The 57,671-nt window shown below is 42.5% G+C and carries 52 protein-coding genes, 2 tRNA genes, 2 rRNA genes and 1 other RNA gene (2 of these 57 cut by a window edge); 37 read left to right on the top strand and 20 right to left on the bottom strand.

Going from position 1 to position 57,671, the window contains the following annotated elements:
* A protein-coding gene (gene mrcB, locus DK428_RS09110; RefSeq protein ID WP_109065115.1) for a penicillin-binding protein 1B crosses the window boundary here: on the top strand, positions 1-1,355 show its 3' portion. The gene continues 1,039 nt to the left of window position 1, outside the view; the window shows 1,355 of its 2,394 coding nt (coding positions 1,040-2,394); its start codon lies off the left edge, out of view; the stop codon is at positions 1,353-1,355.
* A gap of 101 nt (positions 1,356-1,456) precedes the next feature.
* Here the strand turns inward: mrcB and dld are convergent, their stop codons facing one another.
* The gene (gene dld / locus DK428_RS09105; protein ID WP_109065114.1) at positions 1,457-3,148 is read right to left on the bottom strand and encodes a D-lactate dehydrogenase; all 1,692 of its coding nucleotides are present in this window, start codon (positions 3,146-3,148) and stop codon (positions 1,457-1,459) included.
* A gap of 294 nt (positions 3,149-3,442) precedes the next feature.
* Between dld and DK428_RS09100 the strand changes: the two genes are divergently transcribed.
* From DK428_RS09100 to cydC, 16 genes are all read left to right on the top strand, one after another.
* Complete coding sequence (locus DK428_RS09100) at positions 3,443-5,038, top strand: lactate permease LctP family transporter (RefSeq protein WP_109065113.1); 1,596 nt, start codon at positions 3,443-3,445, stop codon at positions 5,036-5,038.
* A 165-nt stretch (positions 5,039-5,203) separates the two neighbouring features.
* Positions 5,204-5,935 carry a (Fe-S)-binding protein gene (locus DK428_RS09095; RefSeq protein WP_005703325.1) on the top strand — a complete coding sequence of 244 codons (732 nt, stop codon included), beginning with the start codon at positions 5,204-5,206 and terminating at the stop codon, positions 5,933-5,935.
* Between the two features lies 1 nt (position 5,936).
* A complete protein-coding gene (locus DK428_RS09090; RefSeq protein WP_109065112.1) occupies positions 5,937-7,349 on the top strand; it encodes a LutB/LldF family L-lactate oxidation iron-sulfur protein in 1,413 nt (470 codons plus the stop codon).
* Positions 7,349-8,056: a LutC/YkgG family protein gene (locus tag DK428_RS09085; protein WP_050693535.1), complete on the top strand. Its 708-nt coding sequence runs from the start codon at positions 7,349-7,351 to the stop codon at positions 8,054-8,056. The genes DK428_RS09090 and DK428_RS09085 overlap by 1 nt, the downstream gene beginning before the upstream one ends.
* 208 nt (positions 8,057-8,264) lie before the next feature.
* A complete protein-coding gene (locus tag DK428_RS09080) occupies positions 8,265-10,172 on the top strand; it encodes an FTR1 family iron permease (protein ID WP_109065111.1) in 1,908 nt (635 codons plus the stop codon).
* Positions 10,173-10,214: 42 nt separating this feature from the next.
* Positions 10,215-10,736 carry an iron transporter gene (locus DK428_RS09075; RefSeq protein WP_005700259.1) on the top strand — a complete coding sequence of 174 codons (522 nt, stop codon included), beginning with the start codon at positions 10,215-10,217 and terminating at the stop codon, positions 10,734-10,736.
* Positions 10,737-10,916: 180 nt separating this feature from the next.
* Positions 10,917-12,335, top strand: coding sequence for a Fe-S-containing protein (locus tag DK428_RS09070; protein WP_109065110.1), 1,419 nt, complete (start codon positions 10,917-10,919; stop codon positions 12,333-12,335).
* 2 nt (positions 12,336-12,337) lie between these two features.
* The gene (locus DK428_RS09065) at positions 12,338-13,663 is read left to right on the top strand and encodes an ABC transporter permease (RefSeq protein WP_109065109.1); all 1,326 of its coding nucleotides are present in this window, start codon (positions 12,338-12,340) and stop codon (positions 13,661-13,663) included.
* Positions 13,650-14,789 (top strand): ABC transporter permease, encoded by a 1,140-nt coding sequence (locus tag DK428_RS09060; RefSeq protein ID WP_109065108.1) that lies wholly within the window; start codon positions 13,650-13,652, stop codon positions 14,787-14,789. Before DK428_RS09065 ends, DK428_RS09060 begins: the two co-directional genes overlap by 14 nt.
* Position 14,790: 1 nt before the next feature.
* Positions 14,791-15,474, top strand: a complete 684-nt coding sequence (locus DK428_RS09055) for an ABC transporter ATP-binding protein (protein WP_050693530.1) — start codon at positions 14,791-14,793, stop codon at positions 15,472-15,474.
* A complete protein-coding gene (locus DK428_RS09050) occupies positions 15,455-15,958 on the top strand; it encodes a TlpA family protein disulfide reductase (protein WP_050693529.1) in 504 nt (167 codons plus the stop codon). Before DK428_RS09055 ends, DK428_RS09050 begins: the two co-directional genes overlap by 20 nt.
* Positions 15,959-15,969: 11 nt before the next feature.
* Positions 15,970-16,281 carry a c-type cytochrome gene (locus DK428_RS09045; RefSeq protein WP_005700252.1) on the top strand — a complete coding sequence of 104 codons (312 nt, stop codon included), beginning with the start codon at positions 15,970-15,972 and terminating at the stop codon, positions 16,279-16,281.
* A 116-nt stretch (positions 16,282-16,397) separates the two neighbouring features.
* On the top strand, positions 16,398-17,255 hold the full coding sequence (locus DK428_RS09040) for a co-chaperone YbbN (protein ID WP_109065107.1): 858 nt from the start codon (positions 16,398-16,400) through the stop codon (positions 17,253-17,255).
* A gap of 55 nt (positions 17,256-17,310) precedes the next feature.
* Complete coding sequence (gene trxB / locus DK428_RS09035) at positions 17,311-18,264, top strand: thioredoxin-disulfide reductase (protein ID WP_083015200.1); 954 nt, start codon at positions 17,311-17,313, stop codon at positions 18,262-18,264.
* Between the two features lie 93 nt (positions 18,265-18,357).
* Positions 18,358-20,121, top strand: coding sequence for a heme ABC transporter permease/ATP-binding protein CydD (gene cydD / locus DK428_RS09030; RefSeq protein WP_109065106.1), 1,764 nt, complete (start codon positions 18,358-18,360; stop codon positions 20,119-20,121).
* Positions 20,121-21,854: a heme ABC transporter ATP-binding protein/permease CydC gene (gene cydC / locus DK428_RS09025; RefSeq protein WP_109065105.1), complete on the top strand. Its 1,734-nt coding sequence runs from the start codon at positions 20,121-20,123 to the stop codon at positions 21,852-21,854. The genes cydD and cydC overlap by 1 nt, the downstream gene beginning before the upstream one ends.
* A 28-nt stretch (positions 21,855-21,882) precedes the next feature.
* On the opposite strand, the gene ffs is transcribed toward cydC, so the two are convergent.
* An RNA gene (gene ffs, locus DK428_RS09020) (signal recognition particle sRNA small type) lies at positions 21,883-21,981 on the bottom strand.
* 135 nt (positions 21,982-22,116) lie between these two features.
* Between ffs and tesB the strand changes: the two genes are divergently transcribed.
* On the top strand, positions 22,117-22,983 hold the full coding sequence (tesB, locus tag DK428_RS09015; protein ID WP_109065104.1) for an acyl-CoA thioesterase II: 867 nt from the start codon (positions 22,117-22,119) through the stop codon (positions 22,981-22,983).
* 84 nt (positions 22,984-23,067) lie between these two features.
* Here tesB and DK428_RS11860 read toward each other — a convergent pair whose 3' ends face one another.
* The 3 genes from DK428_RS11860 to DK428_RS09005 all read right to left on the bottom strand — a co-directional run bounded on the left by DK428_RS11860 (position 23,068) and on the right by DK428_RS09005 (position 24,624).
* Entirely contained in the window at positions 23,068-23,196 is a 129-nt protein-coding gene (locus DK428_RS11860; protein ID WP_089503482.1) for a hypothetical protein, read from the bottom strand.
* The gene (locus tag DK428_RS09010; RefSeq protein WP_109065103.1) at positions 23,197-23,934 is read right to left on the bottom strand and encodes a lipopolysaccharide kinase InaA family protein; all 738 of its coding nucleotides are present in this window, start codon (positions 23,932-23,934) and stop codon (positions 23,197-23,199) included.
* A 63-nt stretch (positions 23,935-23,997) separates the two neighbouring features.
* Complete coding sequence (locus DK428_RS09005; RefSeq protein ID WP_109065102.1) at positions 23,998-24,624, bottom strand: hypothetical protein; 627 nt, start codon at positions 24,622-24,624, stop codon at positions 23,998-24,000.
* 85 nt (positions 24,625-24,709) lie between these two features.
* Between DK428_RS09005 and DK428_RS09000 the strand changes: the two genes are divergently transcribed.
* The gene (locus DK428_RS09000; RefSeq protein WP_109065101.1) at positions 24,710-25,294 is read left to right on the top strand and encodes a YceB family lipoprotein; all 585 of its coding nucleotides are present in this window, start codon (positions 24,710-24,712) and stop codon (positions 25,292-25,294) included.
* Between the two features lie 54 nt (positions 25,295-25,348).
* Here DK428_RS09000 and nagK read toward each other — a convergent pair whose 3' ends face one another.
* Positions 25,349-26,263 carry an N-acetylglucosamine kinase gene (gene nagK, locus DK428_RS08995; protein ID WP_109065100.1) on the bottom strand — a complete coding sequence of 305 codons (915 nt, stop codon included), beginning with the start codon at positions 26,261-26,263 and terminating at the stop codon, positions 25,349-25,351.
* Between the two features lie 54 nt (positions 26,264-26,317).
* Complete coding sequence (locus DK428_RS08990; RefSeq protein WP_109065099.1) at positions 26,318-27,061, bottom strand: phosphatase PAP2 family protein; 744 nt, start codon at positions 27,059-27,061, stop codon at positions 26,318-26,320.
* Between the two features lie 73 nt (positions 27,062-27,134).
* On the opposite strand from DK428_RS08990, the gene ribA reads away from it, so the two are divergent.
* The gene (gene ribA, locus DK428_RS08985) at positions 27,135-27,788 is read left to right on the top strand and encodes a GTP cyclohydrolase II (RefSeq protein ID WP_109065098.1); all 654 of its coding nucleotides are present in this window, start codon (positions 27,135-27,137) and stop codon (positions 27,786-27,788) included.
* Between the two features lie 96 nt (positions 27,789-27,884).
* On the opposite strand, the gene DK428_RS08980 is transcribed toward ribA, so the two are convergent.
* The gene (locus DK428_RS08980) at positions 27,885-29,453 is read right to left on the bottom strand and encodes a peptide ABC transporter substrate-binding protein (RefSeq protein ID WP_162616593.1); all 1,569 of its coding nucleotides are present in this window, start codon (positions 29,451-29,453) and stop codon (positions 27,885-27,887) included.
* A 38-nt stretch (positions 29,454-29,491) separates the two neighbouring features.
* A complete protein-coding gene (locus DK428_RS08975) occupies positions 29,492-29,857 on the bottom strand; it encodes a YbaN family protein (protein ID WP_083015752.1) in 366 nt (121 codons plus the stop codon).
* Positions 29,858-29,988: 131 nt separating this feature from the next.
* Between DK428_RS08975 and prlC the strand changes: the two genes are divergently transcribed.
* A complete protein-coding gene (gene prlC, locus DK428_RS08970; RefSeq protein WP_109065097.1) occupies positions 29,989-32,028 on the top strand; it encodes an oligopeptidase A in 2,040 nt (679 codons plus the stop codon).
* A 138-nt stretch (positions 32,029-32,166) separates the two neighbouring features.
* On the opposite strand, the gene crr is transcribed toward prlC, so the two are convergent.
* From crr to rsgA, 4 genes are all read right to left on the bottom strand, one after another.
* On the bottom strand, positions 32,167-32,667 hold the full coding sequence (gene crr / locus DK428_RS08965; protein WP_005702996.1) for a PTS glucose transporter subunit IIA: 501 nt from the start codon (positions 32,665-32,667) through the stop codon (positions 32,167-32,169).
* A gap of 61 nt (positions 32,668-32,728) precedes the next feature.
* Positions 32,729-34,456: a phosphoenolpyruvate-protein phosphotransferase PtsI gene (gene ptsI, locus DK428_RS08960; RefSeq protein ID WP_109065096.1), complete on the bottom strand. Its 1,728-nt coding sequence runs from the start codon at positions 34,454-34,456 to the stop codon at positions 32,729-32,731.
* A 140-nt stretch (positions 34,457-34,596) separates the two neighbouring features.
* Positions 34,597-34,854, bottom strand: coding sequence for a phosphocarrier protein Hpr (ptsH, locus tag DK428_RS08955; protein WP_005700304.1), 258 nt, complete (start codon positions 34,852-34,854; stop codon positions 34,597-34,599).
* A 227-nt stretch (positions 34,855-35,081) separates the two neighbouring features.
* On the bottom strand, positions 35,082-36,122 hold the full coding sequence (rsgA, locus tag DK428_RS08950) for a small ribosomal subunit biogenesis GTPase RsgA (RefSeq protein WP_109065095.1): 1,041 nt from the start codon (positions 36,120-36,122) through the stop codon (positions 35,082-35,084).
* A 71-nt stretch (positions 36,123-36,193) separates the two neighbouring features.
* On the opposite strand from rsgA, the gene orn reads away from it, so the two are divergent.
* From orn to hflX, 9 genes are all read left to right on the top strand, one after another.
* A complete protein-coding gene (gene orn, locus DK428_RS08945) occupies positions 36,194-36,739 on the top strand; it encodes an oligoribonuclease (RefSeq protein WP_109065094.1) in 546 nt (181 codons plus the stop codon).
* 119 nt (positions 36,740-36,858) lie between these two features.
* Positions 36,859-36,934, top strand: a tRNA-Gly gene (locus DK428_RS08940).
* Between the two features lie 18 nt (positions 36,935-36,952).
* Positions 36,953-37,028, top strand: a tRNA-Gly gene (locus DK428_RS08935).
* A gap of 337 nt (positions 37,029-37,365) precedes the next feature.
* Positions 37,366-37,842, top strand: a complete 477-nt coding sequence (gene tsaE / locus DK428_RS08930; protein WP_005700297.1) for a tRNA (adenosine(37)-N6)-threonylcarbamoyltransferase complex ATPase subunit type 1 TsaE — start codon at positions 37,366-37,368, stop codon at positions 37,840-37,842.
* Positions 37,843-37,855: 13 nt separating this feature from the next.
* Positions 37,856-39,346, top strand: a complete 1,491-nt coding sequence (locus tag DK428_RS08925) for an N-acetylmuramoyl-L-alanine amidase (protein WP_109065093.1) — start codon at positions 37,856-37,858, stop codon at positions 39,344-39,346.
* Positions 39,346-41,193, top strand: coding sequence for a DNA mismatch repair endonuclease MutL (mutL, locus tag DK428_RS08920; RefSeq protein WP_109065092.1), 1,848 nt, complete (start codon positions 39,346-39,348; stop codon positions 41,191-41,193). The genes DK428_RS08925 and mutL overlap by 1 nt, the downstream gene beginning before the upstream one ends.
* 5 nt (positions 41,194-41,198) lie before the next feature.
* Positions 41,199-42,152 (top strand): tRNA (adenosine(37)-N6)-dimethylallyltransferase MiaA, encoded by a 954-nt coding sequence (miaA, locus tag DK428_RS08915; RefSeq protein WP_109065121.1) that lies wholly within the window; start codon positions 41,199-41,201, stop codon positions 42,150-42,152.
* A 125-nt stretch (positions 42,153-42,277) separates the two neighbouring features.
* The gene (gene hfq / locus DK428_RS08910) at positions 42,278-42,580 is read left to right on the top strand and encodes an RNA chaperone Hfq (protein ID WP_109065091.1); all 303 of its coding nucleotides are present in this window, start codon (positions 42,278-42,280) and stop codon (positions 42,578-42,580) included.
* Between the two features lie 83 nt (positions 42,581-42,663).
* Positions 42,664-43,977: a ribosome rescue GTPase HflX gene (hflX, locus tag DK428_RS08905; protein ID WP_165819772.1), complete on the top strand. Its 1,314-nt coding sequence runs from the start codon at positions 42,664-42,666 to the stop codon at positions 43,975-43,977.
* Here the strand turns inward: hflX and DK428_RS08900 are convergent.
* The 5 genes from DK428_RS08900 to DK428_RS08880 form a co-directional block, all read right to left on the bottom strand.
* A complete protein-coding gene (locus DK428_RS08900; protein WP_109065089.1) occupies positions 43,974-44,933 on the bottom strand; it encodes a sigma 54-interacting transcriptional regulator in 960 nt (319 codons plus the stop codon). The genes hflX and DK428_RS08900 overlap by 4 nt on opposite strands.
* 96 nt (positions 44,934-45,029) lie before the next feature.
* Complete coding sequence (locus DK428_RS08895) at positions 45,030-46,124, bottom strand: TIGR01620 family protein (RefSeq protein ID WP_109065088.1); 1,095 nt, start codon at positions 46,122-46,124, stop codon at positions 45,030-45,032.
* A 10-nt stretch (positions 46,125-46,134) separates the two neighbouring features.
* Positions 46,135-47,541 carry a YcjX family GTP-binding protein gene (locus tag DK428_RS08890; RefSeq protein WP_109065087.1) on the bottom strand — a complete coding sequence of 469 codons (1,407 nt, stop codon included), beginning with the start codon at positions 47,539-47,541 and terminating at the stop codon, positions 46,135-46,137.
* 192 nt (positions 47,542-47,733) lie between these two features.
* Entirely contained in the window at positions 47,734-48,459 is a 726-nt protein-coding gene (locus DK428_RS08885) for a substrate-binding domain-containing protein (RefSeq protein ID WP_065295738.1), read from the bottom strand.
* Positions 48,453-49,049 carry an ABC transporter ATP-binding protein gene (locus tag DK428_RS08880; protein WP_109065086.1) on the bottom strand — a complete coding sequence of 199 codons (597 nt, stop codon included), beginning with the start codon at positions 49,047-49,049 and terminating at the stop codon, positions 48,453-48,455. The genes DK428_RS08885 and DK428_RS08880 overlap by 7 nt, the downstream gene beginning before the upstream one ends.
* 47 nt (positions 49,050-49,096) lie before the next feature.
* On the opposite strand from DK428_RS08880, the gene DK428_RS08875 reads away from it, so the two are divergent.
* The 7 genes from DK428_RS08875 to DK428_RS08845 all read left to right on the top strand — a co-directional run bounded on the left by DK428_RS08875 (position 49,097) and on the right by DK428_RS08845 (position 55,290).
* On the top strand, positions 49,097-49,204 hold the full coding sequence (locus tag DK428_RS08875; RefSeq protein ID WP_239493799.1) for a LysR family transcriptional regulator: 108 nt from the start codon (positions 49,097-49,099) through the stop codon (positions 49,202-49,204).
* 130 nt (positions 49,205-49,334) lie between these two features.
* Positions 49,335-51,026 carry an ABC transporter substrate-binding protein gene (locus DK428_RS08870; RefSeq protein ID WP_109065120.1) on the top strand — a complete coding sequence of 564 codons (1,692 nt, stop codon included), beginning with the start codon at positions 49,335-49,337 and terminating at the stop codon, positions 51,024-51,026.
* The gene (locus DK428_RS08865) at positions 51,026-51,991 is read left to right on the top strand and encodes an ABC transporter permease (RefSeq protein WP_109065084.1); all 966 of its coding nucleotides are present in this window, start codon (positions 51,026-51,028) and stop codon (positions 51,989-51,991) included. Before DK428_RS08870 ends, DK428_RS08865 begins: the two co-directional genes overlap by 1 nt.
* Positions 51,981-52,868, top strand: coding sequence for an ABC transporter permease subunit (locus DK428_RS08860; protein ID WP_109065083.1), 888 nt, complete (start codon positions 51,981-51,983; stop codon positions 52,866-52,868). Before DK428_RS08865 ends, DK428_RS08860 begins: the two co-directional genes overlap by 11 nt.
* 6 nt (positions 52,869-52,874) lie before the next feature.
* Positions 52,875-53,927 (top strand): peptide ABC transporter ATP-binding protein, encoded by a 1,053-nt coding sequence (locus DK428_RS08855; RefSeq protein WP_109065082.1) that lies wholly within the window; start codon positions 52,875-52,877, stop codon positions 53,925-53,927.
* Positions 53,928-53,939: 12 nt separating this feature from the next.
* Positions 53,940-54,752 (top strand): peptide ABC transporter ATP-binding protein, encoded by an 813-nt coding sequence (locus tag DK428_RS08850; protein ID WP_109065081.1) that lies wholly within the window; start codon positions 53,940-53,942, stop codon positions 54,750-54,752.
* Positions 54,753-54,837: 85 nt separating this feature from the next.
* Positions 54,838-55,290, top strand: a complete 453-nt coding sequence (locus DK428_RS08845) for a PNPOx family protein (protein ID WP_109065080.1) — start codon at positions 54,838-54,840, stop codon at positions 55,288-55,290.
* Between the two features lie 238 nt (positions 55,291-55,528).
* Here DK428_RS08845 and rrf read toward each other — a convergent pair.
* Both rrf and DK428_RS08835 read right to left on the bottom strand, forming a co-directional pair.
* Positions 55,529-55,644 (bottom strand): 5S ribosomal RNA (gene rrf, locus DK428_RS08840).
* A 199-nt stretch (positions 55,645-55,843) separates the two neighbouring features.
* Positions 55,844-57,671, bottom strand: a 23S ribosomal RNA gene (locus tag DK428_RS08835) (it continues 1,069 nt past the right edge of the window).

The following is a 57,671-nucleotide window of genomic DNA, read 5'->3' as shown; positions in this document are numbered from 1 at the left end:
ATCAACTCTTAAGTCAACGCCCGCTTGGCGTGCAAGATAAAGGGAAAATCAGTCGGAAATATCCCGCCTTTATCCAAACTCTGCAAACAGAGCTACGCCATCAAATTGGTGAAGGCAAAGCCGCCAATTTACTAGGCGCGCGGATCTTCTCCACGTTAGATGTCAAACAACAGAATCGAGCAGAACAAGCCGTTATCAATATGGTATCCGAATTACAGGTAAAACATAAAAACCCGCATTTGGAATCCGCCATGGTTGTTGCCGATTATCAAACCGGTGAAGTACGTGCCGTAGTAGGCGGTGTACAAACTCAATTTGCCGGCTTTAACCGTGCATTGATGGCGCAACGTCAAATCGGTTCTCTGGTAAAACCGTCCATTTATTTGACCGCACTTATGTACCCGGATCAATTCCGCTTGAATACACCAATTAATAACCAACCGATTACCATTAACGTAAAAGGTAGCCCGCCGTGGCAACCGCGCAATTACGATCGCAAATACAGCGGTTCGGTCATGCTAATGGATGCGTTAGTGCGTTCGTTGAATATTCCAACGGTGAATATCGGCATGAAATTAGGATTAACCAAAGTAATTTCCGTGCAACAAGCCATGGGCTGGGACAAAGTGTCTATTCCGAAAGTGCCGTCAACCTTGCTCGGCTCCTACTCTATTTCGCCTTATGACGTGACCAAGCTCTACCAAACCATTGCGAACGAAGGAGCCAGCATTCCGTTGAGTACCATCAACAGCGTTGTGGACAGACAAGGCAATGTGATTTATGAACGGGAATTTGATCCGCAACAAGTTGTTCCTCGCGAAGCAGCGTTCCAAACCCTCTTTGCTATGCAACAAGTCGTGGAACGCGGTACGGCGCGTAGCTTACAAAATGATTTTGCCCACTTGCATTTGGCCGGTAAAACCGGCACCACCAATGATGCACGAGACACCTGGTTTGTGGGAATTGATGGTGAACATGTCTCCACGGTTTGGCTCGGCCGTGACGACAACGGCGATACCAAGCTCACCGGCGCGAGTGGCGCGTTGCAGGTGTATAAAGATTATTTACAACGCTCCGCCATCCGCCCATTAAAATTACACAAACCGCAAGGCATTAAATGGGTCGGCATTAATGCTTATGGTGGCTGGGATTGTAGTAGTACTCGCACTATTCCGGTCTGGGCAGACCAAAATCAATCCTTCTGCCAACCAGCCGTATTGACGCAAACCGCTAATATCGTCACCAATGCCCCAACACAAACAAATGCCAATACCACAGCAAAACCGGAAAGCGTTTGGGATGTATTAAAAGAAGACAAATCGGTACCGGTGGAAGAAGCAAAACCGGCAGATTAAAAACACCCAAGAAAATGACCGCACTTTGATCAACAAAATCTCAAGTGCGGTCATTTTTTTCATTATTTTAACGTGCAGGCGTTAGCCTACAAATTCTACAATTACGACCAATATTTCTTTTTAGACGTGTGCCCGATGCCCGGGTTGAAACTGTTGGTTGGGTCAAGAGACTTATAGAATTTACGTAATTCCGGTTTAGCCTCATACAAATGGCCGACGTTATGCTCCGCCGGGTATTGCGCGCCGCGTTTATCCAACAATTCCAACATTTGATGTTCCAATTCCATGCAATCATTGCCTTTTTTCACAATGTAATCCTGATGGAAAACATGGCACATAAAATGACCGTAATACAATTTATGGCTGATTTTATGATCAATTTCAGGCGGCAAGGTTTCAAACCACTCACGGTCATTACGACGCAAGGCAATATCCAATGCCACAATGTCTTCTACATCTTTTTCATGAATCGCACGATAACGAATGGCCGCGGAGGCAACGGCAAATCGGTGCAACATTGCCGCTTGCGTTTCCACCGCGTCACATTCGAAGAAAGCCCCATTGTTACTATCGCTAAAATAAGTTTTTAAATACTCACGGGCTTCTTGCACGCCATCACCGCCCATTTTTACAATTAAGTGATGCTCATATTGTTCACGATATTGCAGAAGTTTTTGTGGTAGATGCTGAGGAAGCACATTAGAAAAGGCTTGCATGAGTTTGTCGCTTAAATGGCTAGGTAAAAAAGCCACTTTTTTCGCCAAACGATCCACTTTCGCTTTCAGCGCAAATAATTTCGGTAACCAATGCGTACCGAATTTTTTTATGATCCAAAACGTATCTTTGCCATATTTGGCCGCCACATCAAACGCATCACGATGAATATACTCACCGGAAATCGGTAACTGTTTAAAATTCGCCAACATATGACGACGAATATCGCTCAATGCGTCAGTTTGATTGGTACCAATGTAAAATACCGCCGTGTTTTTCTCTGCTACAAAGGTGTCCAACCGCACAGCAAAAATCGCTAACTTACCTGCGCAACCCGAGGCTTCATAGTGACGCGCCGGATCCGCATTAAAACGCGCCGGACTGGCTTCATCCACTTGGCGCACATGGTTGCAGTAAGCATGGTCATGACCTTTGCCACAATCTAATTGGATATCTTTGCGTTGATAACGTTGGTTATCCAAATTCTCTAAAATTTCTTCCGGCGTTTCCCCTAAATCAATGCCTAGGTGATTAACTAATTGCAGTTCACCCTGCTCCGTTAATTGGGCATAAAGCGCCATTTCCGTATAAGCCGGGCCACGTTGCACCAACGCACCGCCGGAGTTATTACAAATACCGCCGATAACCGATGCACCAATACAAGAAGAGCCAATAACCGAATGCGGTTCACGCCCGTGTGGTTTCAAAGCGATCTCTAATTCATTTAGCGTAGAACCCGGCAAACAAACTACTTGTTGTGCATCATTAATTAATTGAATGCCTGAAATGCGCATAGCGTTGATAATCACAATATCGCGATCGTAATCATTGCCATCGGGCGTGGAACCACCGGTCAAACCGGTATTGGCGGCTTGAGCAATAACAATGACATCCGCCGCCACACAAGCTTTAAGAATCGCCCAAAATTCCGTTAAATTTCCCGGGCGCACTACCGCTAAGGCGTTTCCGTTACCAAAACGATAGCCGCTACGATAGGCTTCCGATTTGCTTGGATCGGTAATCAAATATTTGTCTCCGACAATGTGACGAAGTTGATTAATTAATTCGGTTTTTGTCATAGCTGTCACCCGTTGCAATGTTGGTTAATAAAAAGTTAACAAAATAAGTCGAAGAATAACAGAAAATAACGGCCCAAGCACAGAAAAAACAACCTTATTTTTAACCGCACTTGGCGCCAAAAGCGCCACAAACCTCATTTCGGCTGAAACAGTTAAGCTGTATAAATCACAAAATTTAACGAAATGTTACATTTTTTTGATAACTAGATCACATTTTCCCAAAATAGGTATATTTTTTTGAGGGAAAATTCATAGAATACGCGAGATTTTTTTTCCACTTCTAAAGGAGCAAACATGTCTTTCTTCTTAAGCGTATTACCCATCATATTACTCATCTACCTCATGGTTAAGCGAAACGCGCTACCTTCCTATGTTGCCTTGCCTTGGATTGCAACATTGGTGATGGGGGTACATTTGTTACACTTTAATACGGACATCGTCACCATCAGTGCTAACGTTACCTCTGCTATCGTAGCCGTGCAAACACCTATTACGGTAATTTTCGGTGCGATTTTATTTAACCGTTTTAGTGAAGTGTCCGGCGCGACCGATATTATGCGTAAATGGTTGGGCAACATTAACCCAAACCCGGTAGCGCAACTCATGATTATCGGTTGGGCATTTGCCTTTATGATTGAAGGCGCCAGTGGTTTCGGTACGCCGGCAGCCATTGCGGCACCAATTCTTATGGGCTTAGGCTTCAATCCATTGAAAGTCGCTATGCTCGCACTCATCATGAACTCCGTACCGGTATCTTTCGGCGCGGTAGGCACACCTACTTGGTTCGGTTTTGGCCCATTAAAATTATCTGAAGACATGATCTTAGAAATTGGTTCCATGACTGCGTTTATCCATGCTGTTGCCGCACTTATTATTCCATTACTGGCGCTTCGTGTATTAGTAAGTTGGAGTGAAATTCGCAAAAACCTTGTATTCATTTACATCAGCGTCTTTGCTTGCGTAATTCCTTATTTATTATTAGCCCAAGTCAACTATGAATTCCCTTCTTTAGTAGGCGGTGCAATCGGTTTATTTATTTCCGTATGGGTAGCGAATCGCAACATCGGTTTGGCTAAAGTTGAAAATACACTTGACAGCAATGCCGTCAATATCAGACAAGTAGTGAAAGCTTTATTCCCAACCGGTTTATTAATTGCGTTCTTAATCGTGACACGTATTCATCAGTTGCCGTTTAAAGCGATGATGAACGATACCACCGTTTGGTTCTCTACCGCCTTAGGTTCATTAGGTACATTTGAAGTCAGTAAAGGTCTTATTTTTACTTTAAAAAATATCTTCGGTTCAGATGTGTCATCAAGCTATAAATTACTTTACGTACCGGCATTAATTCCATTTATTATTACTGTGTTAATCGCTATTCCGATATTTGGCGTATCCGGCACGAAAGTCAAAGATATTTTCTCATCCAGCTTGAAACAATCAAAAAATCCGTTTATCGCCTTAATGGGTGCATTAGTGATGGTAAACTTAATGTTAGTGGGTGGTGAGCATTCCATGGTGAAAATCATTGGTCGTACCTTTGCGGAAGTGACCGGTAATGACTGGACGCTCTTCTCTTCCTTCCTTGGTGCGGTAGGTGCGTTCTTCTCCGGTTCTAACACCGTGTCGAACTTAACCTTTGGTAGCGTACAATTATCCACTGCAGAAACTACCGGTTTATCCGTTGCGTTAGTGTTAGCATTGCAATCCGTTGGTGGTGCTATGGGTAACATGGTATGTATTAATAACATTGTTGCTGTGTGCTCTGTATTGGATATTCAAAATAAAGAAGGCACTATCATTAAAACAACTATTGTTCCGATGGTGGTTTACGGTATCATTGCAGCCCTTTGTGCAACGTTCTTAATACCGTTGTTCTACACGCTTTAACAAAGTTTTAAATTTACTGAAAAAAACAACCGCACTTTGCGGTTGTTTTTGTTAGAGCACTCAGTGAGAAATGTAAATTAATCGCATTTACAATTTCCACTATTTAACTTTATTTATTTTTTTACTTTTTTACTTTTTATTTCCATTACTGTTGGAGTATTCATTATGAACGTAAATTTCTACGTCACCTGTATTGCCGATGTAGTAAAAAGCGGTGTGGCCAAAAACACCGTGCTGTTACTGGAAAAGTTGGGCTGTCAGGTCACCTTTTTAGAAAAACAAGGCTGCTGCGGCCAACCCGCGTTAAATAGCGGCTATACCAAACAAGCTTTACCCGGCATGAAAAATCTTGTGGAAACCTTTGAAGTCAACGACTATCCTATCGTTGCCCCTGCCGGTTCCTGTGTGTATGCAATCAAAAATTATCCCGACTATTTTATGCGTGCCAATCTTCCTGATTGGGCTGAACGTGCGAAAAAAGTCGCCGATCGTTTCTTTGATTTAACCGATTTTATCGTCAATAAATTAGGTGTTACCGACATTGGTGCCCATTTGCCGGGCCGTGCGGTTTACCATCCTTCTTGCAGTCTCTTCCGTAAACTCGGTATCGTTGATGAGCCGATTACCTTACTTAAACATGTTAAAGGTTTAGAACTGTTGCCAATTCACAATCAACAAACCTGTTGCGGTTTTGGCGGAACATTCTCGGTAAAAATGGCGGAAATTTCCGGTGAAATGGTAAAAGAAAAAGTCGAACATGTTGAGGAAGTCGAACCTGAATACTTAATTGGCGCAGATGTTAGCTGTTTATTAAATATCGGCGGTCGCCTACAACGCGAAGGCAGCAAAATTAAAGTGATGCATATTGCCGAAGTGTTAATGCAGGAGGGAAAATAAGATGTCTTTAAAAACCAGTAACCTTCCTTTTAAAGAACGAGTTGATCGCGAAGTGCATAATGGCATTATGCGTAAAGCCGTGGTGAAAGCCCAAGAAACCATTGGTGCCAACCGTCAAAGAATGGTGGATGAACTAGGCAATTGGGAAGAATGGCGCGACTTATCGAAACAAATTCGTAATCATGTATTAGCCAATTTAGACGCCTATTTATACCAACTTAGCGAAAAAGTCATGGAAAACGGCGGTAAGGTTTATTTTGCCGAAACCGCCGAAGAAGCAAGCGACTACATTCGTAAAGTTGCGTTGGAAAAAAATGCTAAGAAGATCGTGAAATCCAAATCCATGGTAACGGAAGAAATCGGTTTAAATGCTGTTTTAGAAAAAGAAGGCATGCAAGTCATTGAAACCGATTTAGGTGAATATTTACTGCAAATTTCCGGCGACAAACCATCTCACATCGTGGTACCTGCGATTCACAAAGATCGCCACCAAATTCGTAAGGATTTACACGAAAAACTGGGTTATGAAGGTGCGGAAACACCGGAAGACATGACCCGCTTCGTGCGTGAAAAAATTCGTCAGGATTTCTTAGAAGCAGACATCGGCATCAGCGGCTGTAACTTTGCTGTGGCAGAAACCGGATCTGTTTGTTTGGTGACTAACGAAGGTAACTTGCGTTTAGCCACTACTCTACCGAAAACGCACATTGCCGTAATGGGGATGGAACGCTTGGCACCGACGTTCCAAGAAGTGGACGTGTTAATTACCATGCTTGCCCGTAGTGCGGTCGGCGCCAAATTAACCGGTTACAATACTTGGCTCACCGGTCCTCGCCTTGCCGGCGAAACCGATGGTCCGGAAGAGTTTCACTTAGTCATTGTCGATAACGGTCGTTCCGATATTTTGGCCTCCGAATTCCAAGAAGTTTTACGTTGTATTCGTTGCGGTGCGTGCTTAAATACCTGCCCTGCTTACCGTCAAATCGGTGGTCATGGTTACGGCTCTATTTATCCGGGTCCAATTGGCGCGGTGATTTCTCCGTTACTTGGCGGCTATGACGAATTCAAAGAATTGCCGTATGCCTGTTCCTTGTGTAACGCCTGTAACTCCGTTTGTCCGGTGCGCATTCCGTTAGCGCAACTGATTTTAAAACACCGTGAAAAAATGGTCGAACAAGGCAAAACGCCGGCATTGGAACGCTTATCCATTTTCGGTTTTGGCTTTGCCAACTCACATCCAACCTTATGGAAAATCGGTGTAAACACCGGTGCCAAATTAGCGGGTAAACTCATTAAGAACGGCAAAGCGCCAATTAAAATGGGTGCCTTGGCAGAATGGACAAAAGCCCGTGATTTACCGACACCTGAAGGCGAAAGCTTCCGTCAATGGTTCAACAAAAGAGGAGCAAACTAATGGATTTACAAAATAGAGAAAACTTCCTCAATAAATTGGCAGCCAAAATGGGCAAAGAACGTCGTACTGTGCCTGAAGTCATGGCAACGCCGGTGAATACTCATCCGACAGAACGCCTAACCCATTTAACACAAGCAGAACTTTGCGATGAATTTGTAAACTTTGCCAAAGTGATGATGGTGGATGTTGTCGTAACCTCAGAAACACAGGCAAAACAGACCGCACTTGAGCTTTGCGAAAAATACGGTGGCGGTGATTTAGTGTTAAACGACGACCCTCGTCTGGAAGAACTTGGTATTACCCAAGCGGTTCAAGAAAAATACACTTGCCATATTTGGTCACCGGAACAGGCGGAAGCCAACATTACTAAATCGGAGCAAGCCAATATCGGGATTGTTTACGCCGAATACGGTTTAACCGAATCGGGCGGCATTGTGTTATTTTCACAGGCGGAACGTGGTCGTTCCGTAAGCTTACTACCGGAGAAATCCATTGTTGTCGTGCGTAAAAGCAAGGTATTGCCACGCGTGGCACAACTGGCGAAAGTGTTACACGACAAAGCGCAACAGGGCGAACGTATGCCTTCCTGTGTTAATATCATTTCCGGTCCAAGTTCCACGGCAGACATTGAATTAATCAAAGTGGTCGGCGTGCATGGTCCGGTAGCAAAAATTTATTTGGTCATTGACGATTTACCGACCCATTAATTGCCATTTCGGCTCAAACTAAAAAAACAATAGGAAAAGTCACCGCACTTTTCCTATTTTTTTATATAAATCAACGAAAAAATTCATTATTTTGTGATCTTTCTCCAATTCTCAAGGTGAATTTTACTTGCACTAAAAATTTATCAGAGGATAATTGTTATCAATTACAAATAGAAAATAGATTGAATTAGAGTTCAAGAGAGGGATTATGAGCATTTCTCGTTGGTATCATTATGCTATTTTTAGCGTTGTTATGTTGTTTTTCACCTTAGCCCGCGCCGAAGATAACTATCATCAATGGGTGCAGGACATTGAAAATCGGCTCGACAAAACCGCCACACTTTATGCTGAAAATAAAGTTGACGATGCCCGTACCGAAGTACAAATGGCCTATTTTGAAGTGTTTGAAAATCTTGAAGGCCCTATTCGTATTAACTTTTCCGCACAAAAAAGCTATCAAATGGAAGCCACCTTTGGCGAAATTCGTAAGATGATTGGTGATGGACTGCCACAAGAACAAGTCAAAGCCAAAATTGACGGTCTCAAAGCCGAATTGCAAGAAGTGCTTCCTTCTTTAAAAGAGGGGCATCAACTTAACGCCTCCGGTCAACATAGCGTATATGAAAACCAAACTATCGCTCCTCATTGGCAAAAAAGCTTTAAAACCATTGATGATTTATTAGCCCAAGCCATGACGGCATATGAAGCGAAAGATTACGCAACCGCCAAAAAACTGGTACAACAAGCGCAATACGATGGGTATAAAAACTCCGAAATGGAAATGTCCATTCGCCAAAATCGTTCCGCCGCCATTTCCGGCAATCTTAATCAACAGTTTTATGATTTAATCAAACTGAGCGAACAACCGGATCAAATCAGCAATTTCGGCTATCAAATCACGACGCTGTTACAAGACGTTGAAGAGCAACTACCTGAATTACCAACCACCCGTGATACACAAGTGGAACAGTCTGCCAATCAAACTATTGCCGATACCACGCAGGACAAGGACTGGTCGCAGGTTAGTACACAAGTGAATGCAGGCATTCAACAAGCGATAGCCTTATATGAACAAGGCGAAGCTAAAAAAGCCATGTTGGCAGTACAAGATACCTACTTTGATATCTTTGAAAGCACTGGCATGGAAAACAAAGTGGGTTCCCGCGACAGTAATTTCAAAACCCAATTAGAAGGCTATTTCACCCGTTTGGTGAGCTTAATGAAAGCCGGCGCAGAGAAAGAAAAGCTACAAGAACAAGCACAAGGATTAAGTCAAGATTTAAGCAAAGCTGTAGAAATGTTACAGGGCGGAGAACAAACTGCATGGAGTATGTTCTTATACAGCTTATTAATCATCGTTCGTGAAGGCTTGGAGGCGCTATTAATTGTTGCCGCCATCGTGGCATATTTAGTAAAAAACAACCATCAGGACAAACTGCCTGTCATTCGCCAATCAGTCTATGTGGCATTACTCGGTAGTGTCATTACCGCCGTGATCTTCCAACTCATTTTTTCCAATTCCGGCGCCAGCCGTGAATTATTGGAAGGCTTCACTATGATGATTGCCGTGGTGATGTTGTTCATGATGAGTTACTGGTTGCTGTCGAAAGTGGAAGCGCAAAACTGGAAACGTTATTTAGAAGGCAAATTATCCAGCGCACTAACTACCGGTTCTTTAGTAGGCTTGTGGTTCACCAGTTTCCTTGCCGTGTATCGTGAAGGCGCAGAAACCGTTCTCTTTTACTACGCCCTCGCCGGCGACGCATCAAGTGCGGTCAGTTATTTCTACCTTTTTGCCGGTTTTGCCGTGGGCGTCGTGATTTTAGCCATCTGTTATTTCATCATGCGTTATACTGTGGTAAAACTTCCGCTCAAACCGTTCTTTATGTTCACCGGTTCCTTTATGTATCTCATGGCATTCGTGTTTGCCGGTAAGAGCGTACTTGAGCTAATCGAAGGCAAATTATTCGAACCGACTTTAATTTCCGGAATGAAAGAAATTTCATGGTTGGGAATTTACCCTTATGTGGAAACCTTGGTTCCGCAAGTCATTCTACTTATTGCTGCACTGTTCGCTTTGGTTTATATGAAATACCAAAGTCGAAAAGCAGCTTAATTTTTTGACGACAATACTTATCTTATTAAGGAGAAACTAAGTATGAAAAAAACGTTATTAGCCACCGCACTTTTAGCCGGCATGATCACGGCGCCAGCCGCGTTAGGTTTTAAAGAATTCCCGGTTGGCGAACCTGTTACTATGAATGAAATGGAAATCGCCGCCGTCTATTTACAACCGGTTGATATGGAACCGCGTGGTATGGGATTACCTGCAGCGAAATCCGATATTCACTTGGAAGCAGATATTCACGCCACAAAAGGTAACAAAAACGGCTTTGGTGAAGGCGAATGGATGCCATACCTCACTATTCAATACACTTTAGTGAATACCGATACCGGTGAAAAACAAGAAGGCACATTCATGCCGATGGTTGCCAGCGACGGTCCTCACTATGGTGCGAACATCAAAATGATGGGTGTGGGTAACTATAAATTAACCTACCACATTGACCCACCACCAAAAGCCGGTATGCACCGTCACACTGACGAAGAAACCGGTGTTGGTCGCTGGTGGAAACCGTTTGATGTTAACTATGAATTCAAATTTACCGGTTTGAAATAATCCGTTTAGGTGTTAACAAAAACGATAAATAAAACACCTTGAGACATATCGAGGTGTTTTTATTTAAGGGCCATAATTCATATAGATGTCACAAAAATCATTGCCTACCACCCTTTACGGGGGAATCAAGATACTTAAAAAAATAGACGACATGATTCATTTAAATTTTCGGAGTAAGCTATGAACTATTTCTTTGTCTTTCTTATTCAAACCCTACTCCCTTTTTCCCTGCTACTGGCGTGTAGCTGGGTAGCTTATCCTCAGGCTAATTTCAAAAAACTGGCATGGCTTGCCATTCTCAGTTTTATCATCGGCAGTGTAATTACGTTAAATTTACCCAATAGCCAAAACGTTAAACTCGCCCTTGCCATTTTTAGCCTGTGCATTTTACTCTTTGCTTACTTGTCTCAATTTATTCATTGGCAACGCCTAAATACCTTTTGGCACATCATGCTCGCCATATTGGCAGGAAGTTTCTGGGCGAAAGATCCAAATATTACCGCCATCACCGAAACAGATGTCATCAACACTGATTTCTTATTACACATCAGCGCTATCGCGCTCGGGTTTATTTTCTGTTTAGTGGTTGCCGGTTGGTGTTACATTTTATTTGTGCAGAGTAAAACATCGAAAAAAACGACCGCACTTCGTCTTCTACTCAGCGCGATTATTACCCTCATTTTGATCGCCCCACTCCTTGGTGATGTGTTACTTATTTTAATGAAATTGCAAGTCATCGAACTCACCAAAGTGCGGTTAAGTTTCGTGGCAAAATCCGGCAACATCACGACTTATTTGAACTACATTAACGCAGCTATTCTTGCCGTTATCGTTCTCATTTTTGCCTTAAATATTCATCGCCCACGCGTGCGCACTGCTAATAGCGAACAACAACCTATCGAAAAACGCAAAGCTATTGCCGCCAAACGCACATCCGGCAAAATTATCGGCTATGGCATAACGGCAATTCTCATCATGTTGGCTACGCAATTTTACTGGGACAGAATCGCGTCCCAGCCGCCACAACTTTCCGAAGCCCAAAGAGTTACCTTAGATGCAGAAAACAACGTACACATTCCAATCGAACAAGTAAAAGACGGCAAATTACACCGTTTCCTTTGGGTTGCTGATGACGGCAAAGCGGTACGCTTCTTCATTATTAATCGCCTACCCGACAAACTCAGTCTTGCCACCGTGTTCGACGCGTGTATTTTGTGCGGCGACCAAGGCTATGTGATGGAAGGCAACCAAGTGGTATGCGTAGGTTGTGGCGTCCGTATGTTTACCCCTTCCATCGGCAAACCGGGCGGTTGTAACCCGGTGCCGATTGATGATTGGAAACAAACGGATACGGAAGTGGTCATCAACAAGAAAAACTTGGAAGAAGGCTTGAACTATTTCAGTACGATCATTGAAATTGAAGTGGTAGATCCCGTCAATGGTAAGAAATTGACCAACACAAAAACGGAACACAAATACAGCCATGAAGGCAAAACCTATTTCTTTACTGATGAAAAGAACTTGGATCTGTTCCGTGATAATCCTGAGGCCTATTTAAACAAAGCCGATGAAATGTCAACCGCCAAGGAGGAAAAATAATCATGTTAGCGCGAATGTTATTTCAGTCTTGGCGTTATGGTTTAAAACGCAAGCTTCTTGCCATTGTCACCATTTTTCTTGCCGCCGGTTTGATTTCCGCCTTGCTCGCCGTGTCTATCGACATTGGTGACAAAATGGCAAAAGAGCTGAAATCTTACGGTGCCAATATTTTGGTGGAACCCGCCAGCAGTGCCGTTTTGCCGGATGATGTCAGCGGTCGTAGTTCCCTCGCTACGCAAGATTTTTTAGATGAAAAAGAACTGCCGAATGTGAAAGACATTTTCTGGCGCAACAACATTGTGGGGTTCGCGCCCTTACTGAGCACACAGGTAAAAGCCAACGTGGCTAACGGTGCAGAAAACGATGTGAGCATCCTCGGGACGTTTTTTGATCATAATATTCCTGTGCCGGATGAAGAGGATTACCACACCGGGCAGAAAATCATCAGCCCTTACTGGCAAGTAGAAGGCGAGTGGGTGGATGATGCTACTGATGATTTCGGTGAACAAATTCCTGCCCTACTCGGTGCCCAACTTGCCAAACAACAGCAATGGAAAATCGGTGATGTGATTACCTTAAGTTATCAGGCGGAAGAAAGTGCGCCACCACAACACATGACCACCATCATGAAAGGCATTGTTAAAACCGGCGGCACAGAAGAACAACAACTGATTTTGCCGTTAAGTGCGGTGCAAAATTTACTTGGATTAGAAGGCAAGGTACAGGCGATTAAAGTCTCCGCGCTCACCGTGCCGGAAAATGATTTATCCCGCAAAGCCCGCGCCAATGTGGATGGTTTGGCCGCCGAGGAATATGACCGTTGGTATTGCACGGCCTACGTTTCCTCTATTTCCCACCAATTGGAAGAAGCGATTTCCGGCGCGATTGTTCGCCCTATTTGGCAAGTCGCGGCTTCCGAAGGCGTCGTCATTGAAAAAATTCAATTATTACTCGCTGTCGTCACCCTTGCCGCACTGATTGCCGCCGCCATGGGCATTGCTTCATTAATGACCACAACCATTATCGAACGCAGCAAAGAAATCGGCTTAATGAAAGCGCTCGGCGCCTATCAATGGCAAATCGTCTTGCTGTTTTATTGCGAAGCCATCATCAGCGGCTTAATCGGTGGCATCTTAGGTTGCATTGCCGGTTGGGGCTTAGCACGTTTTATCGGTGCCACGTTATTTGGCGCACCGCTCAGTTTCGCCTGGATCGTTATCCCTTGCGTACTGGTACTTTCCGTCTTGATCGCCGTGATCGGTGCTTGGTTCCCGGCACACCGTATTGCCCGTCTTTATCCTATCGAGGTACTTTATGGCAGACAATAAACCTATCAATATGTTTTGGCGCTTGGTGTTACGCGCCTTGCGTCTGCGCTTGCAACGGGTATTCATCATTTTTGCCGCGCTCACTGTGGGCGCAAGCATTGTCACGGCAATGGCGGCGGTGTACTTCGACATCAACACCAAAATGAGCCAAGAACTGCGTACCTTCGGCGCCAATTTTTATATTGGCCCAAGCAACGGCAATTTAATCAAAGTGGATCAAGTGCAACAGATCCTTGACCAAGCACCGAAAGGCTTAATTACGGCTGCCAGCCCCTATTTATATGGTGTGACACGTAGTGATTTAGAAAAAATCGTGATGATGGGCGTGTGGTTTGAAGACATGAAAACCCTTGCACCTTATTGGCAAATCACAGGCAATCCTATCGGGGTGAACTTCGACGAGCGCAACGCCATGATCGGCAAAACCCTTGCGGAACGGCTCAATTTAAAAGTGGGCGATAAACTCACGTTAAGCCTCAATTCCGTGGATAAACACCAGTTCAATATTAAAGCCATCGTAGAAGCGGGCGATGCCACCGACAATATGTTGATCGTAAGCCTCGACTTTGCACAAAACTGGTTGAAAAAAGAAAACTTGGCCACCAATGTATTGTTAAACGTCAAAAACGATCAAGGCCAAGTGGATCAATTCGCCCAACAGTTGCAACAACAGTATCCCGATTTAGATATTCACCCAATTCGCAAAGTCTCCGCCTCCGAAGGGCAAATTTTAGATAAAATCAAAGGCTTGATGGGCTTGATTTCTGTGGTAATTTTGATTTTAGCCACCCTTTGCGTGAACACCACCTTAATCGCCATTGTGGGTGAACGGGCGAAAGAATTTGCGTTGCAAAAAGCCCTTGGTGCGAAAAGCCGCGACATCATCAAACAAATCGGCGCAGAAACCTTGATTATCGCCCTTTGCGCCATTGTATGCGGCTTAATCATCGGCTATCTATTAGCACAGGTTCTCGGCTTAACCGTATTCAAAGCCTATATTGATATGCGCCTGCCGGTGCTCCCGATTACCATTACTTTATCCTTATTAGTGGCGTTTATCGCGGTTATTGTACCGACCCGCCGCGCTTTAGAGATTCAAACCGCCAACGTATTGAAAGGGGAATAACATGGCTAAACCAGTCATTGAAACACAGCATTTATATAAAAGATTCGGCCAAGTGACCGCACTTGAAGACATTAATATTCAAATTGCCGAAGGCGAATTCGTCTCTATCATGGGTGCCTCCGGTTCAGGAAAAACCACATTAATGAATATTCTCACCGGCTTGGATACCGCGACAGAAGGCAAAGTGATTTTAGACGGAGTGGACGCAGCACAACTGGACGAAACGGGCAGACAACGTTTCCGCGCGGAAAAAATCGGCTTGGTGTTCCAACAATTTCACCTCATCCCCTATTTAACCGCGCTTGAAAACGTGATGTTGGCGCAACATTATCACAGCGTGGTAGATGAAGCCGCCGCCAAAGCTGTATTAGATCAAGTGGGCTTAGCACATCGCATGAATCACCGCCCAAGCCAACTTTCCGGCGGGGAACAACAACGGGTGTGTATTGCACGCGCCTTAGTGAATCAGCCGCCGGTCATTTTTGCCGACGAGCCGACCGGCAACCTCGATGAAACAAATGAAAATTTGGTGTTGAATTTACTCACGGAATTAAACCGGCAGGGGCGCACTATCGTCATGGTGACTCATAACCCGGATTTAGGTAAACTCACCAACCGCATTATTTACTTGCAACACGGCAAACTATTGCGTGAGGAAAAAAACAATGAACCCCCAACGGCTTAATAAATTAGCGAAAATGCTTGGCATAAGTGCGGTCGTTTTTTTCAGCGTTTCCTGCAAAGAGGAATCCGCTCAAATCGGCCAACCCGCACCGGAAATTGCCGCCTTCGATCTGCAAGGCAATAAAGCCTCATTAAGCGACTGGCAGGGCAAAACCGTGCTCATCAACTTCTGGTCGGAAACCTGTGGCGCCTGCATTGCGGAATTAAGAACCTTGCAACAATGGGCGGAAAAATACCCGAACCAAGTGCAACTGATCGCCATGAATATCGACGGCGAAAAGGCCGATACACAAGCGATTGTCACCAAACGACAACTCACCTTACCGGTGTTTAAAGATCAAATGAAAATCACTGCCGAACGTTACCAACTTGTCGGTACGCCAACCTCTTTCGTGATCGACCCAAACGGCAAAGTGATCTATAAATTTGAAGGTCTAATCTCCGAAAACGATTTACAACGATTATTTCAACCCACAAAAAGCTAACGAAAACTCCTATGAAAAAACATTACTCTACCCTCATCCTACTCGCCTGGTGCATTTTCCCTAACGCCCACGCGGAACCTAACCCTGAACACGGTCAGAAAGTTTACAACCGCACCTGTGCCCTCTGTCACGGTAAGCAAGCTGAAAAACCGGCTATGGGTCAATCCCAAATCATCAACACCTTTACCCAAGATCAAATCATCCAGTCACTACAAGATCGTAAAAGCGGCAAAATCGAAGGCGGCGGCAACCGCGCCAAGTCCACGCTCAGCGAACAAGATATGCAGGATGTCGCGAGCTACGTGGAAACGTTGAAGAAATAACGGAAAAAAGTGCGGTCATTTTTCAGACTATTTTTTTGATTTCAAAACGCCTGAAATTTTGACCGCACTTTGCTATAATGCGCCCCGTTTCATTTCATCCCAAATAAGAGATAGCCATGACCGATTTTCCTTATATCCGTGACCTAAACGAACACAATCTCAACGAGATCCTCCAGCTTTCACAAACTTCCCCTCTCGTTATCACCTTTTATGCACCAAGCCACGCAGATTCTGCGGCGTTTGTGAAAACGTTGGAAGATTATGCCAACCAATATCAAGGGCAATTTGTATTAGCTAAGGTAGATTGTGAAAAAGAACAAATGGTGGCGGCACAATTCCGTATTCAAGCTTTACCGACCACTTATTTATTCAAAGAAGGTCAAGCGTTAGACGCCTTTCAAGGAGCGTTGGAGCAGGCTACGTTGCAACAACGTTTGAGTATTATTTTACCGAAAGAGGAAGAGATTAAATTCAATCAGGCGTTGGATTTGTTGCAGGTGGAAAATTATGAACAGGCGCTACCATTGCTAAAAGAAGCGTGGGAATTATCGAATCAAAAAAATAGCGATATTGCCCTGCTCTATACGGAAACTTATATCGCCATGAAGAAAACCGAACCGGCACAGCAGATTTTGAACAAGATCCCGCTACAAGATCGCGATAGCCGTTGGCAAGGTTTACAGGCTCAAATTGAGTTGTTAATTAAAGCCGCCGACACCCCTGAAATTCAGCAATTACAAGAAGAATTTGCCAAACAACCAAGCCATGATTTGGCGCTGAAACTGGCGTTACAATTACACCAAGCCAACCGCAACGAAGAAGCCTTGGAGTTATTGTTTAACATTTTACGACAAGATTTGGGCGCGGAAGACGGCAAAATTAAGCAGGAATTTTTATCTATTTTAGCCGCTATCGGCACCAATGATCCGCTGACCAATAAATATCGCCGATTGCTCTATTCATTGTTGTACTAGAAAGAAATCTTTTATAATAACGGCCACATTTTTTCAATTGATATAAGGACATTTTATGTCAGACATTAAACACGCTAAACTGTTAATTTTAGGTTCGGGCCCGGCGGGTTACACCGCAGCAATTTACGCGGCGCGTGCCAATTTAAACCCTGTATTGGTAACAGGCTTACAACAAGGCGGCCAATTAACCACTACAACGGAAATCGAAAACTGGCCGGGTGATTTCGGGGAAACTACCGGCCCGGAGTTGATGCAAAGAATGTTGCAACACGCGGAAAAATTCGAGACAGAAATCGTATTTGATCACATCAATCGCGTTGATTTATCTTCCCGTCCATTCAAACTTTATGGTGATGCTCAAACTTTTAGTTGCGATGCCTTAATCATTGCGACCGGCGCTTCTGCCCGTTATTTGGGTTTGCCTTCCGAAGAAAGCTATAAAGGTCGTGGTGTTTCCGCCTGTGCCACTTGCGACGGTTTCTTCTATCGTAATAAACCGGTTGCCGTAGTGGGCGGTGGCAATACTGCTGTGGAAGAAGCCTTATATTTGGCTAACATTGCCAGCGAAGTGCACTTAATCCACCGCCGTGACAGCTTCCGTGCAGAAAAAATCTTGATCGACCGTTTATACAAAAAAGTAGAGGAAGGAAAAATCATTCTGCATACCAACCGCACTTTAGATGAAGTGTTGGGCGATAACATGGGCGTGACCGGCGTTCGTTTGCGGGATGTTCAATCCGGCGCTAAAGAAGATGTGGCATTAGACGGCGTATTTATCGCTATCGGCCATGCACCGAATACGGAAATTTTCCAAGGTCAATTGGAATTAAATAACGGCTATATTGTAGTGAAATCCGGTTTAGAGGGTAATGCGACCGCTACATCCGTGGAAGGCGTATTTGCGGCAGGCGATGTGATGGATCACAATTATCGCCAAGCCATCACATCTGCCGGTACCGGCTGCATGGCGGCATTAGATGCCGAGCGTTTCTTGGATGCTCAGCAATAATGATGGGCGGAATTCAATCCGCCAATAACGCATTATGTAAAAGCGGTGGGCTAATGCCCACCCTAAATTTTTTATATAAGAAAACAGTAACTTATGGATAAATCCCGTCAAAAATATTTACAACAATGGCTACGGAAACAACAACAGCCGATTAAAAAATATTTAAATCTAAATATCCTACTCGCCTCTCTTTCTTCCGTGATTTTAGTGGCGCAAACCTATTTACTGGCTTCGTTATTGCATAAATTAATTATGCTAAACGAATCTGCGACCGATCTTGTACCTTATTTTGTCGGGTTGGTTATCGGTTTTGCCTTACGTGCGTTTATCTTATGGCTCCGTGAAAAAATCGGCTTTAAGTGCGGTCAATTATTACGCAATATTATTCGCCAACAAATTTTAGATAAAATTCACCAAGTCGGCCCGGCCACCATCAACAACAAACCTGCCGGCAGTTGGGCAAGTATTATGTTGGAACAGGTAGAAAACCTACATAATTTCTATGCCCGTTATTTGCCACAACAAGCGCTTTCCGCCATTGTGCCGATAATTATTTTAATCGCCGTCTTTCCCCTTAACTGGGCAGCCGGTTTGATTTTAATGGGTACCGCGCCGTTAATTCCGATTTTTATGATTTTAGTGGGTAAAGCGGCGGCAGATAGCAGTCAAAAAAATATGGCTACGCTTGCCCGTTTAAGCGGACAATTTTTGGATCGTCTGCGCGGTTTAGAAACCTTGCGATTATTTGACCGCACTTCAGAGCAAACCCGTCACATTGAAGAAAGCACGGAAGACTTCCGTGAAACCACCATGGACGTATTAAAAATGGCGTTTCTTTCCTCTGCCGTGTTGGAATTTTTTACGTCTATTTCCATTGCACTCATGGCGGTGTATTTCGGTTTCAGCTATTTAGGTCAAATTGAATTCGGCACTTACGGTACGCCAATAACCCTTTTCATCGGTTTCTTCTGTTTAATTCTCGCACCGGAGTTTTATCAACCATTGCGTGATCTCGGCACCTATTATCACGACCGTGCGGCAGGTATCGGGGCGGCGGATGCCATTGTAGATTTCTTGGAAGAAGATTATTTAATTGCACAAGGTGAAAATAAAACCCCATTTGAGGCGCAAAGTGCGGTAGAAATTTCCGCTAAAAATGTGGTGGTGTTATCACCGCAGGGCAAGCCGTTGACAGAGGCATTAAATTTCCATATTCCCGCTCATAGCCATGTAGCTGTTGTCGGCCAAAGCGGTGCGGGTAAAACGTCGTTAGTCAATACTATTTTGGGCTTTCTACCCTATCAAGGCAGCTTAACCATTAACGGCCAGGAACTGCGTGAGTTAGATTTAATGCAATGGCGTAAACACATCGCGTGGGTTGGGCAAAACCCGCTGTTGTTACAAGGCTCCATTAAAGAAAACTTGCTATTAGGTGACATCCAAGCCACTGAACAAGAAATCGATCAGGCCTTAAGTTTGGCACAAGCGAAAGAGTTTACCGATCGTTTGGGCTTGGAGGCAGAAATTAAGGAAGGCGGCATTGGCGTGTCTGTGGGACAAGCCCAACGTTTAGCGGTGGCTCGCGCGTTATTGCGCAAAGGTCACTTATTACTGTTAGATGAACCGACTGCGAGCCTTGACGCGCAATCGGAAAATTTAGTGTTACAAGCACTACAAACTATCAGCCAACAACAAACGACCTTGATGATTACCCATCGTATTGAAGATTTAAAACAATGCGACAATATTTTAGTTATGCAACAAGGGCAAATCATTCAACAAGGGCATTTCGAGCAATTACAACATGAAGGTTTCTTTGCCGAATTGTTAGCACAACGACAACAGGACATTAACTAATGCGTGCTTTACTTCCTTTTATTCGCTTATTCAAATTTGCTAAATGGCCATTGTTCTTGGGCGGTCTGTTAATGATCTTGGGCTTGGCTTCCAGTATCGGCTTGTTAACCCTTTCCGGCTGGTTCTTGGCCGCTACCGCCATTGCGGGCTTTGGCACATTATTTAACTTTTTCTACCCTTCCGCCAGCGTACGCGGATTAGCCATCAGTCGCACGGTTGCCCGCTATTTTGAGAAAGTCGTCACCCATGACGCCACCTTCCGTGTATTGGCGAAATTGCGCGTGCAAGTGTTTAGCAAAATCATTCCGCTTAGCCCGGCTGTATTAAATCGCTATCGCAACAGTGATTTATTAAACCGTTTGGTTGCCGACGTTGACACCTTAGACAGCCTGTATTTACGCCTTGTCGCCCCATTTATCAGTGCCATTGTCGTGATTTTGATGATGACGATCGGCTTGAGTTTTATCAATGTGCCATTGGCGTTATTCATCGGTGGAACCTTATTGGTTTTATTATTGGTGATACCGACCATTTTTTACCGTTTAGGCACAAAATTCGGTGCCAAATTAACACAATCCCGTGCCACCTATCGCACACAATTTGTCGAATTTATCCAGGCTCAGGCGGAATTATTGCTATTTAACAGCGAAGCTAAAGTTAAAGAAAAATTGCAACAAACCGAACAACAATGGCAAACCTATCAACAACGGGAAGCAAATTTATCCGGATTTTCCACCGCACTTTTATTGCTTGCCAACGGTTTAGTGCTCTCCATTACCATCTGGGCCGCTTCTCAGGCAGATTTAGGCAACGATGAATACCGCGCCGCCTTTATTGGTTTATTTACTTTTGCTGCCCTCGCGGCATTTGAAATTCTGCTGCCTATTGGTGCGGCGTTTTTACACATAGGACAAGTTATCGCGTCAGCCGAACGGGTAAGCGACATTATTGAGCAACAACCCCTAGTTAAATTTTCCGGCACGGAAAAAGTTGAATCCAACACCGAACAACCGTTGTTAAGCGTGCAAAATCTCGATTTTCATTATCCGCAACGAAGCAATCCGGCATTAATCGAATTGAATTTAACTATTCAAACAGGACAAAAAATCGCCATTTTAGGTAAAACCGGTAGCGGAAAATCCACTTTATTACAACTCTTGGTTCGCAATTATGACGCTGACCAAGGACGGATTGTCTTAGCCGGTAAAGAGATTCAACGTTACAGTGAACAAAGTTTACGTCAACAATTCTGTTTCTTAACCCAACGGGTACACGTATTTAGTGACAGCCTGCGTAACAACCTGCAAATTGCTACTCATACGCCAATCAGCGATGAGAAAATGATGGAGATTTTGCAACAAGTGGGGTTAGAGAAACTATTACAACAGGAACAAGGCTTGGATTTATGGCTGGGTGACGGCGGTCGTCCGTTATCCGGCGGTGAACAACGCCGTTTGGGATTGGCGCGTATTCTATTAAATGACGCCCCGATTTTATTGTTAGATGAACCGACAGAAGGTTTGGATCGCGAAACCGAGCGTAAAATGCTACAAGCTATCCTAGCACACAGCGCCAATAAGACCTTGATTATGGTGACACACCGCTTAACGGCAATTGAGCAGTTCGATCAGTTGGTGATTATCGATAATGCCAAACTTATTGAACAAGGAACTTATCAAGACTTGGTGAATAAAGAAAACGGCTTTTTCAAACAACTCACACAGAGAATTTAGGCTATTTGATAAGGTTGGAGAGGTGGAAACCTTTCCAGCTTGATCTCGGCACACGAAAATTCTGACTTTGGCTGCTTTCTTCCGAACCTGACCGGGTAAATCAGACATCATTGCGAGGAACCGAAAAGGTTTCCATTGAATTAGCTAATGGAATAACCGACTAGCTAAGAGCCCGCATTATGCAATAAGCACTTCTGAATTGCAAATTTTATCACCGAATTCCTTCAGAACTGCCTGAACTTTAAACAAATAAGGAAAAACCATGAGTGCATTAACCCAATTAATCGACTTATTAAAATTGGAGAAAATTGACGATTTATTATTCCGTGGTAAAAGCCAAGATCTCGGTTTTCGTCAAGTATTTGGCGGTCAGGTCGTGGCACAAGCGCTTTCTGCCGCCATTCAAGTTGCACCTGAAGATCGCATTTTACACTCTTGCCACGCCTATTTTTTATCACCGGGCGACAGTCAATATCCCATTATTTATGATGTAGAAATCTTGCGTGAAGGCCGAAACTTCACGGCCATGCGGGTAAAGGCTATTCAACATAAATCGCCAATTTGCCACATTACCGCCTCTTTCCAAACGCAGGAACATGGCTTTGAGCATCAAAGCGATATGCCACAAGTGGAAGGCCCAGATGAATTGATGTCGGAAAGCTCAGTGATTCAACAAATGGCACAAATGATTCCGGAAGCGGTGCGTGATAAATTTACTGCCGATCGTCCTTTCGACATTCGCACGAAATATTTGAACAACCCTTTCCACGGGAGCAAACTACCGCCACAACAATTTTCATGGGTTCGCACCGATGGCGAAGCGCCGACGGATTACCGCATTCAACAATGCCTGCTTGCCTATTTCTCAGATTTTCATTGTATTTTGACCGCACTTCATCCACACGAAAAAGGCTTTTTACAAAAAGGCATGAAAGTTGCCACCATTGACCATTCCATTTGGTTCCATCGTCCTTTTGATATGAACGACTGGCTACTCTACGCCATTGAAAGCAATAATGCCTATGCGGCGCGCGGTTTGGCACGCGGGCAATTCTTCTCAGCCGACGGTAAACTCATTGCCACCACACAACAAGAAGGGTTAATTCGCTATCAAGCGGAAGAAAAATAAAAAACAGTAAGAAAAGTGACCACACTTTTCCCTCTAAAAAATAACAAAAAAATTCCCGATAAATTTACTTATCGGGAATTTTTTCTAAAATCGCACGCCGGTTCCTACTCCAAAGCCAACCCCAACGCCATTTGATCCGCCGCTGGCACCTACGCCGACAGAACAAGCCGTCACACTTAAACCAATAAATAACGCAAGAATGAATGTTTTCATTTATTTTCCTTTTTTGACTAAATCAACATTTTTAAATAAACGATAAATGCCGATTAAATCTTTTTTCGCAATGTATTTAAACGGTAACAACAAATAATAAATAAACCGATAATGACAAACCGTATGCATCATATCATCCCATTCTTGGGGATCACAATATGCCTGATATTTCCGCATTACATTACAAATTAATTCATCAGATAGATGTTGCTCACGGCATAAATTATAAACAAATAATAACAAATCTCGGGCTTTTTGCTCATTCAGACTATGCTTTTCCGCATTCACTTCAAAATCAATAAATAATACATTGCCGTCTTTCCACAAAATATCGCGAATTGCCGGACGGCCATGTACTAAACCACGGCGGTGTAAATCAGCCAATGCCTTTGCCGCATCACATAAAATCCGTTGCTTGGTTTGGTTATCAATATTACGACTGACCCAATATGCCACATTATGACCACCGTCTTCTAGCACTAGATAATCTTCACCAAATATCATCAATTTCGGCACAGGCGCCTGACGCTCGGCAAAATGCTGTAAACTATGAATTTCATTTAGAAAAGACTGTTTGGGATGGGGCTTTAATAAACGCCACACACCACGTAGCTGCTCAGGCTGTTTTAGCCAATAAGCCTGTTTTTGATAAGTAAAATGATAGACACGCTCCCCTTTGTGCTCGGCTAACAACTGCCAAACATACTCTTTAAACGCGCTCCGTGCTGAGTCCGACATGAATATTCCCATAAACGCAAAGTGCGGTTAATTTTAACCGCACTTTTAGCGCAACGATACAAATTACTTCTTAATTAAACTTAATTTAGCAACACGTTCTCCTGATAACTGACAATCCATTTTATAGAATTGATTACCATTTAAACGTACATCTGCCGTTAAACGAGAATTGCTATTTGCCGCATTGGCGGAACTACGGAATACTCGTTTAGTTTGAGCCACTTGCTGAATTTTGGTAATGCATAAATAGTTCAATTTCGCATCACCACCAGTTTGCACATTCGCGGCCCCTTTGTCGGCACTGTTCGGCCCAAGCATTTTTTGCAACTTGGCGGCCTCAGCAACCAAAGCTTGTTGCGCATCATTTTGCCCGCTAATGTGATAAACCTCGCGGTTATCTTGAATTACAGAAACTTTGCCGCCTTTATAAAAGAACAATTTATTATCAGCACCGTTGCTAACTTTAATTAATTCCGGTTGTCCATTTAAGTAAGCAATATATTGGGTGTTATTGTGAATATATTCAAAACTTGGTAGAGCCTCGGCTTTTTTAATTAATGCCTGAATGTCGGTGTCGCCTGCGGTAGTTACCGTAGCGGGACTTTGTGAACTGCCAGTGATAAGTGAACCACAGGCGGATAACAGTAAAACCGATGAGTATAATACTGTTTTGGTGATATATTTATGCATAAATAACTCCTATTTGTTCAAAGTGCGGTCTAGTTTAACCGTTTTTTGGTGATTTTTAAACCTCAATCTATTTGGAGAATCAAGCATGTTTCAACGTTTAAAAGGTCAATTTTTCACGCTTTTTGCGACGTTTTTTCTCACATTCGCCCTATCCTCTTCTGCCTTCGCATTAGCTATCGGTGAAACCGAAATTAACCAATTATTAGCCCATAACAACAATTATCAAAGCAACTATGGCATTCCCGGTATTGCCAGCGTAGATTACAAGCTACATGACTTTAGCGCAAAAATCGGACAAACTGCCGAAAAACGCCTGGAGCTTAGCGGCATTGTTGACGGCTTATTTAAACTGCCAACCAATCAATTTCCTGCTAAATTAAACTTAACCTTCGACACCGTGCCTTATTACGATCCGCAAAAAGGCGCTATTTATTTAAAAGACATCCGCATACTCAACTGGTTCGGCTCTCCGCAACAATATATGGATCAAGTGCAAAGCCTGGTTCCCTTACTTACCACCAGCGTAGCAAATTATTTAAGTAGCACGCCAATCTACACATTAGATGAGCGCAACTCACGAGATGCGATGATCAAAAAAGTCGCCAAAGGCATCCGTATTGAGCAAGGTCGCTTGGAAGTAGATACGCTTGAGAATGCATTTGGGCATTAAATTTTATGCAAGAAAAAAGGCTGAATTCACTTCAGCCTTTCTTTTTAACAATATTTAACGAGACAAAAACAACGCCGCCGCGCCACGTACCCCACCAGAATCGCCATATTTGGCTTTTTTGATAACAGGCACTTTAGCGGTGCGCATTAAATGCGCTGGCAAAGCTTTTGGCAGGGCTTCGTATAAATAATCGAAATTGGATAACCCCCCGCCGAGAACAATTAAATGCGGGTCAAATGCCGTGATGATGTTGCCAATGGAAATGGCGGCCAGTTCAATAAAAACGCCGACGAAATCTACCGCACTTTTATCCTCTGAATAGAAACGTTGGATGATATCTTTGGCAGATAGAGATTCACCTTTTAAGTCACGGTAAAGCATTTCAAAACCACGGCCGGACAAATAAGTATCTAGACAAGCGATATTACCACAACCACATTGATAGATCGGTGCGTTATCCCAACCAAGTAGTTTTAAGGCGTGGTAGTTGAGTTGTAAATGTCCTAACTCACCTGCCATACCGGTTTGACCTGAGTGAATTTTTCCGTTAATAACAAAACCGCCGCCAAATCCAGTTCCCAAGATTAACCCTAACACAGAAGGATACTGCGCATTTTCTGCATCCCAAGCCTCCGATAAGGCAAAGCAGTTTGCATCATTTTCGGCACGCACTTCGCGCCCTAGCAACGCCGATAAATCACGCAAAATCGGTTTATTATCCGCCACTCGAATATTGGTAATTTCCGCAATACCGCTGGATTGATTCACAAATCCCGGAATGCCTAATCCCACAGAACCTTTACAGCCAAATTTTTCATCGGCTTTTTTCACTAAATTGAAAATAGCATTTAACCAATCGTCATAACTGGTTTTCGGTGTTTCCACACGTTCGGAATATTGTTTTTCCAACTGAGAATTGAACACAGCCAATTCAATTTTAGTTCCGCCGATATCTAATCCGTACAGCATTTAATTCTCCTTTTAAAAAATACCTAAAAAAACAACCGCACTTTTCGCTAAAAATTAGCGCGCCTCTTTCTGAAAATAGTTTTTCTTGGCTAAAAATTGAAAAATACCCACGTGAATTAGCCAAGCAATAAAAATAGAGATAAATAAATCAATCGGGTAATGCATACCGAAACGTAAGCGACTGATCAGCATTAAAATAGCCCAAAGGCTCATAAAACCGATCAGTAATTTTGCACGGCCTCTTTTATTACCGATTAATTGCATAAAGCCTACGGCCAACATTAACCAACTAGCAGCGAAAATGGTATGACCGGAGGGAAAGGAATAACCGACTTCATCCGCATAATGACCTTTGATCCATTCCGGCACATTGCGTTGAGTTTGATAGAATTGATCGACTATTTGTGCTCTTGCTTTACGATCTTGTGCATAAAAAGCTTCAGCACTGCTACCGGTCTTTTCAGTGACATAAGTCACAAAAGGACGCGGTTCGGCAAAGACAGTTTTTAATCCTGATTTGACGCCTTGAGTAATAACCATGGAAAAAGCCATGACAGCAACAGCTAAAATCCATTGTTTACGGTTAGAAAATAATGGTAAAAATAGCAACGCAAAAATACCGCAGGTGATAATCGCATAAGGAACACTACCGCTTTCAGTCAACCAATACAAGGCGCGTTCGTAGTTGTCGAAGATAATGTTTCCGTTCCACTGCCAAGCGGACAACCAGACAAAAATTGGGACAAGACAAAGTAATAGCGTATATAATGACAATCTTTTTAACATATTTATAACCATAAATGATAATCGAACGGTTATTTTATCATTAGAACTCACTAAAAGAAAAAGAATAAGGACAAAAGGACAAGTTATGGCAAAAATTGAACTGGTCGCTCAAGCCAATTTACCGACGGAATTCGGTTTATTTAAAATCGTAGGCTTTGAGTTTCCGGACACCAAAAAAGAACATGTCGCGTTGGTTTTGGGCGATATTAGCAACAGCGATGAGCCCGTCTTGGCGCGCATTCATTCCGAATGTTTAACCGGCGATGCATTACACAGTTTGAAATGCGATTGTGGCTTTCAATTGGCTGCCGCCTTGCGCCAAATTAATCAAGAGGGGCGCGGCGTATTAATTTATCATCGTGAAGAAGGCCGAGGCATTGGGTTAATTAACAAAATCCGTGCGTATTCCCTGCAAGATCAAGGCATGGATACCATTGAAGCCAATCTTGCTTTGGGGTTTGCCGCCGATGAACGGAATTTCAGTGTGTGTGCAGATATTTTTGATTTGCTTGGGGTGAAAAAAATTCGTTTGCTGACCAATAATCCGGAAAAAATCGAAACCATGAAACAAGCCGGTATTAATGTCGTGGAACGCGTACCGCTAAACGTGGGTGAAAATCGCTACAACACCGCTTATCTGGATACCAAAGCTAAAAAAATGGGCCATTTTATTGTGCATAATGGTGAACAGCACTTAATGGAATGCCCGTATTGCCAAGAAGAAGTACCGAAAAAATAACATAAAAAAACACCGCACTTGGGTGCTTTTATAAAATACTGTACAAAAACATCAAATGATAAAAAAGGCGCATTTTGCGCCTTTATCGTTTGCGATTTACTGAATCTTACGAAACAAATCTTTACTGTAAATCACTTCTGTTGGGTTGGATAAATAGTAACCGTTTAGTGTCGGATTGATATAAATCGGTACCATCGTTTGATATAACGGCAACACCACGTTCTCTTGTTGGAGAATTTGCTCGATTCGACTGTAAAGTGCGGTGCGTTCTGCCGATGGAATAAGTTGTAAACTTTGCTCAAACAAGCGATCCACTTCTTCATTGCGATAACCGCTTTTATTGTCCGGGCTATGGTTGTAAAACAAACTTAAAAACGCGGCTGGATCGTTGTAATCTGCACACCAACCGGAACGGGCAATCTGAAAATCACCTTTGGCAATATTTTCCAATAATTTCTGTCTTGGCATGCCTTGGCCAATAATTCGAATCATATCCGACTGTGACCACATACGAATCAACGATTGGGCTATTTTGCTTTGTAATTCGGTTTGATCATAACTTAAAGTCAGTTTTAACGGCGCTTTCTCACTGATTTTACTTTGACTTAACAGTTGTTCCATTGGTGTTTGCTCCCAATGACTTTCCACTGTTTGCATGGAAATCGGCAAGAAATTATCACTTAAATAAATAAAGTTTTTGCCATCATGATTCATATTGCGGGAAGAAGCCATCATAGATAACGCCTTGCGCACCGAACTTTGCGCCAATTTAGGCTGTTTCATATTAAAGGCATAAAAATATGTACAAAGTTGTGGGAAGTATTGCGCCCGTTCCGTTTTTGATGGATTGATAACCAAATCTAAAGCAATAGGATCTTGCTGCGTGGCAATTTTCTGATAATCCACATGTTTAAATGACACCTTATCTTGCGCCCAATAATGCGGATTTTTTTCCAAGTGAATAAAATGATTTTCTTGTCCCATCACCTGATAGGCCCCATTTGTCACAATGCCTTTATGTGGCGCTAAATATTGTGGCAACAAACTGATATGCGCCAACATTTGTGGCAAATAAGGCGTGGCTTTATCTAAAGTGAGATGCAAAGTGCGGTCATTTTCCGCAGAGATTCCTAACTTGTCAGCAGGCAACCCGCCCTTTAACACCGACTCGGCATTGGCTAAATTAATGTATGCCAAATAATGTTTTAGCGGGCTATTAGAGGTAACCAAGGCTTGCCAGCTAGCGACAAATTGTTGTGCCGTAACCGGTTCACCATTCGACCACTTGGCGTCTTGTCGTAAACTAAATTTCCATGTTTTGTTATCTGAGGTTTGCCAACTTTCCGCCACGGCCGGGATCACATTGCCACGCGGATCATAAATTACCAAACCTTCAAATAAATCACGCAAAAACGCAAACTGTTCTGCATTCACGGCTTGGCTTGGATTCAACACTAAATCGGAATAAACCCCGCGCACCAACAACTGCCGATTGCCTTGAGGCGGTGTTGTCGGTGGTAGTACGTTTTCTGTCGTAGAAGGTGGTGTGACAGGTTCTTGCTGCTTCTCATCACAAGCGCTCAAGGTAAAAATACCGCAAAAAAGCACCGCACTTTTAAATGGAAAAAGACGAAAAGAAGAAAGTGGAAACTGAGCAACAGGCATGGGAATCAATTTATGAAAAAAGTGAGCGCATTATATACCTATTCTTCCTCCAGCGTTTTAATCCAGAAAAAGAAAAACCAATATTTAATCAACAACACAGCGATGATCAGGCTTTTACCGATAATGCTCGGCGTGAAATAAAAACCGATCAACAACATGGTGGTTGAGAAGGTTAAAATAGCCATTTTCGTTTTTTTGGTTAACGCCCGCTGTTCGTGGAAATCTTTCAAATGATTTTGATAAATCTTGGTACCAACAAACCAGTTATGCACACGTTCGGAGCCTTTGGCGAAAAAGAATACGGTTAATAACAAAAACGGCGTAGTAGGTAAAAACGGCAAAACAATGCCGATAAGACCAATAATTAAGAAAAGAAAACCTAACCCAATATAGAAATACTTCATAGATACCTCAAAACAAAAATTATTCGCAATTATCCCTGAATGGCTGGATTTTTCAACCTTGAAATCATAAAATCCTCCCCAATTTACTTAACGTTTGCAAATCTGCATTTTTTCTTTTTAAGGAAGTACTTATGTCAAATCCACTACTTACACCAACCGATTTACCTGCCTTTAGTAAAATTGAACCGCAATATATCGAACCTGCCATTAAACAGCTTATTGAAGAAAATCGCGCCACTGTAGAACACTTGCTAAAACAACCGCACTTTACTTGGGAAAATTTTATTCTTCCTTTAGCTGAAGCCGGTGATCGTTTAAGCAAAGTATGGTCACCGATTTCTCATTTAAATTCGGTAAAAAACAGCCCTGAACTACGCGAAGCGCATCAAGCCTGCTTGCCATTATTGGCGGAATACGGCACTTGGGTTGGTCAGCATCAAGGTTTATATGAGGCCTATTTGCAATTAAAAAACAGCCCTGAATTCACCAATTACAGCCAAGCGCGAAAAAAGGCCATTGAAAATAGTCTACGTGATTTCAAATTATCAGGTATTTCCTTGCCGGCAGAAAAACAAAAACGCTATGGCGAAATCGTGGCGCGTTTATCCGAACTCACCTCCCAATTCAGCAATAACGTGTTAGACGCCACCATGGGCTGGGAAAAAATCGTAGAAGACGAAAGCCAACTTAAAGGCCTGCCGGAATCCGCACTCCAAGCCGCTAAACAATCGGCAGAAAGCAAAGGTTTGAGCGGCTATCGCTTTACCTTGGAATTTCCAAGTTACATTCCGGTGATGACCTATTGCGAAAACCGTGAACTGCGCGAAGAAATGTACCGCGCCTTTGCCACCCGCGCCTCCGATCAAGGCCCGAATGCCGGTAAATGGGATAATTCCGCACTCATGCAAGAAATCTTAAGCCTGCGCGTAGAGCTGGCAAAACTACTGGATTTCAATACTTATACTGAGCTTTCTCTTGCCACCAAAATGGCAGAAACTCCGCAGCAAGTACTGGATTTCTTAACCAATTTGGCACAGCGCTCCAAAGCGCAAGGCGAACGTGAATTGCAAGAGTTAAAAGACTTCTGCAAAACGCACTATAATTTGACCGCACTTGAACTTTGGGATTTAACGTTTTACAGCGAAAAACAAAAACAACATTTATACGCCATTAACGACGAAGAATTGCGTCCATATTTTCCGGAAGAGCGTGTACTTAATGGCTTATTTGAATTAATTAAACGCATTTTCCATATTCGAGCAGTGGAACGCCATGGCGTAGAAACTTGGCATAAAGATGTGCGTTTTTTTGATTTAATTGATGACACAAACGAGGTGCGCGGCAGTTTCTATTTAGACTTATATGCCCGCGAACACAAACGGGGCGGCGCTTGGATGGATGATTGCATCGGTCGTCGCAAAACGATTGACGGCAATCTACAAAAACCAGTGGCCTATTTAACTTGCAACTTCAATCGCCCGCTTGGCGATCAACCGGCATTATTCACTCATGATGAAGTCACCACCCTTTTCCACGAATTCGGCCACGGCTTGCATCATATGTTGACTCAAATTGATGTAGCTGATGTTGCAGGTATTAATGGTGTGCCTTGGGACGCGGTGGAACTACCAAGTCAGTTTATGGAAAACTGGTGTTGGGAAGAAGAGGCTCTGCAATTTATCTCAGGGCATTATCAAACCAATGAGCCGTTGCCAAAAGAAAAATTAACCCAATTACTTAAAGCAAAAAATTTCCAAGCTGCGATGTTTGTATTGCGTCAGTTAGAGTTTGCGCTGTTTGATTTCCGTTTGCATCATACCTTTGATGCCAATAAATCAAATCAAGTTCTAGACACTTTACACCAAGTCAAAGCCGAAGTTGCCGTAGTGCCAACGGTAGATTGGGGAAGAATGCCACATAGTTTCAGTCATATCTTCGCCGGCGGTTATGCGGCGGGTTATTACAGCTACTTATGGGCAGAAGTGTTATCTGCCGATGCCTATTCCCGCTTTGAAGAAGAAGGCATTTTCAACGCCCAAACCGGCCAATCCTTCTTAGATGAGATTCTTACCAAAGGCGGTTCGGAAGAGCCAATGAAACTCTTTAAAAATTTCCGAGGTCGCGAGCCACAATTGGATGCGTTATTACGTCATAAAGGTATTGCGAACTAAAAAACGTTCGAAAAAATGACCGCACTTTCACATCTTGCGCTAAGCCGAAAAAGTGCGGTCAGTATTAGAAATGTTTTTTACGATAAATAAAAAAGGCTTACTTATTATAAGTAAGCCTTTTTCTTAACTAAACTCAGTTTATTTTTTCAAAACCAACACAACGGAATCGCCGGCAACCACTTCACCGGATTTTTTCTCAATGTTGCTAATTTCGTCCATATTGGAAATCACTACCGGGGTCAAAACAGATTTCGCTTTTGCTTCTAACAACGGAAGATCCAATTCGATAATGGTGTCGCCACGTTTTACACTTTGACCTTCCTGTGCAATACGGGTGAAGCCTTCACCTTTTAACTCAACGGTATCAATACCGAAGTGAACGAACAATTCAACCCCTTCTTTAGATTCCATAGAAAACGCATGGTTGGTTTCAAAAATTTTACCTACCACACCGTCAACCGGGGCAACAAGTTTATTTCCTGTCGGACGAATAGCCACGCCATCACCAACAATTTTTTCAGAGAAAACAACATCCGGAACATCTTCAATATTAACGATTTCTCCGGAAAGCGGAGCATAGATTTCTACATCAACCGCTTTCTTATCTTTTGAGCCAAATAATTTATCAAATAAACCCATTTTTCAATCTCCTGAAATATAAAATTTGGTCGTATTCTAGCCTAAAAATGAGAACTTGTATCTAATTTAATGCTTTTTCAGCTAAAAAATCAGAAATCAATTGTTCAATTTCCGCTGCTGTCGGCTGTTGTAATGCTTTTTCCGCTAATAATTTAGCATCTTGATAATTCACATTACGAATCAATTTCTTAATGCGTGGCACGGAAATCGCACTCATACTAAACTCATCCAATCCCATACCTAACAACAAGATTGTGGCGCGCTCGTCACCCGCCAACTCACCGCACATACCGGTCCATTTACCTTCGGCGTGAGATGCATCAATCACTTGCTTGATAAGATTTAGCACAGATGGGCTCATCGGGTTGTATAAGTGAGAAATTAATTCATTTCCCCGATCCACCGCCAACGTATATTGCGTTAAATCGTTGGTCCCGATACTAAAGAAATCCACTTCTTTTGCTAAGAATTTGGCATTTACGGCTGCTGACGGAGTTTCTACCATCACGCCGACTTGAATGTCTTCGTCAAACGCCTTACCTTCATTACGCAATTCAACTTTTAACTCTTCAATGACAGATTTCAATTCACGAATTTCTTCTACAGAAATAATCATTGGGAACATCACCGCCAATCTACCATATGCAGAAGCGCGTAAGACCGCTCTTAACTGCGCATTTAAAATTTCACGACGATCTAATGCGATACGAATGGCCCGCCAACCTAAAAACGGGTTCATTTCTTTCGGTAAATTCAAATATGGCAATTCTTTATCACCACCAATATCCATGGTACGCAACACGACCAAATTGCCATTCATGGCTTCTACCACCTCTTTATAGGCAATAAATTGCTCTTCTTCACTTGGTAGCTGATCACGATCCATAAACAAGAATTCGGTACGATATAATCCGACACCTTCCGCGCCATTACGCTCCGCCCCTTCCACATCACGAATCGTACCGATATTGGCAACGACATCAACTTGATGACCGTCCAGCGTTAATGCCGGCAAATCTTTTAATTTTGCCAGTTCGGCTTTTTCTTCCGCCAATTTATCTTGCAACGTTTTTAAGCGTTGAATTTCTTGTTGGGAAGGATTGACATACACCGCATTATTGAGTGCATCAAGAATCAAGAAATCACCGGTTTTAACTTTTTCGGTGACGTTATTGGTCCCTACGATAGCCGGTAATTCAAGAGAGCGTGCCATAATAGAGGTATGAGATGTACGACCGCCGATATCCGTCACAAAACCTAATACTTTATCTAAATTCAACTGGGCAGTTTCTGACGGGGTTAAATCATAAGCCACTAAAATCGCTTCTTCATTGATCTCGCCTAAATCTACAATATGCATACCCAGAATATTTTTAATCAACCGATTACCAATATCACGAATATCTCCGGCACGCTCTTTTAAGTATTCATCATCAATTTCCGACAACATCGCTACTTGTTGGTCAATCACCACATTGGCCGCAACTGCCGCATTTACATGATTTGAACGAAGGTAATCAATGATTTCTTCTTCCAACTCTTCATCTTCCAAAATCATTAAATGGCCTTCAAAGATAGCCGCTTTTTCTTCCCCTAAGGATTGATAAGCACGATCTTTAATTGAAGTTAGCTGCTCAACCGCAGCATCACGCCCCGCATAGAAACGCGCAATTTCGTTTTCGATTTGGCTGTCTTTAATTTTTTGTGTATCAAGTACAATTTTTTCTTCTTTAAGCACTAGTGCTTTACCAAAAACAATACCTGGTGAGGCTGGAATTCCTGAAATCATAGTAACCTTCTTGTAATAAAATTAACCGAAAATTCAAATTGATTAAAAATCAATCACTTATTAAATGGAATAAAAGCCATAATTTGTCACCTCAATTGCTTTAAACCAAAGCAATGCGCGTGCAAATTATGGCTATGTCATTATTCTAAGGTTGGAATTAACGCCACAAGATGTTCAACGGCTTTTTCCGCATCCTCACCTTCTGCTGAGATAGTAATTACTGTGCCTTGAGTTAACGCAAGCGTTTGCAACTTAAACAAACTTTTTGCACTGGCACTTTTACCCGCAGAAGACACGGTAATATCTGAGGCAAATGCCTTAGCTTCTTTGACAAATTGCGCAGCCGGACGAGTGTGCAAGCCATTAGGTGCCGTGATTTCAACATCTTTTGAATACATGTTACTTTCCTCTAAAAAGGTTAATCGAATTCAATTATTTCTCTTAGTATTTTGGTTAAATATTTATTTAAAACACTAAAATAAATAAGGTGCAGTATCCTGATAATAGCGTGGTTAAGCAAGGCAATTTAGCCAAAAATTTGAATCAGATCACAAAAAAAGAAAGAAAAACTCGATTTCATTAACCTCTTTTTAACAAAACAGCCCTAAAAAATCAGAAATCCTCTCTATTCAGAAGAAAAATGACGCAGTGATTTCATCTCCTTACGACTTGCTAATAAACGATGATAATTTTCATAACGTACTGAGCTGATTTTGCCCTCCTCAACCGCTTGACGTAATGCGCAACCGGGATCACTCAAATGCTTACAATCACGGAATTTACAGGTACCAAGCACCGTTTGAAACTCACGATAGCCTTTGGTAATTTGTTCCTCTTCTAAATGCCATAAGCCAAACTCACGAATCCCCGGCGAGTCAATTAAACTTCCTCCTTGTGGCAAATGATATAAACAGGAGGATGTGGTAGTGTGCTGCCCTAAACCGGATGTTACACTCACCTCCCCTACTTGCGCATCCACATGTGGCAAAACGGCATTAATTAAACTGGATTTTCCAACCCCTGACTGCCCTACAAAAATAGAGACACCATGAGATAAAAGTGCGGTCAATTTTTCCAGATTTTTTCCGCTCTGCGCAGACAACATTAAGGTTTGGTAACCAATTTTTCGATAAATCGCTAACAGCTCATCCGCCTCAAGCCACTGGGCTTCCGTCAACATATCTACCTTATTTAACACAATAATGGGTTCAATATTTGCTTCTTCACACACCACTAAATAGCGATCGATAATATTTAAAGACAGGCTGGGCAATACGGAAGAAATGATAATAATACGGTCAATATTGGCGGCGATAACTTTAATACCATCATAATAATCAGGGCGGGAAATCTCGTTTTTGCGCGGATGAATCCCTTCAATGACTCCGCTTACGCCTTGCAGTTGCTCATTGCCTTGACGCCAGATCACATGATCCCCTACCACAACGCCGGATAATGTGCGACGCAAGTTACAACGAAAAATCTCCCCCTGTGGATTTTCCACATCCGCATGGCGGGCATAGCGCGTCACAACTAACCCTTCTTGTGATTCGCCTAACATATCATCTCGCCACTCAATCTCCTTCTTTTGGTGTCGATGTAACACCTTGTTATTATTAGATTGAATTCGACGTTTTTGATTTTGGGTTAATTTGGGTTTACTCATAAAAGTGCGGTCGTTTTTTATAGCGTTTTTCGCTAGAATAAGAAAAAATTTGCCATAGGATACCTTATATAATGGAATTAGATAAACAAAATCTGATCTGGATTGACCTTGAAATGACAGGGTTGGATCCGGAAAAAGAACGAGTCATTGAAATCGCCACGATTGTTACCGATAAAAATTTAAATATCTTAGCTGAAGGGCCTGTACTAGCCGTACATCAACCTGATGAATTACTCAATAAAATGAGCGAATGGTGCGTAAAAACTCACACGGCAAACGGTTTAGTCGAGCGCGTAAAAGCGAGCAAATTAAATGAACGGGCTGCCGAATTGCAAACCCTCGATTTCCTCAAAAAATACGTTCCTAAAGGCACTTCCCCCATTTGCGGCAACAGCGTGGCACAAGACAAGCGTTTCCTGTTTAAATATATGCCTGAACTGGCCGATTATTTCCACTATCGTCACCTTGATGTCAGCACGCTTAAAGAATTGGCAGCCCGTTGGAAACCGGAAATTTTAAACGGTTTTACCAAACAAAATACCCATCTGGCGCTAGATGATATTCGAGAATCCATTAAAGAGTTAGCTTATTACAGAGAACATTTTTTGAACATTTAAGAAACATTAAATACGATTAAGATCGTTGAATATATAAGCAGGCATTTGATTTTCTCGATTTTATGCTTGCACTGCCTAAAAATATTCGTATAATTCCGTCTCGTTCATTTGATGTGAATGCGGGAATAGCTCAGTTGGTAGAGCACGACCTTGCCAAGGTCGGGGTCGCGAGTTCGAGCCTCGTTTCCCGCTCCATTCTCAACATCAAGTCATGCGGGAATAGCTCAGTTGGTAGAGCACAACCTTGCCAAGGTTGGGGTCGCGAGTTCGAGCCTCGTTTCCCGCTCCAAATTCATAGTCCCTCGTTAAATAACGAGGGATTTTTTTATCTATAATACTTATAAAGTGCGGTGAAAATTAGGCATGTTTTTTATAAGTAAAAACTGACAATTCTTTACTTTATCTTTACACAGATAATACGACAAGTGTGTATAAATACGGCTTTTTTAATCAGTAATAGCACCAAAGTGAATTAACTCACTGCCTATAAGGAGCCTTCAAGGTTCCTTATTAGCTTAAAAACATAGCTAATTCTAACCGCACTTTAAGCATTCCCATCTAACCACTACATAAATCCCCCAAAGTGCGGTACAATTTGCCACTATTTTTTGCAAGCGAATACAGCGATGACAGAACGATTTACGCAATACATTCCTAATGAAAACGCTATGTGCGCCTTTGGTGAGAAGCTCATCAAGGCCATCTGCCAAGTATCGAACAATAAAAGTGTGACGCTTTATTTAAACGGAGATCTTGGTGCGGGTAAGACAACATTAAGCCGCGGAATGATTCAAGGATTGGGACACTCTGGCAATGTCAAAAGTCCGACTTATACCTTAGTGGAAGAATACAAAATCGGAGGGAAAATAATTTACCACTTCGATTTATATCGCTTAGCGGATCCGGAAGAATTGGAATTTATGGGAATTCGTGATTATTTTGCAGAGAATACCATTTGCCTCATTGAATGGGCCGAAAAAGGTGCCGGCCTGTTGGCATCAGCCGATCTGTTAGTCAACATTGCCTACGCCGAAAACGCCCGCAACATTGAATTACTTGCCGAATCCGAAACGGGTCGTCAAATTATCCAACAACTCAATTAGAATTCTATCGTACATGAAAGCCCAAAATATAATGAGATTTATCCTTATGCACGGCCTTCTTTTTTTTGCCGTGCTCGCTTTTGCCGATAATACTTGGACGATTGCTATCGATCCCGGACATGGCGGTAAAGACCCTGGAGCAATCGGGCGCAATCTCAAAATTTATGAAAAAAATGTCACCCTTTCTATCGCCAAAGAACTTAAAGCCCTATTGGATAAAGATCCACATTTTCGTGCGGTATTAACCCGCAATGGTGATTATTATATTTCCGTCCCTCAACGTTCGGAAATTGCGCGTAAATACAAAGCCAATTATTTGGTGTCTATTCATGCCGACTCCTCTGAAACCCCGAATTTACGCGGTGCTTCTGTATGGGTATTATCCAATCGCCGTGCCAATGATGAAATGGGACAATGGTTGGAAGATCATGAAAAACGCTCGGAATTATTAGGTGGTGCCGGCAGTGTGTTGGCTTCACATAATGAAAAATATTTAGATCAAACTGTCTTAGATTTACAATTTGGTCACAGCCAACGGGTAGGATATGAATTAGGCAATATTGTCTTACGCCATTTCTCACAGATTGCGTCTTTAAGTCGCCCTACACCGCGCCATGCAAGCCTTGGTGTTTTGCGTTCCCCGGATATTCCCTCTATTTTGGTAGAAACCGGTTTTTTGTCTAACCAAGAAGAAGAACTAAAGCTGAGCACTCCGGCCTACCGCAAGAGGATTGCTCAGGCCATTTATAACGGCTTAGCGGAATATCGTCGTAAAAATGTCAAAGACGAACCTAAAGTCGCTATAGCCGACAAGAATGAAAAAACATCGGAAAAATCCACCGCACTTGAAGTGAAAGACAGCGGTATTCGCCATACGGTGAAATCCGGTGAAGGATTAGGTAAATTAGCAGAGAAATATCATGTTAGTACAGCTGATATTATTGCGTTAAATAAATTAAAACGGAAAGCGTTGTGGGTTGGGGAAACGATTAAAATTCCGGACAACGGAAAAAACAGCCCGATAACCGAAGAAAAATCTGTTAAAGCCAAAGAAAACAACAGCGTGGAAGTGAAAGACAGTGGTATTCGTCATAAAGTAAAACCCGGTGAAAACCTGGGCAAATTGGCGGAAAAATATAAAGTTTCGTCAAACGACATTCTGACGTTAAATAAATTGAAACGAAAAGAATTATTGGTAGGTGAAAATCTTAAAATTCCGGCAACAGCTAAAGCGGAAACCGCCAATAAAACAGAAAAAGGAAAAGAGACCGAAACGCCTAAGATCGTTGATAAATCGACTAAAACACAAGGAAAAACCAAACCGGAAGTCAAAGACGCGGTACAAAAATTCCATACCGTGAAGAAAAATGAAACGCTTTATTCTATTGCTCGCGAATATAAGATCGCGCCGAATAAATTGCTAAAATTGAATCCTCAACTAAAAAATGGCACAGTGTTAAGCGGACAAAAAATCAAGTTGACGGAAGACCTAGGTAAAAAATAATGACTATTCGCGTTTTATCACCTCAATTAGCCAACCAAATTGCTGCCGGAGAAGTAGTAGAACGCCCTGCATCGGTAGTAAAAGAACTGGTGGAAAATAGCCTGGATGCCGGCGCCGATAAAATTCAAATTGATATCGAAAATGGGGGGGCCGGCTTAATTCGTATTCGTGACAATGGCATCGGCATTGCCAAAGAAGAGTTGGCCCTTGCCCTTGCCCGCCATGCCACCAGCAAAATCGCCGATTTAGCTGATTTAGAAGCCATTTTAAGTTTAGGCTTTCGTGGCGAAGCTCTTGCCAGTATCAGCTCTGTTTCCCGTTTAACACTCACTTCCCGCACTGCCAAACAACATGAGGCTTGGCAAGTTTATGCTCAGGGACGAGATATGGAAACCACCATTCAACCGGCATCTCATCCTATTGGCACCACGGTTGAAGTAGCCAATTTGTTTTTTAACACACCTGCCCGCCGAAAATTTTTACGTTCTGAAAAAACGGAATTTTTCCATATTGATGAAGTCATTCGTCGCATTGCCCTAGCCAAGTTTAATATCAGCTTTACCCTCACCCATAATGGCAAAGTATTGCGGCAATATAAAAGTGCGGTAACAAATGAGCAAAAATTAAAACGCGTTGCGGCTATTTGTGGTGATGATTTTATCCAAAATGCGCTGCAAATTGATTGGAAACACGACGATCTTCATTTATCCGGTTGGGTAGCATTGCCACACTTTAATCGTCCACAAAATGATTTGAATTATTGTTATGTAAACGGTCGTATGGTGCGTGACAAAATTATTACTCATGCTATCCGTCAGGCCTATGCAGAATATTTAAGTAACGATCAATATCCTGCCTTTGTGTTGTTTATCGATCTCAATCCAAATGATGTCGATGTGAACGTGCATCCCACCAAACATGAAGTACGTTTTCATCAATCCCGTTTGGTGCATGATTTTATTACTCAAGGCATTAGCCATGCGCTAATCTCCGAATCATTAGATTTTTCCGCTACCGAAACAGAACGTAAAATTCAAGAACCGATGGGATTGTGGGAAGTATCAAGCAAACCGAATCGTTCTGCGGCAGGTCCGAATATGTTTACGCAACCAAGCACATATTCGACGGGTTACCGTGTTGAAAAACAGCCTTCTGAAGGCGCATATCATTCATCACAAAAACACCGACAAAATCCACCGCACTTTAACCGCGACAATATCACGCCAAGCGTGTTAGATGCTCATAAGCATTTGTGGATGGATTCAACCGCGCCGAGCCGATCGAAAATAACGATCAGCGAAGATAGCAAGCCACGGTCCACTTGTTTACATGCCCTTGCATTAGTGGGTAATCATGCATTGTTATTACAGCAAGAGCAGCATTTTTATTTGTTATCGTTGTCCCGCTTACAACGGTTAAAACTTGAGCTAAATTTAACCTTAACCGCAACGTCACAACCCTTGCTGATTCCGGTGATATTTCGCTTGTCGGAAACGCAATGGCAAGCTTGGCAACAGCAGAAAGCATGGTTTACGCAAGTCGGTTTTGATTTTTTGGCAGAGGACGTACAACGCAAAATCACCTTACAAAAGGTCTCTGCCCACTTACGTCGACAAAATTTACAACAGTTGATTATTGCCCTACTCAATGAGCCTGTTGAAAATCTATCTGAATTTTTGACCGCACTTTTGGCGCAATTAGATTTTCCACCGATTCAGGTTTTGGCGGATGCCGTCACAATGCTTACCGAAATAGAACAATTATTAAACAAACAAAGCCATATTCAGCTTTCCGACTTATTCTTAGAAATTAACTGGCAGCCTTATTTAACCCAATTAGCCGATTGATTATGATGCAACATTCCGAACATAAACCAACTGCAATTTTCTTAATGGGCCCGACAGCTTCCGGTAAAACGGATTTAGCCATCCAACTGCGCCAACATTTGCCTGTAGAAGTAATTAGCGTAGATTCTGCATTAATTTATCGTGGCATGGATATTGGCACGGCGAAACCAACAGCGGAAGAATTGGCATTGGCGCCCCATCGTTTAATTGATATTTGCGATCCGGCAGAAAGTTATTCAGCCATGAACTTCCGTCATGATGCTCTTCGAGAAATGCAAGATATTACCGCGCAAGGTAAAATTCCATTGTTGGTAGGTGGCACCATGTTATATTACAAAGCCTTATTGGAAGGCCTTTCGCCATTGCCTTCTGCCGATGAAAAAGTGCGGTCGGAAATTGAAACAAAAGCCATGCAAATCGGTTGGGGCGGTTTGCATCAGGAATTAGCGAAAATTGATCCCATTTCGGCACAACGCATTAACCCCAATGACTCTCAGCGTATTAATCGCGCGTTGGAAGTATTTTATTTAACAGGTAAGACCTTAACGGAATTAACAGCCAAAAAAGGCGAAGCCTTGCCTTATGACATTTTGCAATTTGCCATTGCGCCGGAAAATAGAGAGGTCTTACATCTTCGAATTGAGCAACGTTTTCATAAAATGATTGAACTTGGTTTTCAACAAGAGGTCGAAAAATTTTACCAACGGTCTGATTTAAACGAGAATTTACCCTCCATTCGGAGTGTGGGTTATCGTCAAATGTGGGAATATTTACGCGGCGATTATGATCATAAAGAAATGATTTTCCGAGGAATTTGCGCCACCCGTCAATTAGCCAAACGTCAGATTACTTGGTTGCGAGGTTGGAAATCTCCTATTCAATGGCTCGACAGCTTACATCCCACACAAGCACTTGAAAAAGTTTTAGTTTCAGTAAATTCTTTGTCAGATAAACAATAAAAACACAAAGTACATCTAGTGACTTTCTGCATAATTGTTGTTATATTGGGCCTTGGAGGCATATACAGGTAGCTGTATTGTTTTAGTTAATAAAATTTGTTTGTAGAAAATAGAAGGAAAGAAAAATGGCAAAAGGACAATCTTTACAAGATCCTTATTTAAATGCGTTACGTCGTGAACGTATTCCCGTTTCAATTTATTTAGTAAACGGTATTAAATTACAAGGGCAAATCGAATCATTTGATCAATTTGTGATTCTATTAAAAAACACTGTGAATCAAATGGTTTATAAACACGCAATTTCTACTGTTGTACCCGCACGTTCCGTAGCACATCACAATGCTAACCAACAGCAACAACACCAGCAAGGTCAACAGCAAGAAGCTCCGTCTTCTGTAGAGGCCAGTATTGATGCTCAAACAGAATAATTAAGCAGAAAATATTGGATAATTTACTCGGTAATTTAACTCAAAGTGCGGTGGATTCCCAAAATGTTTCCACCGCATTTTCTATGCCTGAAAATTCAACTCAAACATCAGATCACACCATAAATAATGCCATTGTTGTGCATTGTTTTTTTGAACAAAGTAAAAATACGGACGATTTAACCGAATTTCAGTTACTCGCCAAATCTGCCAACGTACATATTCTCAATGTCATTACGGCAACCCGTAGTACACCACAAGCCAAATATTTCATCGGCAGTGGAAAAGCGGAGGAGATCGCCGATACAGTACGTCAATATAACGCCGATCTAGTTTTGGTTAATCACAGCCTAACTCCCGCTCAGGCGCGTAATTTAGAAGCGCTGTGTGATTGTCGTGTTGTCGATAGAAACGGATTGATTCTCGATATTTTCGCTCAACGTGCTCGCTCTCACGAAGGGAAATTGCAGGTAGAACTCGCTCAATTAAAACATCTTTCCACCCGATTGGTACGCCGTAAGACAGGGCTTGATCAACAAAAAGGTGCTGTGGGGTTGCGTGGCCCGGGCGAAACGCAATTAGAAACCGATCGACGTTTAATTAAAGTGCGAATTAACCAATTACAAAGTCGCTTGGAAAAAGTTGCCAAGCAGCGTAATCAAAATCGTCAAACCCGACAAAAAGCCGATATTCCGACAATATCCTTAGTCGGCTACACCAATGCAGGGAAATCCACCTTATTTAATTTAATTACCGATGCCAATGTTTACGCTGCGGATCAGTTATTTGCCACACTCGATCCCACCTTACGACGTCTAACCTTACAAGATGTCGGCACAACTATCTTGGCTGACACTGTGGGCTTTTTGCGCGATTTGCCTCACGATTTAATTTCAGCCTTCAAATCGACTTTGCAGGAAACCACCGAAGCCTCTCTACTGCTTCATGTGATTGATTGTGCCGATAACCGAAAATTAGAAAATATTGAGGCGGTGAATCAGGTGCTGGAAGAGATCGGTGCACAAGAGGTGACACGATTGTTGGTTTATAACAAAATCGACCAACTGGAAAACGTTGCGCCGCATATTGAATACGATGAAAAACACCTGCCAAGTGCGGTCTATATTTCTGCTAATTCCGGCAGTGGTCTTGATTTGTTGCTGGAAGCCATTCGTCTCCGTTTAACAGAGCACATTCTTAATTTACAGATTACGCTACCGCCATCAGACGGCAAACTTCGCCATGCGTTTTATCAGTTAAACTGCGTGGAAAAAGAAGAGATTAATGAACAAGGCGAGTTTTTATTAAGCATTCGCCTTGAAAAGACAGAATGGCTGAAATTGGTAAAACGTTTTACGCAGTTAATGCCATTTAACCCAATTCAGCCCGACGAAAACTAAGATTTTCCAATGCCATATTGACGTAATTTATTGGCAATAGCAGTATGGGATACACCTAAACGGGTTGCCAGTTTTCTGGAACTTGGATATTTTGCATAAAATTTATTAAGCACTGCCGCCTCAAAACGCCCAACCATCTCATCCAAAGTGTCGCCTTCCGTTATAAACTGGTCAATGTCTCTAGAATGGGGTGTTTCTGGTGCCAGCCCTAAGTCTTCAATCCTCAACAGATTGTTTTGACATAAAGAACAGGCGCGATATAACGCATTATAAAGCTCACGAATATTGCCCGGCCAAGGATATTCTTGTAAATATCGCAAAAAATTCTCATCAAAGTGCGGTGGAAAAATGCCGAGTTTTTCACTGATTTCTTGAATGAGTTGATGGCTTAAAAACGCAAGATCTTCCTTACGCTCACGCAACAAAGGCAAATTTAAACTCAACACATTCAGCCGATGAAACAAATCACTGCGCATTTTGCCTAGCTCTACATAATGTTGTAACGGCTGTTGGGCAGTACAAATCACCCGCACGTTGGCATAACGTTCCTCTTCATCCCCCACACGACGAAAAGTGCCGTCACTCAAAAAACGCAACAACTTCGCCTGCAAGGTCAACGGCAACTCCTCTACCCCGTCTAACAGCACGGTACCACCATCGGCATATTCAAAAAAACCGATAAATTCACCGTCTTTATTTCGACGCCCAAACATCTCCGTTTCCGCATCTTCCCCCGGAATGCCGGCACAATTGACAGCCAAAAACGCATGATCACGACGTTCGCTAAAATCATGACACGCTTTTGCAATGACATCTTTGCCCGTACCGGTTTCGCCTTGAATTAATAAGGGAACATCCAGCAAAGCAAATTTTTTAGCTTTCTCAATCACATCTTGCATTCGTGGATTTTTACTGACAATTTGTGCAAAAGGATCGGTGTTTTTTAACGTTGTCATATATGTCTCGGAAGTTGAAAAACTGCCTAATAATAACCTTATGCAGAAAAATCGCCAACGTCTTTGGCAACTTTTATTTACAGTTTGCTATATTATTTACACTTTATCTTTTTGCTTAAATTTTACTTGATCAAATACCGTGTTGCTTAAATGGCTTAGCAATTCTTTATGCAATTGTGATAAACGAGGCTTTTCATTTGATTGAAATGAAAGCGGGCGGCAAAACTCCATGGCTTTAATGCCTAAACGGGCAGTCAATATGCCCACGCCAATACCTTGTGCGGCGCGCACTGACAATTTCGCCGTCAGATCTTGCGATAACCAATTCACGCCTAAATCCTGAATTAATTCCGTCGCTCCGGCAAACGCCATATTCACCAAGACCATGCGCAACAAACGAATACGACTAAAATAGCCCAACTCAATGCCATAAATCTGTGCTATTTGATTAATCAAACGAATGTTGCGCCAAGCGATGAAGAAAATATCCACCAACGCCAATGGACTAATTGCCACCAACGCAGCCGATTCCGTCGAGGCTTTGGTAATCAATTTTTTGGCTTGTTTATCTACAGGCTGTAGCACGTTTTGACTAAATAAATGCAAAATCTCACGGGCAGAATAGGCTTCATGAATTTGTTTTTGCCATTGCATAAAATCAGGGTTTTGCCCATCAATATGAACTAATTTGCTCACTTCTTGGCATAAGCTGACCGCCTGTTGATGTTCGGCAGATGAAAAAACATCTTTAAAATTGACCGCACTTTTCAGCAACTGTTGGCTTTGCGTTTGGATTTCTGCCCGATGACCTAATTTCGCCAAACGTCGCCATTCGCCGACAATCGCCGATACGCCGAGTAAAATTACGGCACAAGCAACCAAGGAAAACGCAAAATAAATCCATTGATTTTGTTGCCAGGCATCCACCAGCCATTGCACCGATTGAGCCACAGAGGCGACAAAAAACAAGAGACTAACCCCACCTAATATTTTTTTCCACCAACGCGGTTTAGGTTGCAGACTTTGCTCAAATTGTTGTTCTAACAATTCGCCTTCAAAAATCCCATTCTCATCCTCTGTGTCAGGTACTGCCTGCTCTTCGTGAAATTCCTGTTTGGCGATAAATGCCGATTGCGCATTGAGATCCTCATTCATATCGCTTTCATTTTGTGTAAACACTTTTTTCTCCACGACCTGCCTCCTACAATTTATCGCCCAACAAAAATTGCAACACCGCATCCATTCGCAAGTGCGGTATATTTTCACCTTGTTCTAAACGGCGTGGTTCAAATTGGTCGAATTCAAATTTTTGATTTTGCCAAAAATCGGCACTCGGCAATCTTCCCGGCACACTGCCCGGATAAAGTGTCACTTTCTGCTTATCGGAAGAACGAATACCTTGCAACGCTTTAAATTGCTTACCGTTTTGATTCACCACCACTTGCTGTGTCGCACGGATAGACGCAATCGCGGTGTAATCCGTCACAATATCGGCAAATTCTACATAACGTCCGCCTTCTTGCACCAATTGACGCATCAAGCCGATTAAATTCGGCAGTTGGTCTGTGGTGATATGATCCGCCTTGGTGGCAATAAACATCAATTTATCAATTTTAGGTGAGAAAAGACGATTTAAAAGATGCCGTTTGCCATAATGAAAATTACGAAATAGCTGCTGTAGTGCCTGCTGCATATCGTTAAAAGCTTGTCGGCTATGATTTAACGGCGTTAAGCAATCCGCCAAAATGACTTGTCGATCAAAGGTCTCAAAATAATTTTCATAAAACCCTTTCACAATATGCTGACGATAATAGTCATAGCGTTTAGTCAGCACAGCAAAATAACTTTCACTTTTCGCTTCACGTTTCAGTTGTTGCCACTGTGATGTATTCAAATGCAATAATGGAAAGAATTGCAAGGCTGGAGCGCCTTCAAGCTCACCGGGTAACACAAATCTTCCCGGCTGAATAAAATGCAACCCCTGTTTCTTACATTGCCACAAATAATCGGTGTAATCTTTAGCCAACTGCGCCAAAATGTCTTCATCCGCCGAATCGGTCAGCTTAATTTTTTTCACTTTGTTTAACCAAGTCTGCACCAACTCAGCGTGTGTACCGTTAAGTTGTCGTTGTAATTCCAACGACCACTGTTCAAACCCTAAATCCAATAATGGCAAATCCAACAACCATTCGCCGGGATAATCAAAAATATCTAAATATAACGTGCCTTTTTCTTTCAAATGACGCAGCAAGCCGTTGCTTCGTTGATAACGGATCGCTAAGCGGGTTTCACTCACGCCTCGGGTAGATTGCGGCCAAATCGGGGGTTCTTGAGACAAGGCATTAAGATTACCTTCGTAATCAAAACGCGGGATCGATAAATCTAACTGGGGAACCCGTTGTACCGCCAGAATTCGGTGTTGACGGGCAGCATCAAATAGCGGCAAATGCCCGTTATCCACTCGATTAATGTGTAACATTTGATTCATTAAGCTAGTAATAAAAGCGGTTTTCCCACTTCTACTCAACCCCGTCACGGCAATTCGTAAAGTACGATCTAAGCCACGATTAACCAGCTCGTTTAATTCTTTTTGCAGATGATTTAGCATACTCGTCTTCTTAATATATGACGTCAATAATTGGGAACATTATACCGAAAAAATGAAGATGGGCTTAATTTGCTTGGAAATAAAAGAAAAGTGCGGTCACAAAAAATATATTTTTGAGAATGGGTTTTGCCAACAGCCCCCGAGGGGCGAATAAATCACATAAGCGATTTATGCATCATTTTCGTTACGTTTTTATTCTGCCAAAAAGCCATGTTGATACATAATGCGTTTTGCCGTATCGGACATTAAGAACTGGAAAAATAAGCGGGTGATCACATTCTCGCTAAGTTGCGCGGCAGAATATGTCGCCTTGATATTAAATTCGGGTGGGAAATGATGAAAACGCAGATTCTCATTTGCTAATTTGTGCATATAGTTGGCGTAACCAATCATCATGTCAGCATGATTATTCTGTAAGACATACTTGGAAGCAATTTCACCTTTAGGAATCACTACGGCACTATTTTCACCGCCGACCAACGGCATAGCACGCTGTTTTAATAAACTACCGGAAACGGGATAGGCTTGTTCTAACAGTTCAAACAGGTGCCAAGTGTAATCCCCGCAAGGATCCGCAATAGGCGTGGAGGTTGCCAAACGCAATGATTCATCAAACAAAATATCTAACGTATTGCGATGTTGATAATGTTCGGTATTTAACGTAGTGAGAATAAGTTGATTAAAGGCGAGGATTTGCTGGTTATAAATACATTTCGTGGCAGATAGGATATTGATATTTTGCAAATTGGCACTAATAAAAATATCACAGTATTCATCGGCCTCAAGACGTTGTCGCAACAACCCCGCCGGCGCCAAATGTAAATGAACCTCCACCGGGTTTTTCTGCTTGAAAATCGTCACTAGCTCATTTAAGACATGACGAAAACTTCCTGCGCTAAAAATCGTTAAATTCAACATTTTTTGATCCTATGAAAGCCGCTTAATACGCTGTCGTACACGGGGACAAAATGCGTAAATCCATGGTTTTGATACTGTGCTTCCTGCACCAACATGGGCAAATAAAATAACTGCGTAAGATTCTCGGCAGTCAACACGTCATCAGTGAGGCCAAATAAAACGTTTTGTTTATTCATTAACAAGACTTTGTTAGCCACTGCAACCGCATGATTAGGTTGATGCGTCGTAAATACAATGGTTAATTTATGTTCTTTCACCAACTGTTGCAATAACGATAATACAGTATTTTGATTCGCTAAATCCAAAGCGGACGTAGGCTCATCCAACAGTATTAATTTGCATTCGGAAACAATGGCGCGTGCAATTAAAATCAGCTGTCGCTGCCCGCCCGAAAGCGAAGCAAATTCGCGATTTGCCAAATGGGTCATGTTCAAATAATCCAGTGCCTGCATGGCGACTTGATAATCATGTGGTTTCGGTTTGGCAAAAGTATTAATATGGGTTGAGCGCCCCATCAACAGGATATCCAATACGGAATAAGCAAAAGGCGAAGAAAAGAATTGCGGCACAAAACCGATAGATTGATACACCTCAATCTTGGATAAAAGATGAATTGGCTACAGGTAAATTGATTGAAGTGTTAAAAGATCAAGCGATTGAGTATGAAGGTTATTACCTTTACTATCCAAGTCGACGCCAAAATTCCCCTCTTTTTAAAGCATTAGTTGATATGTTAAAAATTTAAGGAATTGCTTTTAACAAAGTGCGGTCATTTTCAGCGGAGAATTTGGATAAACGGCATATTTGCTAGAATATGCATGGAATATATCTTACAATTCGGCATTATTATTTTAAGCATTCACCAGTCTATTGTTATGTTGAATAAAAAAATCTTTGCGTCGTTTTTTTTGCTCGCTGTTGCTGTCAATCAGGCAATAGCGGCACCGCGTGTGCCTGAAGAGCTAACCGACAATGGATTGATTTATTGCACCAACGCCACGGGCTTTTCTTTTAACCCGCAAACAGCTGATGCGGGAACCAGTATGAATGTGGTAACAGAGCAGATTTATAACAAACTTTTCGATATTTCCAACACTAGCGCCATTCCAACTCCCGTATTGGCACAATCTTATTCTGTTTCGCCAGATGGCACGGTAATTACCATTCATTTGCGTAAAGGGATTAAATTTCACCGCACTGACTGGTTTAAGCCGACCCGCGATTTCAACGCCGACGATGTGGTGTTTTCGTTAAATCGCGTGCTAGGTTATGAAACCTATTTACCAACATTGGAACAAAGCTCGGTGGATTATAAAAATCCGCAGTATCGCATTTTCCATGAACAAGCGAAGAAAGTGCGCTTTCCTTATTTTGAAAGTATTAAACTGAACCAAAAAATCGAATCGGTGAAAGCATTGAATTCGCACACGGTGCAAATTACATTATTTAAACCTGACGCTTCCATTTTATCTCACTTAGCCAGCCAATATGCCATTATTTTCTCGCAGGAATATGCTGTGCAACTTAATGCAGACGATAATTTGGTGCAATTAGATATATTACCGGTGGGAACCGGTCCGTATAAGGTCAAAAATTACTTCCGAAATCAATATGTACGGTTAGAAAAAAACGAGGATTATTGGAAAAAAGACGCCAAAATTAAAGATATTATTATTGATTTATCCACAGATCGTACCGGGCGTTTGGTGAAATTCTTTAACGGCGAATGTCAAATTGCCTCTTACCCGGAAGTGAGTCAATTAGGCTTATTGAAGAAAAATGATAAGCGATATTATGTAAAAACCTCAGATGGCATGAACTTAGCATATTTGGCCTTCAATTTTCAAAAAGTCGCTATTCAAGATGAACAATTGCGCCGCGCCATTGCTCAAGCCATTAATCGTCAACGAATTATTAAAACGATTTATCACAACACCGCAACTGTAGCCAACAACATTATTCCGAATATTTCTTGGGCATCGAGTGTGAATACACCGGATTTTGCTTATGATTTTAGTCCTGTAGAAGCCCAAAAAGTCTTACAGAATAAACAACTGAATTTGAATATGTGGGTAATAAACGAAGAGCAGGTTTATAACCCTGCGCCCCTTAAAACCGCCGAGCTGATTAAAGAAGATTTAAATAACGTTGGCGTAAACGTAACGATTCGTTCGGTGACGCGTACCTTTCTCATCGATCAACTCAATAAAAAATCTGAAGACTACGATATGATTTTAACCGGTTGGCTTGCGGGGAACCTCGATCCCGATAGTTTTATGCGACCGATTTTGAGCTGTAGTGCCTCTAATGAAATTACGAATCTGTCCAATTGGTGTAGTGAAAAATTCGATCAATTCATGGATGAGGCATTAGATAGTGCCAATTTGCGTGTACGCGCCAATGCATACAACCAAGCCCAAGAGCTGATTTTGTCAGAATTACCAATTATCCCAATTGCCAATGTAAAGCGGGTGTTGGTTGCCAGTTCAAGGGTACAGCACATTGAAATGAGCCCCTTCGGTAGTCTTAATTTTTCTACATTGTCGTTACGTAAAGGACTGAAATAATGCTTAATTCTTTAATTCGACAATGTATTTTTCTGCTTGTAACATGCTTTGTGTTGTCGCTGTTGAGTTACATTATTTTAATGCAGGATCCATTGAATGCTGAGTTGGCCACCCCACACTTTTATAACGGTTATATTTATTATTTAACCAACCTTACCCAAGGCGATTTAGGCATTAGTTATAACGGCGGACAACCTTTAAGGTCGACAATTTTGACGGTGCTACCGCCCACCCTTGAATTATGTTTTTGTGCCATTTTACTGGCCGTAATTTTCGGCATTCCTTTGGGTTTAATCGGCGCCATTTACCAATCCCATTTCATTGGAAAAACCATCCGCACTTTATCTGCTGTCGGTATGGCATTGCCGGTATTTTGGATTGCGCCGATTTTACTTTATGTCTCTGCTATTAATTCATGGGAAATTTCTGCTATTGGCCAATATAATTTGCTCTATGAAATCAAGCCGATTACCGGCTTTCCAATTATCGATGTTTGGTTTGTAAATGAGCCTTATCGTCTGAAAATTATTCAAAACGTACTCCAACATTTGGCATTACCAACCTTAGTACTAACTATTTTACCGACAATGGAAATCGTACGTTTAGTGCAACAACGGGCAGAAACAATTTTTGAGCAAAATTATGTAAAAGTGGCTACCACCCGAGGTTGGTCAACATTTAAAGTCTTACGCAAATATGTTTTGCGCAACACCTTACCGATATTAATTCCGCAAATGACCCGCCTCTTTACCTTAGTCATTACACAATGTATGTTGGTTGAAAGCACGTTGGGTTGGCCGGGCATTGGACGTTGGTTGATTGATGCAGTTACACAGCAGGATTACAACAGTATTTCAGCCGGCATTATCATTATCGGACTTTGTATTATTTTTATTAAAATACTCTCCGAAGGACTGATCTTTATTTTAGATCCGTTAAATAAGAAGGGCTGGCATGCGAGATAGAGAACCTAAAGATTTTCGCGAAAGCGCGGCATTAAAGCAGATTTGGGACTTGTTCCGCAAAGATCGTATTGCGCTATTTAGTTTCTATGCACTTTTGTTGCTAATTTTGACCGCACTTTTTAGCCCGTTCATTGCGCCTTATTCCAGTGACACCCAATTTGTCGGACGGGAATTAATGCCGCCATCTTGGGCTAGTAATGGGGAAATAGCTTATTTCTTAGGCACGGACGATATTGGACGGGATGTGCTTAGCCGAATTATTATCGGCACCAGTTATACTGTTGGAGCGGCCCTCATTGTTGTACTTATTACGGCATTCATTGGTGGTGGACTAGGCATTTTAGCCGGCATGTCGCAGGGCATAAAATCTCGTGTATTAGGTCATTTTTTAGACGCTTTTCTCACTATTCCCGTGTTGTTAGTTGCCATTATTATCGCTACCTTGATGGAGCCTAGCCTGTTTAATGCCATGCTTGCAATTACCTTGGCATTGTTACCTTACTTCGTACATGAAATTTATCACAGCATTCAGTTGGAATTGAAAAAAGAATATGTATTGATGTTGCGCTTAGACGGCATTTCCAAATGGGTTCTGCTCAAAGACACTATCTTGCCCAATATTGCCGTTCAATATATTCAAGAAATCTCACGAGCATTCACTATTGCCATTTTGGACATTAGTGCCTTAAGTTTTATTGCGTTAGGTGCGCAACGTCCCGCTCCAGAATGGGGAGCTATGATAAAAGATTCTTTGGAATTAATTTATTTGGCACCATGGACAGTGATTCTCCCCGGATTAGCGATTATTTTCAGCGTATTAATCGGTTTGGTTTTCAGCAACGGATTATGTCGCGCCATTACAAAATATTACGAGTAGGTAAACATGGCATTATTGGATATTCGCAATCTTCGTATCGATATTAAAACACCATCAGGTCTCATACGCATAGTTGATAATGTTAGCTTCACACTCAACGAAGGTGAGATTTGCGGCCTTGTAGGAGAATCCGGCTCAGGCAAAAGTTTAATCGCCAAAGTAATTTGTAATGCTTTTAAGGATTCTTGGATTGTTACTGCTGATCGCTTCCGTTTTAACGATATTGAGCTGTTAAAACTCACACCAACACAACGTCGCAAAATCGTAGGAAAAGAAATTTCCATGGTGTTTCAAGATCCGCTCACTTGTCTCGACCCTAGCCAAAAAATCGGCAAACAACTAATTCAAAGCATCCCGGGATGGACATTTAAAGGACATTGGTGGCAACGTTTATTAGGTTGGAGAAAACGCCGTGCCATTGAATTGTTACATCGAGTGGGAATAAAAGAACATAAAGATATTATGAGTAGCTACCCCCATGAACTTACTGAGGGGGAAGGGCAAAAGGTGATGATTGCCATTGCTGTAGCTAACCAACCGCGTTTATTAATTGCTGATGAACCGGCCAATTCCGTGGAATCCATTACGCGCGTACAAATCTTTAAGCTATTATCCAGCATGAACCAAAACCAAGGTACATCCATCCTGCTTGCTAGCAACGACATTAACAGTATTAGCGAATGGTGCAATTCATTTATTGTGCTTTACTGCGGACAAAACGCAGAATCGGGGCCAAAAGAAAGCATTCTGGAAAACCCACACCACCCATATACACAGGCTTTATTACATTCGATTCCGGATTTTACCCAACCCTTACCCTTTAAAGGCCATTTAGGCACATTAAAAGGTACGGTCCCTTTACTGGAACAAATGCCTATGGGTTGTCGTCTTGGACCGCGTTGCCCGTTTGCTCAAAAAAAATGTATCGTAAAACCGACCGCACTTCGTATTAAACAACATGAATTTTTTTGCCATTTCCCAATAAATCTGCGGGAAAAGAAAATCAAAGAAAAAGAGCTCATTCAACCCTTAACACTAAGCACTGATAAGCCGGAATAAAGGAAAACACGTATGCCATTATTACAAGTAGAAGATCTGACAAAATCTTTTAAAGACAGTTTCGGCTTATTCGGTACCGGCCATTTTCATGCAGTTGAAGGAATTACTTTCACATTAGAAGCCGGCAAAACTCTTGCAATTATCGGCCGTAATGGCTCCGGAAAATCAACTCTGGCAAAAATGATCGTAGGTATAACACAGCCTACTTCAGGTAAAATTTTATTTAAAGACAAGGAATTAACATTCGGCGATTATAACTATCGAGCCAAACATATTCGCATGGTATTCCAAGATCCTAACACCGCGTTTAATCCACGCTTAAATGTAGGGCAAATATTAGATGCGCCGTTACGCTTAACCACCCATCTGAATGAACAACAACGCAATCAAAAGATTTTTGATATTTTAAAATTAGTCGGAATGCACCCGGATCATACCAATATCAAAATTAACACGCTTTCCGTTAGTCAAAAACAGCGTATTGCCCTCGCACGCGCATTGATTTTAGATCCGCAAATTATCATTATTGACGATGCTCTCGGCTCACTAGATGCCACAGTCAAAACACAGTTAACTAATTTAATGTTAAAACTACAGGAAAAATTTGGGTTAGCCTATATTTATGTAGGGCAACATTTGGGGATCATAAAACATATCGCCGATGAGGTTTTGGTAATGGAAGACGGTAAAATGATTGAATATGGCAACACTTATTCCTTATTTACTGCACCTAAAACTGATGTCACCAAACGGTTGATCGAAAGCCATTTTAGTAAAATTTTAGACGAATCTTCGTGGGGTGATAATCTCCTTGCAACACCATAACAGCGCGGTGAAAAATTTAGATTTTCTTTATCCGACTAAAACACTATACTTTAGCTCCATAAATTTCACCACTAGGAGCGAAATAATGAATCCCCTACCTAAGCCAATTAGCCAATTTCTAAAAGAAAAACATATTGTGAGCTTTACAGCACATTATCGAGAAGATTTTTGGGCAGCCAACTGTTTCTACGCTTTTGATGAGCAAAAAGTACGCTTAATTGTGATGACAAAAACAACAACCCGCCACGCACAACTTATGTTAAAGAATGATCATATTGTGGGAACTATCGCCGGTCAACCGAACAAAATTAAGGATATGGAAGGCATTCAATTCACAGCCTTAGCGCACTTGCTGGAAAATCAAGAAGAACGCAAAAAAGCCTTTGAAATTTACATAAAAAAACAACCACTCGCCAAATTAGTCAATAGTGATATTTGGGAAATTTCATTTACCGAGATCAAACATACATCAAATAAATTGATTTTTGCCAACAAAACCCATTGGATAAGAGAAAAAATCAATAACCCACACTTATAAAAACATCCCAAAAACCAACCGCACTTTCAATCACTTCCAAAGTGCGGTTTTCTTGTTCGCTAAATTTCCCGGTTATCTCTCCGTTATCTCTTTAAGTGATAACTTGTCATTCTCTTACTTTTCCCTTTTCTCTCTCTTTTGGCCTTTAGTCCTTCTTCAACCTTTAACTTAATCCTGTTTGTCCGCTTTGCCCAAAAACAAAAACCCCCGATGCATGCACATCAGGGGTCTATATTCAGCTTGGCGGTGACCTACTCTCACATGGGAATATCCCACACTACCATCGGCATTACGGCGTTTCACTTCTGAGTTCGGTATGGATTCAGGTGGGCCCACCGCATTATCGCCGCCAAAATTCGGTCGATGACTTTACTTCCGTCTTCTCGTATTCTCTATTCTTCAAACCAAAACAAGCTGACTCTCAACTTTCTCTTAGTATCATCACCTCTATTCCCGGTGAATCACCTACAGTCTCTCTTTATTCTCTCTTAACTGCTACCCACCCAATTCCGCTCTCATGCCTCAGGTCTCCCCAAAAACACTTGAGCGTTGTATGGCTAAGCCTCTCGGGCAATTAGTACATGTTAGCTCAATGGCTCGCACCACTTACACACCATGCCTATCTACGTCTTAGTCTTAAACAACCCTTACAGATTTATAATCTGGGAGAACTCATCTCTTGGCAAGTTTCGTGCTTAGATGCTTTCAGCACTTATCTCTTCCGCACTTAGCTACCCGGCAATGCGTCTGGCGACACAACCGGAACACCAGCGGTGCGTCCACTCCGGTCCTCTCGTACTAGGAGCAGCCCCAACCAATTCTCCAACGCCCACGGCAGATAGGGACCGAACTGTCTCACGACGTTCTAAACCCAGCTCGCGTACCACTTTAAATGGCGAACAGCCATACCCTTGGGACCTACTTCAGCCCCAGGATGTGATGAGCCGACATCGAGGTGCCAAACACCGCCGTCGATATGAACTCTTGGGCGGTATCAGCCTGTTATCCCCGGAGTACCTTTTATCCGTTGAGCGATGGCCCTTCCATGCAGAACCACCGGATCACTATGACCTACTTTCGTACCTGCTCGACTTGTCTGTCTCGCAGTTAAGCTTGCTTATACCATTGCACTAACCTGACGATGTCCGACCGTCATTAGCAAACCTTCGTGCTCCTCCGTTACTCTTTGGGAGGAGACCGCCCCAGTCAAACTACCCACCAGACACTGTCCGAGACCACGTTTCGTAATCTTCGTTAGAACATCAAACGTTAAAGGGTGGTATTTCAAGGACGACTCCACAATCACTGGCGTGACTGCTTCAAAGTCTCCCACCTATCCTACACATCAAAATTCAATGTTCAGTGTCAAGCTATAGTAAAGGTTCACGGGGTCTTTCCGTCTAGCCGCGGGTACACCGCATCTTCACGGCGATTTCAATTTCACTGAGTCTCGGGTGGAGACAGCCTGGCCATCATTATGCCATTCGTGCAGGTCGGAACTTACCCGACAAGGAATTTCGCTACCTTAGGACCGTTATAGTTACGGCCGCCGTTTACTGGGGCTTCGATCAAGTGCTTCTCTTGCGATAACACCATCAATTAACCTTCCAGCACCGGGCAGGCATCACACCCTATACGTCCACTTTCGTGTTTGCAGAGTGCTGTGTTTTTAATAAACAGTTGCAGCCAGCTGGTATCTTCGACCGGTTCAACCTTCAGGGGCAAGCCCTTACAATCTACGCCGGCGCACCTTCTCCCGAAGTTACGGTGCTATTTTGCCTAGTTCCTTCACCCGAGTTCTCTCAAGCGCCTGAGTATTCTCTACCTGACCACCTGTGTCGGTTTTCAGTACGGTTTAGATAAACCTGAAGCTTAGTGGCTTTTCCTGGAAGTGTGGTATCGGTTACTTCAGCTCCGTAGAGCCTCGTCATCATCTCTCAGTGTTAAGGAAGTCCGGATTTGCCTAAACTCCCCACCTACCAACTTAAACGACCATATCCAACAGGTCGATAACCTAACCTTCTCCGTCCCCACATCGCAGTTTATCCAAGTACGGGAATATTAACCCGTTTCCCATCGACTACGCTTTTCAGCCTCGCCTTAGGGGCCGACTCACCCTGCCCCGATTAACGTTGGACAGGAACCCTTGGTCTTCCGGCGAACGGGTTTTTCACCCGTTTTATCGTTACTTATGTCAGCATTCGCACTTGTGATACGTCCAGCAAACCTCTCGATTCACCTTCTTCCGCTTACACAACGCTCCCCTACCCAACAGTATTGCTACTGATGCCGCAGCTTCGGTGCTATATTTGAGCCCCGTTACATCTTCCGCGCAGGCCGACTCGACTAGTGAGCTATTACGCTTTCTTTAAATGATGGCT

It is taken from the genome of Aggregatibacter kilianii (assembly GCF_003130255.1).
GTDB classification, from domain to species: domain Bacteria; phylum Pseudomonadota; class Gammaproteobacteria; order Enterobacterales; family Pasteurellaceae; genus Aggregatibacter; species Aggregatibacter kilianii.
The sequence above is the reverse complement of the archived record's forward strand: the minus strand, read 5'-3'. Positions and strand labels throughout refer to the sequence as shown.

What these genes read in the sequence shown, in the direction of transcription:
- dld (WP_109065114.1), bottom strand. Translation starts at nt 3,148, where the DNA reads ATGACAAAAACCGAATTAATTAATCAACTTCGTCACATTGTCGGAGAC.
- DK428_RS09100 (WP_109065113.1), top strand. Translation starts at nt 3,443, where the DNA reads ATGTCTTTCTTCTTAAGCGTATTACCCATCATATTACTCATCTACCTC.
- DK428_RS09095 (WP_005703325.1), top strand. Translation starts at nt 5,204, where the DNA reads ATGAACGTAAATTTCTACGTCACCTGTATTGCCGATGTAGTAAAAAGC.
- DK428_RS09090 (WP_109065112.1), top strand. Translation starts at nt 5,937, where the DNA reads ATGTCTTTAAAAACCAGTAACCTTCCTTTTAAAGAACGAGTTGATCGC.
- DK428_RS09085 (WP_050693535.1), top strand. Translation starts at nt 7,349, where the DNA reads ATGGATTTACAAAATAGAGAAAACTTCCTCAATAAATTGGCAGCCAAA.
- DK428_RS09080 (WP_109065111.1), top strand. Translation starts at nt 8,265, where the DNA reads ATGAGCATTTCTCGTTGGTATCATTATGCTATTTTTAGCGTTGTTATG.
- DK428_RS09075 (WP_005700259.1), top strand. Translation starts at nt 10,215, where the DNA reads ATGAAAAAAACGTTATTAGCCACCGCACTTTTAGCCGGCATGATCACG.
- DK428_RS09070 (WP_109065110.1), top strand. Translation starts at nt 10,917, where the DNA reads ATGAACTATTTCTTTGTCTTTCTTATTCAAACCCTACTCCCTTTTTCC.
- DK428_RS09065 (WP_109065109.1), top strand. Translation starts at nt 12,338, where the DNA reads ATGTTAGCGCGAATGTTATTTCAGTCTTGGCGTTATGGTTTAAAACGC.
- DK428_RS09060 (WP_109065108.1), top strand. Translation starts at nt 13,650, where the DNA reads ATGGCAGACAATAAACCTATCAATATGTTTTGGCGCTTGGTGTTACGC.
- DK428_RS09055 (WP_050693530.1), top strand. Translation starts at nt 14,791, where the DNA reads ATGGCTAAACCAGTCATTGAAACACAGCATTTATATAAAAGATTCGGC.
- DK428_RS09050 (WP_050693529.1), top strand. Translation starts at nt 15,455, where the DNA reads ATGAACCCCCAACGGCTTAATAAATTAGCGAAAATGCTTGGCATAAGT.
- DK428_RS09045 (WP_005700252.1), top strand. Translation starts at nt 15,970, where the DNA reads ATGAAAAAACATTACTCTACCCTCATCCTACTCGCCTGGTGCATTTTC.
- DK428_RS09040 (WP_109065107.1), top strand. Translation starts at nt 16,398, where the DNA reads ATGACCGATTTTCCTTATATCCGTGACCTAAACGAACACAATCTCAAC.
- trxB (WP_083015200.1), top strand. Translation starts at nt 17,311, where the DNA reads ATGTCAGACATTAAACACGCTAAACTGTTAATTTTAGGTTCGGGCCCG.
- cydD (WP_109065106.1), top strand. Translation starts at nt 18,358, where the DNA reads ATGGATAAATCCCGTCAAAAATATTTACAACAATGGCTACGGAAACAA.
- cydC (WP_109065105.1), top strand. Translation starts at nt 20,121, where the DNA reads ATGCGTGCTTTACTTCCTTTTATTCGCTTATTCAAATTTGCTAAATGG.
- tesB (WP_109065104.1), top strand. Translation starts at nt 22,117, where the DNA reads ATGAGTGCATTAACCCAATTAATCGACTTATTAAAATTGGAGAAAATT.
- DK428_RS11860 (WP_089503482.1), bottom strand. Translation starts at nt 23,196, where the DNA reads ATGAAAACATTCATTCTTGCGTTATTTATTGGTTTAAGTGTGACGGCT.
- DK428_RS09010 (WP_109065103.1), bottom strand. Translation starts at nt 23,934, where the DNA reads ATGTCGGACTCAGCACGGAGCGCGTTTAAAGAGTATGTTTGGCAGTTG.
- DK428_RS09005 (WP_109065102.1), bottom strand. Translation starts at nt 24,624, where the DNA reads ATGCATAAATATATCACCAAAACAGTATTATACTCATCGGTTTTACTG.
- DK428_RS09000 (WP_109065101.1), top strand. Translation starts at nt 24,710, where the DNA reads ATGTTTCAACGTTTAAAAGGTCAATTTTTCACGCTTTTTGCGACGTTT.
- nagK (WP_109065100.1), bottom strand. Translation starts at nt 26,263, where the DNA reads ATGCTGTACGGATTAGATATCGGCGGAACTAAAATTGAATTGGCTGTG.
- DK428_RS08990 (WP_109065099.1), bottom strand. Translation starts at nt 27,061, where the DNA reads ATGGTTATAAATATGTTAAAAAGATTGTCATTATATACGCTATTACTT.
- ribA (WP_109065098.1), top strand. Translation starts at nt 27,135, where the DNA reads ATGGCAAAAATTGAACTGGTCGCTCAAGCCAATTTACCGACGGAATTC.
- DK428_RS08980 (WP_162616593.1), bottom strand. Translation starts at nt 29,453, where the DNA reads ATGCCTGTTGCTCAGTTTCCACTTTCTTCTTTTCGTCTTTTTCCATTT.
- DK428_RS08975 (WP_083015752.1), bottom strand. Translation starts at nt 29,857, where the DNA reads ATGAAGTATTTCTATATTGGGTTAGGTTTTCTTTTCTTAATTATTGGT.
- prlC (WP_109065097.1), top strand. Translation starts at nt 29,989, where the DNA reads ATGTCAAATCCACTACTTACACCAACCGATTTACCTGCCTTTAGTAAA.
- crr (WP_005702996.1), bottom strand. Translation starts at nt 32,667, where the DNA reads ATGGGTTTATTTGATAAATTATTTGGCTCAAAAGATAAGAAAGCGGTT.
- ptsI (WP_109065096.1), bottom strand. Translation starts at nt 34,456, where the DNA reads ATGATTTCAGGAATTCCAGCCTCACCAGGTATTGTTTTTGGTAAAGCA.
- ptsH (WP_005700304.1), bottom strand. Translation starts at nt 34,854, where the DNA reads ATGTATTCAAAAGATGTTGAAATCACGGCACCTAATGGCTTGCACACT.
- rsgA (WP_109065095.1), bottom strand. Translation starts at nt 36,122, where the DNA reads ATGAGTAAACCCAAATTAACCCAAAATCAAAAACGTCGAATTCAATCT.
- orn (WP_109065094.1), top strand. Translation starts at nt 36,194, where the DNA reads ATGGAATTAGATAAACAAAATCTGATCTGGATTGACCTTGAAATGACA.
- tsaE (WP_005700297.1), top strand. Translation starts at nt 37,366, where the DNA reads ATGACAGAACGATTTACGCAATACATTCCTAATGAAAACGCTATGTGC.
- DK428_RS08925 (WP_109065093.1), top strand. Translation starts at nt 37,856, where the DNA reads ATGAAAGCCCAAAATATAATGAGATTTATCCTTATGCACGGCCTTCTT.
- mutL (WP_109065092.1), top strand. Translation starts at nt 39,346, where the DNA reads ATGACTATTCGCGTTTTATCACCTCAATTAGCCAACCAAATTGCTGCC.
- miaA (WP_109065121.1), top strand. Translation starts at nt 41,199, where the DNA reads ATGCAACATTCCGAACATAAACCAACTGCAATTTTCTTAATGGGCCCG.
- hfq (WP_109065091.1), top strand. Translation starts at nt 42,278, where the DNA reads ATGGCAAAAGGACAATCTTTACAAGATCCTTATTTAAATGCGTTACGT.
- hflX (WP_165819772.1), top strand. Translation starts at nt 42,664, where the DNA reads ATGCCTGAAAATTCAACTCAAACATCAGATCACACCATAAATAATGCC.
- DK428_RS08900 (WP_109065089.1), bottom strand. Translation starts at nt 44,933, where the DNA reads ATGACAACGTTAAAAAACACCGATCCTTTTGCACAAATTGTCAGTAAA.
- DK428_RS08890 (WP_109065087.1), bottom strand. Translation starts at nt 47,541, where the DNA reads ATGCTAAATCATCTGCAAAAAGAATTAAACGAGCTGGTTAATCGTGGC.
- DK428_RS08885 (WP_065295738.1), bottom strand. Translation starts at nt 48,459, where the DNA reads ATGTTGAATTTAACGATTTTTAGCGCAGGAAGTTTTCGTCATGTCTTA.
- DK428_RS08870 (WP_109065120.1), top strand. Translation starts at nt 49,335, where the DNA reads ATGTTGAATAAAAAAATCTTTGCGTCGTTTTTTTTGCTCGCTGTTGCT.
- DK428_RS08865 (WP_109065084.1), top strand. Translation starts at nt 51,026, where the DNA reads ATGCTTAATTCTTTAATTCGACAATGTATTTTTCTGCTTGTAACATGC.
- DK428_RS08860 (WP_109065083.1), top strand. Translation starts at nt 51,981, where the DNA reads ATGCGAGATAGAGAACCTAAAGATTTTCGCGAAAGCGCGGCATTAAAG.
- DK428_RS08855 (WP_109065082.1), top strand. Translation starts at nt 52,875, where the DNA reads ATGGCATTATTGGATATTCGCAATCTTCGTATCGATATTAAAACACCA.
- DK428_RS08850 (WP_109065081.1), top strand. Translation starts at nt 53,940, where the DNA reads ATGCCATTATTACAAGTAGAAGATCTGACAAAATCTTTTAAAGACAGT.
- DK428_RS08845 (WP_109065080.1), top strand. Translation starts at nt 54,838, where the DNA reads ATGAATCCCCTACCTAAGCCAATTAGCCAATTTCTAAAAGAAAAACAT.